The organism is [Erwinia] mediterraneensis (assembly GCF_900604315.1).
GTDB lineage: Bacteria > Pseudomonadota > Gammaproteobacteria > Enterobacterales > Enterobacteriaceae > Pantoea > Pantoea mediterraneensis_A.
This window is the reverse complement of record NZ_LR026978.1, coordinates 2,238,642-2,296,312: the sequence shown is the minus strand read 5'-3', so window position 1 is coordinate 2,296,312 and position 57,671 is coordinate 2,238,642. Positions and strand designations below refer to the sequence as shown.

The 57,671-nt window shown below is 56.2% G+C and carries 49 protein-coding genes (2 of these 49 cut by a window edge); 14 read left to right on the top strand and 35 right to left on the bottom strand.

Annotated features, from left to right (window positions below; translation table 11 throughout):
* Both oxlT and E0E17_RS10585 read left to right on the top strand, forming a co-directional pair.
* A protein-coding gene (oxlT, locus tag E0E17_RS10590; protein WP_130834039.1) for an oxalate/formate MFS antiporter crosses the window boundary here: on the top strand, positions 1-1,007 show its 3' portion. It extends 250 nt beyond the left edge of the window; the window shows 1,007 of its 1,257 coding nt (coding positions 251-1,257); its start codon lies off the left edge, out of view; its stop codon occupies positions 1,005-1,007.
* A gap of 245 nt (positions 1,008-1,252) precedes the next feature.
* On the top strand, positions 1,253-2,536 hold the full coding sequence (locus E0E17_RS10585; protein ID WP_130834038.1) for a cystathionine gamma-synthase family protein: 1,284 nt from the start codon (positions 1,253-1,255) through the stop codon (positions 2,534-2,536).
* Positions 2,537-2,539: 3 nt separating this feature from the next.
* On the opposite strand, the gene cueO is transcribed toward E0E17_RS10585, so the two are convergent.
* Positions 2,540-4,081, bottom strand: a complete 1,542-nt coding sequence (cueO, locus tag E0E17_RS10580) for a multicopper oxidase CueO (RefSeq protein WP_130834037.1) — start codon at positions 4,079-4,081, stop codon at positions 2,540-2,542.
* 175 nt (positions 4,082-4,256) lie between these two features.
* Between cueO and E0E17_RS10575 the strand changes: the two genes are divergently transcribed.
* The 3 genes from E0E17_RS10575 to speD all read left to right on the top strand — a co-directional run bounded on the left by E0E17_RS10575 (position 4,257) and on the right by speD (position 6,414).
* The gene (locus E0E17_RS10575) at positions 4,257-4,604 is read left to right on the top strand and encodes a YacC family pilotin-like protein (protein ID WP_130834036.1); all 348 of its coding nucleotides are present in this window, start codon (positions 4,257-4,259) and stop codon (positions 4,602-4,604) included.
* Between the two features lie 108 nt (positions 4,605-4,712).
* Positions 4,713-5,576: a polyamine aminopropyltransferase gene (speE, locus tag E0E17_RS10570; protein ID WP_130834035.1), complete on the top strand. Its 864-nt coding sequence runs from the start codon at positions 4,713-4,715 to the stop codon at positions 5,574-5,576.
* Between the two features lie 28 nt (positions 5,577-5,604).
* Positions 5,605-6,414 (top strand): adenosylmethionine decarboxylase, encoded by an 810-nt coding sequence (gene speD / locus E0E17_RS10565; protein ID WP_130834034.1) that lies wholly within the window; start codon positions 5,605-5,607, stop codon positions 6,412-6,414.
* Between the two features lie 41 nt (positions 6,415-6,455).
* Here speD and E0E17_RS10560 read toward each other — a convergent pair whose 3' ends face one another.
* From E0E17_RS10560 to acnB, 6 genes are all read right to left on the bottom strand, one after another.
* Positions 6,456-7,223, bottom strand: coding sequence for a DeoR/GlpR family DNA-binding transcription regulator (locus E0E17_RS10560; RefSeq protein WP_130834033.1), 768 nt, complete (start codon positions 7,221-7,223; stop codon positions 6,456-6,458).
* Positions 7,224-7,229: 6 nt separating this feature from the next.
* A complete protein-coding gene (locus E0E17_RS10555; protein ID WP_130835516.1) occupies positions 7,230-8,243 on the bottom strand; it encodes a D-threonate 4-phosphate dehydrogenase in 1,014 nt (337 codons plus the stop codon).
* Positions 8,203-9,468 (bottom strand): D-threonate kinase, encoded by a 1,266-nt coding sequence (dtnK, locus tag E0E17_RS10550; protein WP_130834032.1) that lies wholly within the window; start codon positions 9,466-9,468, stop codon positions 8,203-8,205. Before dtnK ends, E0E17_RS10555 begins: the two co-directional genes overlap by 41 nt.
* Positions 9,465-10,418 (bottom strand): 2-keto-3-deoxygluconate permease 1, encoded by a 954-nt coding sequence (locus tag E0E17_RS10545; protein WP_130834031.1) that lies wholly within the window; start codon positions 10,416-10,418, stop codon positions 9,465-9,467. The genes dtnK and E0E17_RS10545 overlap by 4 nt, the downstream gene beginning before the upstream one ends.
* A gap of 263 nt (positions 10,419-10,681) precedes the next feature.
* On the bottom strand, positions 10,682-11,044 hold the full coding sequence (gene yacL, locus E0E17_RS10540; RefSeq protein ID WP_130834030.1) for a protein YacL: 363 nt from the start codon (positions 11,042-11,044) through the stop codon (positions 10,682-10,684).
* Positions 11,045-11,224: 180 nt separating this feature from the next.
* On the bottom strand, positions 11,225-13,822 hold the full coding sequence (gene acnB / locus E0E17_RS10535) for a bifunctional aconitate hydratase 2/2-methylisocitrate dehydratase (RefSeq protein WP_130834029.1): 2,598 nt from the start codon (positions 13,820-13,822) through the stop codon (positions 11,225-11,227).
* A 486-nt stretch (positions 13,823-14,308) separates the two neighbouring features.
* Here acnB and E0E17_RS10530 point away from each other — a divergent pair, with 486 nt between their 5' ends.
* Complete coding sequence (locus E0E17_RS10530; protein ID WP_130834028.1) at positions 14,309-15,892, top strand: alginate lyase family protein; 1,584 nt, start codon at positions 14,309-14,311, stop codon at positions 15,890-15,892.
* 239 nt (positions 15,893-16,131) lie between these two features.
* Here E0E17_RS10530 and E0E17_RS10525 read toward each other — a convergent pair whose 3' ends face one another.
* The 5 genes from E0E17_RS10525 to pdhR all read right to left on the bottom strand — a co-directional run bounded on the left by E0E17_RS10525 (position 16,132) and on the right by pdhR (position 24,175).
* Positions 16,132-16,521, bottom strand: coding sequence for a hypothetical protein (locus E0E17_RS10525; RefSeq protein WP_130834027.1), 390 nt, complete (start codon positions 16,519-16,521; stop codon positions 16,132-16,134).
* Positions 16,522-16,946: 425 nt separating this feature from the next.
* Positions 16,947-18,371: a dihydrolipoyl dehydrogenase gene (gene lpdA, locus E0E17_RS10520; protein WP_130835515.1), complete on the bottom strand. Its 1,425-nt coding sequence runs from the start codon at positions 18,369-18,371 to the stop codon at positions 16,947-16,949.
* A 259-nt stretch (positions 18,372-18,630) separates the two neighbouring features.
* Positions 18,631-20,520: a pyruvate dehydrogenase complex dihydrolipoyllysine-residue acetyltransferase gene (gene aceF, locus E0E17_RS10515; protein ID WP_130834026.1), complete on the bottom strand. Its 1,890-nt coding sequence runs from the start codon at positions 20,518-20,520 to the stop codon at positions 18,631-18,633.
* Positions 20,521-20,534: 14 nt separating this feature from the next.
* A complete protein-coding gene (gene aceE, locus E0E17_RS10510; protein WP_130834025.1) occupies positions 20,535-23,198 on the bottom strand; it encodes a pyruvate dehydrogenase (acetyl-transferring), homodimeric type in 2,664 nt (887 codons plus the stop codon).
* A gap of 212 nt (positions 23,199-23,410) precedes the next feature.
* Entirely contained in the window at positions 23,411-24,175 is a 765-nt protein-coding gene (gene pdhR, locus E0E17_RS10505) for a pyruvate dehydrogenase complex transcriptional repressor PdhR (protein WP_130834024.1), read from the bottom strand.
* Positions 24,176-24,689: 514 nt separating this feature from the next.
* Here pdhR and aroP point away from each other — a divergent pair.
* On the top strand, positions 24,690-26,045 hold the full coding sequence (gene aroP / locus E0E17_RS10500; protein ID WP_130834023.1) for an aromatic amino acid transporter AroP: 1,356 nt from the start codon (positions 24,690-24,692) through the stop codon (positions 26,043-26,045).
* 146 nt (positions 26,046-26,191) lie between these two features.
* Here aroP and ampE read toward each other — a convergent pair whose 3' ends face one another.
* Both ampE and ampD read right to left on the bottom strand, forming a co-directional pair.
* Positions 26,192-27,046, bottom strand: a complete 855-nt coding sequence (ampE, locus tag E0E17_RS10495; RefSeq protein WP_130834022.1) for a beta-lactamase regulator AmpE — start codon at positions 27,044-27,046, stop codon at positions 26,192-26,194.
* Positions 27,043-27,597 carry a 1,6-anhydro-N-acetylmuramyl-L-alanine amidase AmpD gene (ampD, locus tag E0E17_RS10490; protein WP_130834021.1) on the bottom strand — a complete coding sequence of 185 codons (555 nt, stop codon included), beginning with the start codon at positions 27,595-27,597 and terminating at the stop codon, positions 27,043-27,045. The genes ampE and ampD overlap by 4 nt, the downstream gene beginning before the upstream one ends.
* Before the next feature lie 214 nt (positions 27,598-27,811).
* Here ampD and nadC point away from each other — a divergent pair, with 214 nt between their 5' ends.
* The 4 genes from nadC to hofC all read left to right on the top strand — a co-directional run bounded on the left by nadC (position 27,812) and on the right by hofC (position 31,914).
* The gene (gene nadC, locus E0E17_RS10485; RefSeq protein WP_130834020.1) at positions 27,812-28,702 is read left to right on the top strand and encodes a carboxylating nicotinate-nucleotide diphosphorylase; all 891 of its coding nucleotides are present in this window, start codon (positions 27,812-27,814) and stop codon (positions 28,700-28,702) included.
* A 188-nt stretch (positions 28,703-28,890) separates the two neighbouring features.
* Complete coding sequence (ppdD, locus tag E0E17_RS10480) at positions 28,891-29,334, top strand: prepilin peptidase-dependent pilin (RefSeq protein ID WP_130834019.1); 444 nt, start codon at positions 28,891-28,893, stop codon at positions 29,332-29,334.
* Positions 29,334-30,722, top strand: coding sequence for a type II secretion system protein GspE (gspE, locus tag E0E17_RS10475; protein ID WP_130834018.1), 1,389 nt, complete (start codon positions 29,334-29,336; stop codon positions 30,720-30,722). Before ppdD ends, gspE begins: the two co-directional genes overlap by 1 nt.
* On the top strand, positions 30,715-31,914 hold the full coding sequence (hofC, locus tag E0E17_RS10470) for a protein transport protein HofC (protein ID WP_130834017.1): 1,200 nt from the start codon (positions 30,715-30,717) through the stop codon (positions 31,912-31,914). Before gspE ends, hofC begins: the two co-directional genes overlap by 8 nt.
* Before the next feature lie 33 nt (positions 31,915-31,947).
* Here hofC and E0E17_RS10465 read toward each other — a convergent pair whose 3' ends face one another.
* The gene (locus E0E17_RS10465) at positions 31,948-32,988 is read right to left on the bottom strand and encodes a GMP reductase (protein ID WP_130834016.1); all 1,041 of its coding nucleotides are present in this window, start codon (positions 32,986-32,988) and stop codon (positions 31,948-31,950) included.
* A 230-nt stretch (positions 32,989-33,218) separates the two neighbouring features.
* Here E0E17_RS10465 and coaE point away from each other — a divergent pair, with 230 nt between their 5' ends.
* From coaE to yacG, 3 genes are read left to right on the top strand one after another with little or no spacing between them, the layout of a single operon-like run.
* Positions 33,219-33,827 (top strand): dephospho-CoA kinase, encoded by a 609-nt coding sequence (gene coaE / locus E0E17_RS10460; protein WP_130834015.1) that lies wholly within the window; start codon positions 33,219-33,221, stop codon positions 33,825-33,827.
* 4 nt (positions 33,828-33,831) lie between these two features.
* Entirely contained in the window at positions 33,832-34,575 is a 744-nt protein-coding gene (gene zapD, locus E0E17_RS10455) for a cell division protein ZapD (RefSeq protein WP_130834014.1), read from the top strand.
* 10 nt (positions 34,576-34,585) lie between these two features.
* Complete coding sequence (gene yacG, locus E0E17_RS10450; protein WP_130834013.1) at positions 34,586-34,783, top strand: DNA gyrase inhibitor YacG; 198 nt, start codon at positions 34,586-34,588, stop codon at positions 34,781-34,783.
* Between the two features lie 31 nt (positions 34,784-34,814).
* On the opposite strand, the gene mutT is transcribed toward yacG, so the two are convergent.
* From mutT to cra, 20 genes are all read right to left on the bottom strand, one after another.
* Entirely contained in the window at positions 34,815-35,210 is a 396-nt protein-coding gene (gene mutT, locus E0E17_RS10445) for an 8-oxo-dGTP diphosphatase MutT (RefSeq protein WP_130834012.1), read from the bottom strand.
* 187 nt (positions 35,211-35,397) lie between these two features.
* Entirely contained in the window at positions 35,398-38,103 is a 2,706-nt protein-coding gene (secA, locus tag E0E17_RS10440; RefSeq protein WP_130834011.1) for a preprotein translocase subunit SecA, read from the bottom strand.
* Positions 38,104-38,174: 71 nt separating this feature from the next.
* On the bottom strand, positions 38,175-38,684 hold the full coding sequence (gene secM / locus E0E17_RS10435) for a secA translation cis-regulator SecM (RefSeq protein WP_237680773.1): 510 nt from the start codon (positions 38,682-38,684) through the stop codon (positions 38,175-38,177).
* A 282-nt stretch (positions 38,685-38,966) separates the two neighbouring features.
* The gene (gene lpxC, locus E0E17_RS10430; RefSeq protein ID WP_130834009.1) at positions 38,967-39,884 is read right to left on the bottom strand and encodes a UDP-3-O-acyl-N-acetylglucosamine deacetylase; all 918 of its coding nucleotides are present in this window, start codon (positions 39,882-39,884) and stop codon (positions 38,967-38,969) included.
* Between the two features lie 101 nt (positions 39,885-39,985).
* Positions 39,986-41,140: a cell division protein FtsZ gene (gene ftsZ / locus E0E17_RS10425; RefSeq protein ID WP_130834008.1), complete on the bottom strand. Its 1,155-nt coding sequence runs from the start codon at positions 41,138-41,140 to the stop codon at positions 39,986-39,988.
* 71 nt (positions 41,141-41,211) lie between these two features.
* Complete coding sequence (gene ftsA / locus E0E17_RS10420; protein ID WP_130834007.1) at positions 41,212-42,468, bottom strand: cell division protein FtsA; 1,257 nt, start codon at positions 42,466-42,468, stop codon at positions 41,212-41,214.
* Positions 42,465-43,304: a cell division protein FtsQ gene (ftsQ, locus tag E0E17_RS10415; protein WP_130834006.1), complete on the bottom strand. Its 840-nt coding sequence runs from the start codon at positions 43,302-43,304 to the stop codon at positions 42,465-42,467. The genes ftsA and ftsQ overlap by 4 nt, the downstream gene beginning before the upstream one ends.
* Before the next feature lies 1 nt (position 43,305).
* Positions 43,306-44,226 (bottom strand): D-alanine--D-alanine ligase, encoded by a 921-nt coding sequence (locus E0E17_RS10410; RefSeq protein WP_130834005.1) that lies wholly within the window; start codon positions 44,224-44,226, stop codon positions 43,306-43,308.
* A complete protein-coding gene (murC, locus tag E0E17_RS10405; protein ID WP_130834004.1) occupies positions 44,219-45,694 on the bottom strand; it encodes a UDP-N-acetylmuramate--L-alanine ligase in 1,476 nt (491 codons plus the stop codon). The genes E0E17_RS10410 and murC overlap by 8 nt, the downstream gene beginning before the upstream one ends.
* A 48-nt stretch (positions 45,695-45,742) precedes the next feature.
* The gene (gene murG, locus E0E17_RS10400) at positions 45,743-46,822 is read right to left on the bottom strand and encodes an undecaprenyldiphospho-muramoylpentapeptide beta-N-acetylglucosaminyltransferase (protein ID WP_130834003.1); all 1,080 of its coding nucleotides are present in this window, start codon (positions 46,820-46,822) and stop codon (positions 45,743-45,745) included.
* Entirely contained in the window at positions 46,819-48,039 is a 1,221-nt protein-coding gene (gene ftsW, locus E0E17_RS10395) for a cell division protein FtsW (RefSeq protein ID WP_130834002.1), read from the bottom strand. Before ftsW ends, murG begins: the two co-directional genes overlap by 4 nt.
* Positions 48,039-49,355 carry a UDP-N-acetylmuramoyl-L-alanine--D-glutamate ligase gene (gene murD, locus E0E17_RS10390; RefSeq protein ID WP_130834001.1) on the bottom strand — a complete coding sequence of 439 codons (1,317 nt, stop codon included), beginning with the start codon at positions 49,353-49,355 and terminating at the stop codon, positions 48,039-48,041. Before murD ends, ftsW begins: the two co-directional genes overlap by 1 nt.
* Before the next feature lie 2 nt (positions 49,356-49,357).
* Positions 49,358-50,440: a phospho-N-acetylmuramoyl-pentapeptide-transferase gene (gene mraY, locus E0E17_RS10385; protein ID WP_130834000.1), complete on the bottom strand. Its 1,083-nt coding sequence runs from the start codon at positions 50,438-50,440 to the stop codon at positions 49,358-49,360.
* Entirely contained in the window at positions 50,434-51,795 is a 1,362-nt protein-coding gene (gene murF / locus E0E17_RS10380) for a UDP-N-acetylmuramoyl-tripeptide--D-alanyl-D-alanine ligase (RefSeq protein ID WP_130833999.1), read from the bottom strand. Before murF ends, mraY begins: the two co-directional genes overlap by 7 nt.
* Positions 51,792-53,279 carry a UDP-N-acetylmuramoyl-L-alanyl-D-glutamate--2,6-diaminopimelate ligase gene (murE, locus tag E0E17_RS10375; protein ID WP_130833998.1) on the bottom strand — a complete coding sequence of 496 codons (1,488 nt, stop codon included), beginning with the start codon at positions 53,277-53,279 and terminating at the stop codon, positions 51,792-51,794. Before murE ends, murF begins: the two co-directional genes overlap by 4 nt.
* The gene (locus E0E17_RS10370; protein ID WP_130833997.1) at positions 53,266-55,032 is read right to left on the bottom strand and encodes a peptidoglycan glycosyltransferase FtsI; all 1,767 of its coding nucleotides are present in this window, start codon (positions 55,030-55,032) and stop codon (positions 53,266-53,268) included. The genes murE and E0E17_RS10370 overlap by 14 nt, the downstream gene beginning before the upstream one ends.
* A gap of 16 nt (positions 55,033-55,048) precedes the next feature.
* Positions 55,049-55,369: a cell division protein FtsL gene (gene ftsL / locus E0E17_RS10365; RefSeq protein WP_130833996.1), complete on the bottom strand. Its 321-nt coding sequence runs from the start codon at positions 55,367-55,369 to the stop codon at positions 55,049-55,051.
* Entirely contained in the window at positions 55,366-56,307 is a 942-nt protein-coding gene (rsmH, locus tag E0E17_RS10360; RefSeq protein WP_130833995.1) for a 16S rRNA (cytosine(1402)-N(4))-methyltransferase RsmH, read from the bottom strand. Before rsmH ends, ftsL begins: the two co-directional genes overlap by 4 nt.
* Before the next feature lie 2 nt (positions 56,308-56,309).
* Positions 56,310-56,768: a division/cell wall cluster transcriptional repressor MraZ gene (gene mraZ / locus E0E17_RS10355; RefSeq protein ID WP_130833994.1), complete on the bottom strand. Its 459-nt coding sequence runs from the start codon at positions 56,766-56,768 to the stop codon at positions 56,310-56,312.
* Between the two features lie 500 nt (positions 56,769-57,268).
* Positions 57,269-57,671, bottom strand: partial view of a catabolite repressor/activator gene (cra, locus tag E0E17_RS10350; protein ID WP_130833993.1) — the end only. The gene runs 608 nt beyond the window's last position; 403 of the gene's 1,011 nt are visible here — the last part of the coding sequence; its start codon lies beyond the right edge, outside the window — the gene reads right to left on this strand; its stop codon occupies positions 57,269-57,271.

Sequence of the window (57,671 nt, the reverse complement as noted above, 5' to 3'; positions counted from 1 at the left end):
TGATCTCAATCGGCACGTTGCTGGCGGGCTTCAGCTGGGTATTGGCCGCGTCCGCCAGTACGCTGACCTCGCTCTGGATCTGCTATGGCGTGCTGGGCGGCCTGGGAACCGGCATTGTTTATGTCGGCGTCGTGGGTCTGATGGTGCGCTGGTTTCCCCATAAACGCGGTTTTGCTGCGGGCATGGTGGCGGCGGGTTATGGCATGGGCGCGGTGCTGACTACCTTCCCGATCAGTCATTCTCTGCAAACTCAGGGGCTGGAAACTACCCTCTGGCAGTTCGGCTTATTGCTGGCCGCCATCGGCTTCCTCGCCAGTCAGGGGTTGCGTACACCGCCTTCTGCACAGACCACACCGGCTCCGGCAGCGCAGCAGATCAGCGGACGCCAGTTCAGGCCCGGCGAGATGCTGCGCCAGCCGCTGTTCTGGCTGATGTTTCTGATGATGACGATGATGTCGACCTCAGGCCTGATGGTTACTTCGCAAATGGCGATTTTTGCAGAGGATTTTGGCATCACCTCCGTGACCCTGTTCGGCATGGCTGCCCTGCCGCTGGCCCTGAGCATTGACAGGATCATGAATGGCGTGACGCGTCCGGTGTGCGGTTTGATTTCGGATAAAATCGGCCGCGAAAACATGATGTTTATCGCCTTCGGGCTGGAAGGCTGCGCCATGGCGTTGTGGCTGATGTGTCGCGACGATCCGTTACTCTTCGTCCTGCTGTCCGGCGTGGTGTTTTTTGGCTGGGGCGAGATTTTTTCTCTGTTTCCGGCCACGCTGACCGATACCTTTGGCGCACAGTACGCCACCAGCAACTATGGCTGGCTGTATATCTCTCAGGGCATTGGCTCAGTGCTGGGTGGCCCCTTCGCCGCCCTGCTCTATCAGCATACCCACAACTGGGGCCCGGTATTCGGCACGGCGATTACGCTGGATATCCTCAGTGCCATTCTGGCGCTGTGGGTGCTGAAGCCCTGGCGTCGCCGTTTTATCCGGCAACACAGCTAATCAGGCGCCGGGGGCTAACCCGCCCCCGGCAACTGACATGTCAGTACTTTCCCTTTTTGCAGACAAATCATCGAAATTATAAAATCAATGCAGTTAAATCATCTACAATGAATATTTTTCCCGACCGATCATTTTAATTTTTGTTTTAAGCATAGAACTTTTGCGTCCTTCTCCGCGCGATCTGCCTCGTGTTAATTTACGCTTAACTTATTGTTATTCATTTTGCTCTGCAGACAGGAGATTTCATGCCCGCTTCCTCCCATAAGAAAACGCATATCGGCGGCCGTGCATTGCATCCGGAAACCCAGATGCTGAACTACGGTTATGATCCAAAACTGTCGGAAGGCGCGGTCAAGCCACCGGTCTTTCTCACCTCCACCTTCGTGTTTAACAGCGCGGAAGAGGGACGCGACTTTTTCGATTATGTCGCCGGTCGCCGCGAGCCGCCGGAAGGCAAAGGCGGCGGGCTGGTCTACTCGCGTTTTAATCACCCCAACAGTGAAATTGTTGAGGATCGCCTGGCGATTTATGAAGGGGCGGAAAGCTGTGCGCTTTTCTCTTCCGGCATGTCGGCCATTTCCACGACCCTGCTGACCTTTGTCCGCCCCGGCGAGGTGATCCTGCACTCACAGCCGCTGTATGGCGGCACGGAAACCCTGCTGAGTAAAACATTCCATAATCTGTCGATTCAGGCGGTGGGCTTCAGCGACGGCAATGACGAAGAGAAAGTGCGCGATGCCGCGCAGCGCGCCATGGCGCTGGGCCGGGTGGCGTTACTGCTGGTGGAAACGCCAGCCAACCCGACCAACAGCCTGGTGAATATCGCCCTGATGGCGCGAGTGGCGGATGAGATCGGCCAGCTGCAGGGATCGCGCCCGCTGGTTGCCTGCGACAATACCCTGCTCGGTCCGCTGTTTCAGCGTCCGCTGGCGCAGGGCGCCGATATCTCGCTCTACTCGCTGACCAAATATGTCAGCGGGCATTCCGATCTTATTGCCGGCGCCGCCATGGGCAGCAAAGCGGTGATGACGCAGATCCGTGCGCTGCGCAGCGCTATTGGCACCCAACTCGACCCGCATTCAAGCTGGATGATTGGCCGTTCTCTGGAAACCCTGTCGCTGCGCATGGAGAAGGCCTGGCACAATGCCGAAGAGGTCGCGGCCTTTTTGCGTAACCATGAAAAAGTGGCAAAGCTACACTGGCTTTCCTTCCTGGATAAAGAGAGTCCGGCAGGCCAGACCTTTGCCAGCCAGTGTCAGGGGGCAGGCTCCACCTTCTCCTTCGATATTCAGGGCGGTCAGGACGCCGCGTTTCGCTTTTTGAATGCGCTGTCGCTGTTTAAGCTGGCGGTGAGCCTGGGCGGGACGGAATCGCTGGCCAGCCACCCGGCCAGCACCACCCATTCAGGCGTGCCGCTCGAGGTGCGCCAGCGTATCGGCATCAGTGATGCTACTATTCGTCTGTCGATCGGCATCGAGAACGCTGGCGACCTGATTGAAGATATTCGCCTGGCGCTTGAACAGGCGTGAGGATTACCCGACGCTGAAACCCAGCATCATGCCGGTATCTTCGTGTTCCAGCAGATGACAATGGGCCATATAGGCATGTTCGGCGCTGGCCGGGTGCGCAAAGCGTACCAGCACTTCACTGCGCCAGCCGTCGACATTCACTATATCTTTCCAGCCCTGGCGGTGCGGTGCCGGAGGCTTGCCGTTTTCTGACAGAATCCGGAACTGTGTGCCGTGGATATGGAAAGGATGCAACATCTCATCACCCTCGCCGGAGATGGTCCATTTCTCAAGGGTATTGGGCGCAACATTGAACATCGGTTTTGTCATATTGAACGGCTGACCGTTGATCTTATTACCATGATGAAAATCGTAAGCCCGCTCACCGTGCCCCTGATGCGCCATGTCCATGCCATGGTGCATTTTCATCTTGCCCATTGCCTGATGCCCATAGCGCTGCATCAGAGCCTGCATCCCCTGCTGATCCAGCTGTGGATCCATCATCAGCTGCAGCCAGCGGCTGTTCAGCCCTGTGGTCGCGGGCAGCGCGGGCAAGCTGGCCAGAGTGTCAGGTAAGGTGGCGCTGGCCTGCACGCTCAGCGGCAGAATCTGCAGCAGCGGTAAGGGCCGGTCAAAAGGCGCCAGCGTCATGCCCGCCTGCTCAACCGGTAGCGTCACCAGATCGAAAGGCTTGCCGTTTTTGGTATCAACCATAATTTCAAAACGTTCGCCCGGCAGCAGCGGCAGCGACGCGACCTGCACCGGCTCTGCCAGCAAGCCGCCATCGCTGGCAATCACATACAGCGGGCGCTGATCGCTGGCGGCGATATGTAACGAACGGGCGTTGCAGCCATTCAGCAGGCGCAGGCGTAGCCAGCCGCGCGGCACGGCATGTTGCGGATACTGCACGCCGTTGGTCAGCATCATGTCGCCAAACCAGCCCACCGCCGCGCGCATGACGTCGAGCTGATAGTCAATACGGCTGCCATCCGCACTGAGCTGCTTATCCTGAAAGATCAGCGGTACGTCATCCTCACCCCACTGGGTAGGCAGTAACAGCTTCCCGGAAGCCTCATCCTTTAATACGATCAATCCCGCCAGCCCCTGCGCCACCTGATAGCCGGTATGGCCATGCAGATGTGGATGATACCAGCAGGTGGCGGCGGGCTGGTCGGGGGTAAAAGTCACCTGGCGCGAGGCCCCGGCCTCAATGCGCGCCTGGGGCCCGCCATCCACCTCACCCGGCACCTCCAGCCCGTGCCAGTGTACGGTGGTGGCCTCCGGCAGGCGGTTATGAATATTGACCGTGACCGCCTTGCCGCGTTCCAGCATCAGGGTCGGACCATACAGCGCGCCGTTATAGCCCCAGGTGACGACGCTTTTTCCCTGCCATTGCGTGCTGCCGCTCATTGCCGTCAGGTTATAGTGGCCGCGCGCATCGGGCTCCAGCCGCGAGGGTACCGGCAGCAATGGGCGGGAGGCGGCCAGTAAGGAGCGGCTCCAGAGTGGCAAAGCACCTGCTGCGCTCAGGGCAGCGGTCAGTTTCAGAAATTGGCGGCGTTGCATAGTCTGATCCTTGGTCGCGATAAAGGCTCCAGCCTAAACCTTTCCCCTGCGGGAGGGTCAAGGGGCGTAAGGCGAGTGGAACGAAAAATAATGGTCAGCACACCAGGTCAAAATTATCGGAATCCTGCCGTTAACTGTGCTAACGTCAGATCATTATCCCTTATTGAGAACCATTATGAAGAAAAGCATCAAGATCCTGCTGCTGTCGGGACTCCTTGGCTTCTCCTCCACCAGCTTTGCCCTGAGTGAATCCGAAGCGGAAGATCTCGCCGATCTCACAGCGGTATTTGTTTACCTGAAAAATGATTGCGGCTATCAGGATCTGCCGGACGCGCAGATACGCAAAGCGCTGGTCTTTTTCGCCCAGCAAAATCGCTGGGATTTAAGCAATTACAGCAGCTATAACATGAAAGCGCTGGGTGAAGAGAGCTATCGTGATCTGAGCGGTATTGCGATTACTAACGACAAGAAGTGCAAGTCGCTGGCACGCGACTCCCTCAGCCTGCTTGCCTACGTAAAATAACCCCCGCCGCGCTTTCCTGCTGATAATTTGACCGTGCAACCGGGGTCAGAGTTAGCTATGATGTGCCGCCCATTTTTATGGCGATGTCATTAGAGGAGAGCCCCCACCATGGCCCAAAATGAGATGTGGTATGAAACCCTGCATACCGGTTTTGGACAATATTTCACGGTCGACAAGGAACTGTACCGGGAAAAAACGGCGCATCAGGATCTGATCATCTTTGAAAATGCGGCATTCGGTCGCGTTATGGCGCTGGATGGTGTGGTACAAACCACCGAACGTGATGAGTTTATCTATCACGAAATGATGACCCACGTGCCGCTACTGGCACATGGTGCAGCAAAAAGCGTGCTGATTATCGGCGGCGGAGACGGCGCGATGTTGCGTGAAGTTTCCCGTCATCGCCAGATCGAAAAAATCACCATGGTGGAGATTGATGCCGGTGTGGTGAACTTCTGTCGGCAGTATCTGCCCAACCACAGCGCCGGTGCCTATGACGATCCGCGTTTTACCCTGGTGATTGACGATGGCGTCAACTTCGTTAATCAGACACAGGAAAAATTTGACGTCATTATTTCCGACTGTACTGATCCCATCGGGCCAGGGGAGAGTCTGTTTACGTCAGAATTCTATGCCGGCTGCAAACAGGCACTGAACGAGAACGGCATTTTTGTTGCACAGAATGGCGTGTGCTTTCTGCAACAAGAGGAAGCGATCAACAGCCATCGCAAGCTGGGAAACTATTTTAACGATGTCAGTTTCTACCAGGCAGCGATCCCGACCTATTACGGCGGCATCATGACCTTTGCCTGGGCGAGCGACAATCCGGCGCTGCGTCAGCCTGACGTCGCCATCCTGCAGGCGCGTTTCGCGGCCGCAGGCCTGAACTGCCGTTATTACAATCCGGCAATCCATGTGGGCAGCTTTGCCCTGCCACAATATCTGTTGAATGCACTGTCAGACGTACGCTGACCGGGTATTTATAAGGGGGTGAACTAAATTGCAAAAGCTTAAACTACATGGCTTCAACAATCTGACCAAGAGCCTGAGTTTTTGTATTTACGATATTTGCTATGCGAATAGTGAAGCCGAACGCGACGGTTACATTGCCTATATTGATGAGCAATATAATGCTACCCGTCTCACTGAAATCCTGACGGAGACCTGTTCGATCATTGGTGCCAACGTGTTAAATATTGCGCGCCAGGATTATGAACCCCAGGGTGCCAGCGTCACCATTCTGGTGAGTGAGGAGCCGATCGATCCCAAAGATATCGACACTTCAGAGCATCCCGGCCCGCTGCCCAATTCGGTGGTTGCCCACCTCGATAAAAGCCATATTTGCGTGCATACCTATCCGGAAAGCCATCCGGAAGGGGGACTCTGCACCTTTCGCGCCGACATTGAAGTTTCCACCTGTGGCGTGATTTCACCGCTGAAAGCGCTGAACTACCTGATCCACCAGCTGGAATCTGACATTGTCACTATCGATTATCGCGTCCGTGGCTTTACCCGCGATATTAACGGCGTTAAGCACTTTATCGACCATGAGATCAACTCGATTCAGAACTTCATGTCCGAGGATATGAAAGCGATGTATGACATGATGGATGTGAACGTTTATCAGGAAAACATGTTCCATACCAAAATGTTACTGAAAGAGTTCGATCTGAAACACTATCTTTTTCATACCAAACCGGAAGATCTCAGTGCGCAGGAGCACAAGCGCATCACCGACCTGCTGTGGAAAGAGATGCGTGAGATTTACTATGGCCGTAATATTCCGACCGTGGGTCTGAAAACCCTGTAACAGGGTACAGGCAAAAAAAGGGCATCCTGCGATGCCCTTTTTTATTTATGGCTGGTCAACTGCAGGCGGATGCCACTTTCCTGCAGGCTCTGCCCCACCTCGGCAGCCAGCTGGTCATCGCTGACGATATCGGTCAACGCGTGCAGCGGCGCAGCGCAAAACAGCGACCAGGAACCATATTTACTGCTGTCCGCCAGCAGCACGCGGCGACGGGCATTGGCCAGCAGATCCTGCTTCAGCCCCGCCTTCTCTTCCGTGGGCGTAGTGATACCGCGCTCCAGGCTCCAGGAGTTGCAGCTGACAAAAGCGATATCGGGATTGATGCCGCGTAGCAAGCGCCGCCCATGCTCGCCAATGCAGGACTGGCTGGAGTCATCAATACGGCCGCCAATAATGGTCACTTCAATCTGTTTGAATTCTGACAGAAAAAGCGCGATATGCAGATCGGCCGTGATCACCCGTAGCGGCAGATGAGTCAACTGACGCGCCAGTTCCAGCATGGTGGTCCCGGCATCCAGCACCACCGCATCCCCCGCCTGCACAAAGCTGGCCGCACAGCGGGCAATCGCCGCTTTTTCCGTCAGGTTACGCTGCATCTTTTCCAGCGTGGTTGGCTGCGCGGGAATAAACCGGTTCAGGGTGACGCCGCCATGGGTGCGGCTGATCACCCCCTCTTTATCCAGTTTAATCAGATCGCGCCGAATAGTGGCGGGTGACGCATTGATGGCGCTGACCAGCTGATCAACGGTCACCAGATTATGGCTCTTCAGGTAGTCCATAATCTGATCGAGGCGACTGTGTCCCTTCATAGTTCCTTAAGCAAGCTGCATCGCAAGTTCAATCGAGATCGCCATGCTCTCAGACTTCGCTTTGCCTGTCCATGCGATATCAAACGCGGTGCCATGATCGGCAGAGGTGCGGATAAAAGGCAGCCCCGCAGTGATATTCACACCATCATAGAAGCCCAGCAGTTTCAGTGGAATATGACCCTGATCGTGGTACATCGCCACCACCATATCGTACTGTCCTTCGTAGCACTGCAGGTAAATGGTATCGGGCGGACAGGGGCCCGTCGCCTGAATGCCCTGCGCTTTCATCGCCTCCACGGCGGGACCGACAATGGTGATCTCCTCATCGCCAAACAGGCCATTCTCACCGGCATGGGGATTGACACCGGCAACAGCGATACGCGGCTGGCTATAGCCAACGCGACGCAGAAAGGTATCGGCCATGGCGATCACCGTTTCCACGCGCTCGCGGTTCAGGGTATCCAGGAACTTGCGCAGCGCGATATGGGTGGTGACATGGATAACCTTGAGACGATCGGTATACAGCACCATCGCGTAATCTTTGCTGTTGGTCAGTTTCGCCAGCAGCTCGGTATGGCCCGGATAAATATGCCCGGCCGCATGTAGCGCCTCTTTATTCAGCGGTGCCGTGGCGATGCCGTGCACCTCGCCCGCCAGCGCCAGCTCGGTGGCGCGCTTCACACAGCGGTATGCCAGATCGCCGGCAGCATTCTGTACCACACCTGGCTGCAGCGCATCGGGATCCGCCAGCGGCTCATCGATAATATTGATGACGCCCGGCGTAAAACTGGCGTCGCTGACCTGATTAATGACGCGCAACTCCGCCTGCGGCAGGCCCGCGATGGTCATCACCCGGCGCAGCGTACTGGCGCACCCCACCACGACCGCCGGCGCACCGGCCAGTTTCCCTTCCGCCAGCGATTTAATGATAATTTCCGGGCCAATACCCGCCGGATCGCCCATGGTTACTGCAATTACGTTATTGGTCACCGTACATCTCCTCAATAAATGAGAGCGCATCACAAAGCGTACTCTCCGCGCCAAAGCCACCCGCTTTGGTTATCACCGGTAAATCATCCAGCTCGCTGTTAATAAAAGAACCACAGGGAATACAGGGCGCCACTTCCTGTTGAATGCGATAGCCCTCTGCGCCCAGCGCATTAGCGACGGCGGTGGCGATATCCCCGCCGGTAAGAAACAGGCCGCCGATACGCGCCTGACCGATAATCGCCAGCGCCAGTTGTCCCAGCCGCTGGCTGAGCTGTTCGCCCAGCGCGGCGCGACTTAACTGAAACCGTTCACACAGCGCCCCGATAGCGTGGCGATCGGCTTCACTGCGGCTGGTGCGCAGAATACAGTGCCGTCCCGCGCCAAGCTGCTGGCTGGCCTGCCGGGTCAGATGCGCCAGATAGGCTTCTGTTTCGCTGTCCATCAGCCGCGTCACATCGATATCGACTACCTGCGCTCGCTGCTGGCTGACAGCCTGCGCCACCTGACGGCGCGTGGCTTCGCTCATGGATCCCGCCAGCACCAGCACCGGTAGCGAGCGGCGCTGCAGCAGGCAGGCGGAGGCGGGCAGTGCACCGGCCAGTCCCGCCGCGCCCACCAGCACTGGCGTCTCTTCCTGCGCCAGGGCATCCTGCGCGATCAGCGTCAGATCCTGTTCAGTTTCGGCATCAACTACCACCATCGCCGGTGTAGGGCCCTGATACGCTTTCAGCCGGGCAGACAGCTGGCCTGCACGCACTTCCTCCAGCGTTACCTCCAGTACCGGCAGCGTGCTTTGCTGCGCCAGCAGCGTTTTGATATGGGAGGAGACGATCGGCGTACGCGGATCGCTGGCAAATTCCGTTTCGGCCAGCGGGATATGATGCACCAGGCACTGGCCGTGCAGGGTAATGCGCCCGGCCCCGGGAATAGCGGCAGCAATCAGCGCGAATCTTTTGCCGCTGATACGCAACACCGCGTCGATCTCCGCACCCACATTGCCGCGAAAGGTGGAATCGATTTTTTTATAAATCAGCGGTTGCGACGGCAGCCAGGGGATCAGCGCCTCAGTCACTTTTTGTACGGCCACTTCGCGCGCGCTGGCACGGCTTTCGGTATTGATCACCAGCACATCAGCGCGCCGGGATGGCTTTTGTTGCAGGGAGAGCATCACCTCAGTGCGTGCGCCCCTTTTTGCCAGCTGTACACCGGTATCATTCGCCCCGGTGAAATCATCGGCAATGACAATCATCTTCACAGGCTTTCCTTTGTCACAGTCAGTCTGGCGTTACGTCTTGCCACCCAGGAGGTGAGCAGCGGGGTTAAAATCGCGGTAGTAATTACCGATGCCGCAATCAGGGGAGCCGCCGCCGAGGCGGCTGCGGCCAGAGAGGGATCGGCCTGCGCAATGGCGAGCGGCGTCGCAACGGCGTTACCGGCGGTGCTGGAGGCTGCTGCCCCGGCAATGCCGCTGCCGCCTACCAGACGATCCGCCTGGATGTTAAAGAAACCGCCCACCAGCGTGGTCAGCACACCCAGCACAATGCCCGCCAGCCCCCCCTGCAGCAGCATATCGAAGTTGATGCCGGATCCCAGCGCAAACGCAAAGAACGGAATCAGGATCGGGCCGCCTTTGGTCAGGAAGGCGCGCATCTCTGGGTCAAGGTTACCTAAAATCATGCCGACCACCAGTGGCACCAGAATCGCCACCAGCGCCATCAGGGGAATATTGGCCATACCGGCGGCACCGAGGGCAATCATGGTAAAGAAGGGACCATCGTTCAGCGACAGGATAGAGATAGCGCCAACATCACGCTCGTTACCAAACTCGCCGACCAGCGCTGCATATAGCCCGCCGTTAGAGTTACTCATCGCAGCAATAATGGCGAGGCCGCTCAGGCCCCAGATGCCCTGCGCGCCGAACAGATATTCGATGCACAGTCCGAGCACCACAGCGACCAGCAATTTGGTCAGCGTAATGGTGCCGCCCTGCAACAGCGCACGCGGCGCTGCACGGAAACTAATCCCGGCACCCATGCACAGCAGGAAAGCGCCAATCAGTGCCGGGGCGCCGTTTTTAAACAGCGCAGTCGTAAAGCCCCCCACCTCCAGCGCCTGAGGGATAAAGGTATTCAGGCCGGCGCCAATTACCAGCGGCACCACCATCATGCCACCAGGTATTTTCTCGATACTTTTTTTGATATTCATAATCCCTCTGGACTCCGGGTAAAGGTAATCAGATCAGGTGGTATTGATTATATACAATCACAAATGATTAAATGTGAGCAACATCAAAGAAAATAACCCTTAAAAAAACCTTAACAGCATTAATAATGATCAAAGAGAATAAAAATGATTAAAATTAATCAAAATCAGAGGACGGGCAACATCTGTGCCCGCTGCGGCAGAAAAGTGAGTATCAGAAGAAGAAAACGTAGGGACCCGCTGGCGGGCCATTATGGATCAGGAGATCAGTGTCCCTGCAGAAAAGCGCGCCAGGCGGCAATCACCACCAGAAAGTCCTCTACGCCACAAAACGCCAGACTTTCTTCGTCGTAATAGTTCATGCCCTCTTCCAGCTCCTCGTTATCAAAAGCGAGCTGATTGGCGCGAATCATCACCTCTTCCGCGTCCATCCACAGAGTGTATTCATGTCCGACGCGTTGCCACTGGCGCTCACTGCCCTTCAGATGTTGTGCCGCCGCTTCCACTTCCGCCAGCAGCGCCAGATCCCCCTGCACTTCCTCATTAAACCAGTGGCCAACGGCTTCATGTCCCATCGACATGCGTACTTTCACCTGCCCGGTGAGGTCGCGTAAAAACTCATACTCCATACTACTTACCCTCGATCATGCCTGTTTTAGCCGCCAGGCACACGGCAGATGTTTATTCACTTATTATCGCAAGCCACATCGGGAAAGCCAGCGGCTTTCGCGCCCGACATTCCCCACAGCGGAAACAGAGGCAATAAAAAAGGGCGACCCGGGTCGCCCTTTTCGCTGTTGCTGAAGCGGTTATACCGCAGTCTGGAAAATCACGCCGTCCGCTTTTGCCGTGTACTGATTCAACTGGTCAAAGTTGAGGTAACGGTAAGTGTCAGTCGCGGTTTTATCCACCTGCGCCATAAACTGCTGATACTCTTCTGCAGTTGGCAGCTTGCCAAGCAGTGAAGCAACGGCCGCCAGTTCCGCCGAGGCGAGATAGACGTTCGCGCCGGTGCCCAGACGGTTCGGGAAGTTACGCGTGGAGGTGGATACCACGGTAGCGCCATCCGCAACACGCGCCTGGTTACCCATACAGAGTGAGCAGCCCGGGATCTCAATACGCGCTCCGCTCTTACCGAAGACGCTATAGTAACCCTCTTCCGTCAGCTGAGCCGCATCCATACGGGTCGGCGGTGCCACCCACAGACGGGTCGGCAGCTGACCTTTATGGCTGTCGAGCAGCTTACCGGCAGCGCGGAAGTGACCGATGTTGGTCATACAGGAGCCGATAAAGACTTCATCAATCTTCTCACCCTGCACGTCAGAGAGCAGACGCGCGTCGTCCGGATCGTTCGGCGCACACAGAATCGGCTCTTTGATCTCGGCCAGATCGATCTCGATCACCGCCGCGTACTCGGCATCAGCATCCGCTTCCAGCAGCTGCGGATCCGCCAGCCATTTTTCCATGCCCTGAATACGACGCTCCAGGGTACGGCGATCGCCATAGCCTTCGGCAATCATCCACTTCAGCAGCACGATGTTGGAATTCAGGTACTCGATGATCGGCGCCTTATCCAGCTTGATGGTACAACCGGCAGCGGAACGCTCGGCTGAAGCATCGGTCAACTCAAACGCCTGCTCAACTTTCAAATCCGGCAGACCTTCAATTTCCAGAATGCGACCAGAGAAGATGTTTTTCTTACCTTTCTTCTCAACGGTCAGCAGACCTTCTTTGATGGCGTACAGCGGGATGGCGTGCACCAGGTCACGCAGCGTGATGCCCGGCTGCATTTGCCCTTTAAAGCGCACCAGCACCGATTCCGGCATATCCAGCGGCATAACGCCGGTCGCTGCGGCAAAGGCCACCAGACCTGAACCCGCCGGGAAAGAGATACCGATCGGAAAACGGGTGTGGGAGTCACCACCGGTGCCTACGGTATCCGGCAGCAGCATACGGTTCAGCCAGGAGTGAATCACGCCATCGCCCGGACGCAGTGAGACACCGCCACGGTTCATAATAAAGTCTGGCAGCGTGTGGTGCGTGTTCACGTCAACCGGCTTCGGATAGGCGGCGGTATGACAGAACGACTGCATCACCAGGTCGGCGGAGAAGCCAAGGCAGGCCAGATCTTTCAGTTCATCACGGGTCATTGGACCGGTGGTGTCCTGCGAGCCTACTGAGGTCATTTTCGGTTCGCAATACTGACCCGGACGGATACCGTCGACGCCACAGGCGCGACCGACCATTTTCTGCGCCAGCGAGAAGCCGCGCGTACTGGCAGCCACATCTTTCGCCTGACGGAACACATCGCTCTGCGGCAGACCCAGCGACTCGCGGGCTTTGGTGGTCAGGCCACGGCCGATGATCAGCGGAATACGGCCGCCAGCGCGTACTTCGTCCATCAGTACGTCGGTCTTCAGGGCAAACGTGGCCAGCACTTCGCCCGTTTCGTGGTTGCGTACTTCACCCTGATACGGGTAGATGTCGATAACATCGCCCATGTTCAGGTTGTTCACATCCACTTCAATCGGCAGCGCGCCCGCATCTTCCATGGTGTTGAAGAAGATTGGCGCAATTTTGCCGCCCAGCACCACGCCGCCGCCTTTTTTATTCGGCACGTACGGGATATCGTCGCCCATGAACCACAGCACGGAGTTGGTAGCAGATTTACGCGAAGAACCGGTACCCACTACGTCGCCCACATAGGCCAGCGGGAAACCTTTCGCCTGCAGCGCTTCGATCTGTTTGATCGGACCGATATTGCCCGGCTCATCCGGCTCAATACCTTCACGCGCGTTTTTCAGCATCGCCAGCGCATGCAGCGGGATATCGGGACGTGACCAGGCATCCGGCGCCGGAGAAAGATCGTCGGTGTTGGTTTCGCCCGTCACTTTAAATACGGTGACAGTGATCTTCTCGGCCAGGGCAGGACGAGAGAGATACCACTCGGCATCGGCCCAGGATTGCATGACCTGCTGAGCGTGCGGATTACCCGCTTTCGCTTTTTCTTCCACGTCGTAGAAGCTGTCAAACATCAGCAGGGTGTGCGACAGCGCCTTCGCTGCCCCCGGAGCCAGGCTGGCATCGTCGAGCGCATCAATCAGCGGATGAATATTGTAACCGCCTTGCATAGTGCCCAGCAGTTCAATCGCTTTTTCAGGGGATACCAGAGGAGAGGTCGTTTCGCCTTTAGCGATAGCCGCCAGGAAACCCGCTTTTACATAAGCGGCTTCGTCGACACCCGGCGGAACACGGTTAACCAACAAATCGGTCAGGAATTCTTCTTCGCCCGCAGGCGGGTTTTTCAGCAGTTCAACCAGCGCGGCCATCTGGGATGCATCTAAAGGTTTAGGAACAATCCCCTGGGCGGCACGCTCGGCAACGTGCTTACGGTATTCTTCTAGCACGACGTTCTCCTCGCTCTCATTGTATAGGGCCTCCCGGTCACCTCTCTCACTTCCTGGTAAGCGACAATCCTTATGTAGGGTAAGATGCCCGGTTGCGCGGAGGGCAGCATAGCAGGAAACGGCTCACATGTTAATCCGTTTACAAAAATTCAACATTGTGAGGTGAGAAGGCGAAACGGCATGATAAAATCGCGTCACAAGGCAGAAATGCCTGACAGCGCACTGCCTGTGGGCCATCTGCCGCTCTCCCTGCCTGCGACGGCCCGTTTTTCATCATAACTTTTCCTGTCATTGCACGCCGTTGTCCTACCGGTAAGTAATAGGTCGGTCTCCTGCGGTTGGCTTCCGCGCCGCGCTGGCACCGGCAATTCTGATGCGTATCCCCGTGCCTTCATCATGAAGGAATAATAATTTCTTTTATAATTATTTACTCCCTATTTTAATGCGCACCCCTCGTGTCAGCGTTATTTCCGTCAGGCGGTGAAGATGAAAATTATGTTTACATTATTCAGGTGCTATAAATGGCTCGGCTGTTTTTCCCTTCTGCTGTTCAGTTTACCGCTGGCCTGTGCCGGGGAGCTTAAAACGCTGCCCGGCATCTTTACCACCGCAACCGCTGGCGAGGCGCGCTTCCTGCTTTTTTTACCCGAAGGTAGCGCATTTTCACCTGCGGATATCAGGGTTGCGGGCCTGCCTGCCAGTTTTGCCATCCGGGTACTCTGCACCGGGGCAAAAGGCGAAAACTGCAATGCTCCGCCAGCAAGCGATGACCTTCCGCTCCTGATGGTGAAAATTACGGTTCCCGCTGCCGCTGAAGCGAAAATATATCCGCTGGAGATAGCTTACCAACATGCTGGTATGCGCTATATAAGTCACGCGCAACTGGATGTCCGGGATAAGATAACGTTTGTTCATCCCGGCGTGATGCTTAATGACGCGATGTCAGAGCACCTGCAATCTCAGGTGCAGACTGGCGACCCGATGATCAACAAGGCTCTGAAGCTGGCCGCACAAAGTCAGTACGGCAGCAAATATTATCAGCCTTCGCCCCATCGCAGCGTTTCCGCAGATGGCCATGAGGCGACCGATTTACGCAACGACGCCATTGCCGCCTGGACCCAGGCTCTGCTCTGGCGCATCACGCAAGAGAAGGTGTATGCGGAAAACGCTATCCGCATTATGGATGCCTGGTCTGCAACGCTCGCCAGCGAATTTACCGGCAGCAACAGATTTAATCTGGCCGCCTGGACAGGGGACCTCTGGCCACGCGCCGCTGAAATTATCCGCTACACCTGTCACAATCATCAGGCTACGCCCTGCTGGCCAGAGCAAGATGTTGAACGCTTCCGCAACATGCTGAATAACTATTATGCCCGCTTTCTGCAAAACGGATTTTTCACCAGCGGGCAATACGGCGGCAATTTAATTGCCTCTCAGGCCGCCGCCCTGATCAATATTGGCGTATTTAACGAGGACCCGGAGATTTTTCTGGCAGGCATTGAGAAATGGCGACGCATGTTACCCGCCTATATTTATATGAGACAGGATGGCGCTATTCCTGCCCCGCCTGCCTTCTGGCGCAACAGCTATATTAACCGCACCCATCTCCTCGGCCCCAACGGCTATTGGTATGGACAGGATCTGGCCGTGAATGAGGTGGGTCATGGCGGCCTCAGTCAGGAAACCTGCCGGGATCTGGGCCATGTGCTCTGGGGATTCTCCGCTCTGGCGAATGGCAGTGAAACGGCGCGCATTCAGGGCATCGATCTGCATGGTGAATCGACGCTGGGTACTCCCAACAGCAAGCGTCTGGCCGCTGCGATGGAATTTAATCTGGCGCTGCTTAACAGCGAGGGGAACAGCCAGAACATTCAGGTGCCTGAAGCCCTGTGTGAGGGAACGATCAAAAGAGGGCAGTCGACAGGTAAAGGCGAAGTTCTGTTTAACGATCTGACCCAACGCCGGGAGATAGTGCTGCCGGAGTCATCCCGTTATCTGGCGGCTAACCGGCCCACGTTGGCCAGTTATTTTATGGTCTGGGAGACACTGACACACTTTAACAACCCGTAATGTAAAACGGCCTCTGTTGAACTGCCCCTTTAACGTTGGACAGTGAGATCACAGGGTTGGTTACAACCTGGGCCCGGTACGCTACCGGGTTCAAGCCTTTGATTTTAAATTTAATTAAATCATGATTGACATAGTGGATAACGTCGAAGGGATAATGTCTTTCATCAAATTGCACCTTACTCAGTCAGATGTCCAACTTATGGGGTGCAGTTCAGGAAGGGCGTAATCATAACCAGCCATTATGCTGTCTTTATGTCATTAAATTGCCTGATGATCAGGCTCATAAAATTCAGCTTCTCAAACATGAGCTCTTTTTCACTGGATATCTCTCCCGTGAACGCATAGCTAAAAACGACTGATCCGCTCTCCTTTGGGGCAATGATGGTGAGGTATTCGCCGTGTCCGGGTGCCTGCAGATAGCCCACATAGAAATTCTTCTCAGCATAATAACTGTATTTTCTTAACCCGCGGACTTTGGTCGTGCCGTACCTGATAAAACACCAGTCGATAATAGAGGGATCGCTGACAGACGAAACAGTTCCTGTGGTCAGAGCCTCGCTTGATGCTGCTGTTCTGGCAAGCTGACGAGCACCGATCGCATAGCCTGGTGTGCGTAAGACTGAAATCATTGCTCTCTCCTGACCTTTATGAAAAACCGCATTAATTTATTTATGGTTATTAAATTATTGTTTGCGAAACTTTACAGCCAGTCAGGCATGCAATCCATCTACCTGATAAAAATAGGAATTATGCCTGCCCGCTAAATGACAGGAGGCGAATGGAGGAGAGAATAAGAAAACGATTAATAACCGGGGCGTTATGAGCGGGAGCTGATCAATGGCAAAAGAACAATTGCCATAGTGATACCGGAGTAACTTAATGAGGTGGGCCAGGACGGCTGCGGTGAGGGAATCTGTCGTGATGTGGGCCATGTGCTCCGGGATTTCTCGCCCTGACGCAAGACAGTGCAACCTGGAGACGCTGCCCATTTTAACAACCCGTAACGTAAAACGGCCCCTTCAGGGGCCGTTATTCTCTGTGTAAACGCGGTGGCTTATTTTTTCTTTGCTTTCGCGTTTGGCAGATCGGTGATGCTACCTTCAAAGATCTCAGCAGCCAGACCAACAGATTCATGCAGCGTCGGGTGTGCATGAATGGTCAGGGCGATATCTTCCGCATCACAACCCATTTCGATAGCCAGACCGATTTCGCCCAGCAGCTCGCCGCCATTGGTACCGACAATCGCGCCACCGATAATACGATGGGTTTCTTTGTCAAAGATCAGTTTGGTCATACCGTCTGCACAGTCAGACGCGATAGCACGACCGGAGGCCGCCCACGGGAAGGTCGCTGTTTCGTAGCTGATACCCTGCTCTTTGGCTTCTTTCTCCGTCAGACCGACCCATGCCACTTCCGGCTCGGTATAGGCGATGGACGGGATCACTTTCGGGTCGAAATAGTGTTTCTTACCGGCGATCACTTCTGCTGCCACGTGGCCTTCATGCACGCCTTTGTGTGCCAGCATCGGCTGACCCACGATGTCACCAATTGCGTAGATGTGTGGCACGTTGGTGCGCATCTGCTTGTCGACGCGGATAAAGCCACGGTCGTCCACTTCCACGCCCGCTTTACCGGCATCGAGGTTTTTACCGTTCGGTACACGACCGATCGCCACCAGCACTGCGTCATAACGCTGCGCTTCTGCCGGGGCTTTTTTGCCTTCCATTGAAACGTAAATGCCGTCTTCTTTGGCTTCAACCGCAGTGACTTTGGTTTCCAGCATCAGGTTAAATTTCTTGCTGATGCGTTTGGTGAACACTTTCACCACGTCTTTATCTGCGGCCGGGATGACTTGATCGAACATTTCGACCACATCGATCTCTGAACCCAGCGCATGGTAAACGGTACCCATCTCCAGACCGATAATACCGCCGCCCATTACCAGCATACGCTTCGGCACTTCTTTCAGTTCCAGCGCATCGGTGGAGTCCCATACGCGCGGATCGTCATGCGGGATAAACGGCAGCTGGATCGGACGTGAACCGGCCGCAATAATTGCGTTATCGAAATTGATGGTGGTTGCGCCACCTTCACCTTCAACTACCAGGGTGTTCGCGCCGGTGAATTTACCCAGACCGTTAACGACTTTGACCTTGCGTCCTTTCGCCATGCCGGCCAGGCCGCCGGTCAGCTGACCGATAACTTTTTCCTTCCAGGTACGCACTTTATCGATGTCAGTAGAGGGCTGACCAAAGACGATACCGTGCTCTTCAAGGGCTTTGGCCTCTTCGATGACTTTCGCCACGTGCAGCAGGGCTTTGGAAGGGATACAACCCACGTTCAGACATACACCGCCGAGGGTGCTGTAACGCTCTACCAGGACGGTCTCCAGACCTAAATCAGCGCAACGGAAAGCTGCAGAGTAACCTGCAGGGCCTGCCCCAAGTACCACGACCTGAGTTTTAATTTCTGTACTCATCATGACCTCTTAATTGATTTCCGGCGGGTCAGACGTCTTTTTTACCTGCCGTCACAGACGATAAGTAAATACATTGTTCGCAACGCCCTTCATCCACCGGGACGCGTTTACCGCAAGAGTTTACAGAAATGTTAAAAAACTGCAAACAGCTTCCGGCTCCGTGGAGTCAAACCTTTCGCATCAGGCTGGCTTTTCTGTGATACAAATCAAACAGATAATCCAGACCTGTAAGAAGGCCGGCTTGCGCCGGCCCTGTTATTTACATGACCAGACGACGAATGTCTGACATCACCTGATTAATAAAGGTGATGAAACGTGCGCCGTCAGCCCCATCAATCACGCGATGGTCAAAGGAGAGCGACAGCGGCAGCATCAGACGCGGCGTAAACTCTTTACCGTTCCAGACCGGCTTCATCGACGATTTGGAGACGCCGAGGATTGCCACTTCCGGCGCGTTAACGATCGGCGTAAAGGAAGTGCCGCCGATACCGCCCAGGCTGGAGATGGTGAAGCAGCCGCCCTGCATATCAGAAGCAGTCAGTTTACCGGCGCGCGCTTTTTTGGAGATCTCCGTCAGCTCGCGTGACAGCTCGATAATGCCTTTCTTGTTCACATCACGGAACACCGGCACTACGAGGCCGTTCGGCGTATCGACCGCCACCCCGATGTTGATATATTTTTTCAACGTCAGACGCTGCGCATCGGCAGAGATAGAGCTGTTGAAGCGCGGGAACTCTTCCAGCGCTTTCGCTACCGCTTTCATGATGAAGACCAGTGGCGTGATTTTCACGTCCAGCTTGCGCTTCTCAGCTTCCACATTCTGCTGCTTACGGAAAGCTTCCACTTCGGTGATATCCGCTTCGTCATGCTGCGTAACGTGCGGGATCATCACCCAGTTACGGCTCAGGTTAGCGCCAGAGATTTTCTGGATACGACCCAGTTCCACCTCTTCCACTTCACCGAACTTGCTGAAGTCTGGCGTCGGCCATGGCAGCATGCCCGGCAGACCGCCCGCGCTGGCTGCAGCAGCAGGTGCCGATTCCGCGCGTTTCACTGCTTCTTTCACGTAAGCCTGAACGTCTTCTTTCAGGATACGGCCTTTGCGTCCGGTGCCTTTGACTTTCGCCAGGTTAACGCCAAACTCACGCGCCAGACGACGGATAACCGGCGTCGCATGCACGTAAGCGTCGTTTTCCGCAAAGCCTTCAGATTTCGCTGCCGAAGCGGCAGCCGGAGCCGCTTTCTGCTCAGCTGGCGCCGGTGCCGCGGCCTCTTCTTTCTTCGCTGCCGGCGCTGCAGCCGGCGCCGCGCCTTCTACTTCGAAAATCATGATCAGCGTGCCGGTTTTCACCTTATCGCCAGTGGCGATTTTGAGCTCTTTGACCGTACCGGCAAAAGGCGCCGGCACTTCCATCGAGGCTTTATCACCTTCCACGGTAATCAGTGACTGCTCAGCAGCGACTTTATCGCCCACCTTCACCATCACTTCGGTGACTTCCACTTCGTCGCCGCCGATATCCGGCACCGCGACCTCTTTCACGCCGGCAGCCGCAGCCGGAGCAGTGGCCGCCTCTTCTTTCACTTCCGGTTTCGCTGCCGCTGCGGGCGCTGCACCTTCCGCGTCAAAGATCATGATCAGCGAGCCGGTGCTCACTTTATCGCCGGTAGCGATTTTGATCTCTTTGACCGTACCGGCAAACGGCGCCGGCACTTCCATGGAGGCTTTATCGCCTTCCACGGTAATCAGAGATTGTTCGGCAGCGACCTTATCGCCCACCTTCACCAGGATCTCGGTGACTTCCACTTCATCACCACCGATATCCGGCACATTCACTTCTTTGCTCTGCGTTGCCGCAGGCGCAGCCGGTGCGGTCTCTTTTTTCTCTTCTGCCGCAGCTGGCGCAGCCTGAGCTGCCTCTTCCGCGTCAAAGATCATGATCAGCGAACCGGTTTCCACTTTGTCGCCGGTGGCGATTTTGATCTCTTTGACCACACCCGCCTGGGGTGACGGCACTTCCATCGAGGCTTTATCGCCTTCCACGGTGATCAGCGACTGCTCGGCTTCCACCTTGTCGCCCACCTTGACCAGGATCTCGGTGACTTCAACTTCATCTGACCCGATATCCGGTACCTTAATTTCGATAGCCATTAATCTTTTACCTCTTATGCCAGACGCGGGTTAACTTTATCGGCATCGATGTTGAATTTGGTAATCGCTTCCGCCACCACTTTCTTATCAACTTCGCCACGTTTAGCCAGCTCGCCCAGAGCCGCAACGACCACATAAGAAGCATCCACTTCAAAATGGTGACGCAGATTTTCACGGCTGTCAGAGCGGCCGAAACCGTCGGTGCCCAGTACGCGGTAGTCGCTGGCCGGAATATAGCTACGAACCTGTTCTGCAAACAGTTTCATATAGTCCGTTGAGGCAACCGCTGGCGCATCGTTCATCACCTGAGCGATGTAAGGCACGCGCGCTTCTTCGGTCGGGTGCAGCATGTTCCAGCGTTCGCAATCCTGGCCGTCACGCGCCAGTTCAGTGAACGAGGTCACGCTGTAGACGTCAGAACCAATACCGTACTCTTTCGCCAGAATCTGGGCGGCTTCACGCACGTGACGCAGGATGGAGCCAGAGCCCAGCAGCTGTACTTTGCCTTTGCTGCCTTCCAGGGTTTCCAGCTTGTAGATCCCCTTACGAATACCCTCTTCCGCACCTTCCGGCATAGCAGGCATATGGTAGTTTTCGTTCAGCGTGGTGATGTAGTAGTACACATTCTCCTGCGCTTCGCCATACATACGCACCAGACCGTCATGCATGATGACAGCCACTTCATAGGCGTAAGCCGGATCGTAAGAGATACAGTTCGGGATGGTCAGCGACTGAATATGGCTGTGACCATCTTCATGCTGCAGGCCTTCGCCGTTCAGCGTGGTACGACCGGAAGTCCCGCCTACGAGGAAGCCGCGCGCCTGCTGGTCGCCTGCTGCCCACAGCAGATCGCCGATGCGCTGGAAGCCGAACATAGAATAGTAGATGTAGAACGGGATCATCGGCAGGTTATTGGTGCTGTAAGAGGTCGCCGCCGCCAGCCAGGATGCGCCTGCGCCCAGCTCGTTGATCCCTTCCTGCAGAATCTGGCCTTTCTCGTCTTCTTTGTAGTACGCCACCTGCTCACGGTCCTGCGGGGTGTACTGCTGGCCGTTCGGGCTATAGATACCAATCTGACGGAACAGACCTTCCATCCCGAAGGTACGCGCTTCATCCGCAATGATCGGCACCAGACGATCTTTGATCGACTTGTTTTTCAGCATCACGTTCAGGGCGCGCACAAAGGCGATGGTGGTAGAGATCTCTTTGTTCTGCTCTTCCAGCAGACCACGGAAATCTTCCAGGCTCGGCAGCTCCAGCTTCTCGCTGAACTGCGGCTGACGGCTTGGCAGATAACCGCCCAGTTTTTCACGCTGGCCGTGCAGATAGTTGTACTCTTCAGACCCTTTTTCAAAGGTCACGAACGGCAGATCTTCCAGTTTGTCATCAGCTACCGGTACATTGAAACGATCGCGGATATAGCGAATGCCATCCGTGTTCATTTTCTTCACCTGGTGCGCGATGTTCTTACCTTCTGCAGTGTCGCCCATACCATAACCTTTGATGGTATGTGCCAGAATCACGCTCGGTTTACCTTTGGTATCCTGCGCTTTTTTCAGTGCCGCGTAGATTTTCTTCGGATCATGACCGCCACGGTTCAGTGCCCAGATTTCGTCGTCGGTCATATCTTTCACCAGCTCAGCGGTTTCCGGATATTTACCGAAGAAGTGCTCACGCACGTAAGCACCGTCACGGGATTTAAAGGTCTGATAGTCGCCGTCAACGGTTTCGTTCATCAGCTGGATCAGCTTACCGCTGGTATCTTTACGCAGCAGTTCATCCCAGCGGCTGCCCCAGATCACTTTGATCACTTCCCAGCCAGCACCACCGAAGATGCCTTCCAGCTCATTAATGATCTTGCCGTTACCGGTGACCGGGCCATCGAGACGCTGCAGGTTACAGTTGATCACGAACACCAGGTTATCCAGCTTCTCGCGCGTGGCGATGGTAATAGCGCCTTTGGATTCCGGCTCATCCATCTCACCGTCGCCGAGGAAAGCGTACACGGTCTGAGCGGAAGTATCTTTCAGGCCACGGTGCTCAAGGTATTTCAGGAACTTAGCCTGATAGATGGCTGACAGCGGGCCAAGACCCATAGAAACGGTCGGGAACTGCCAGAATTCCGGCATCAGTTTGGGATGCGGATAGGAAGAAAGGCCTTTGCCGTCCACTTCCTGACGGAAGTTGTTCATCTGCTCTTCTGTCAGACGCCCTTCAAGGAAGGCGCGGGCATAAATGCCCGGCGAGATATGTCCCTGGAAGTACACCAGATCGCCACCATCTTTTTCGCTGCGGGCGCGGAAGAAGTGGTTAAAGCAGACTTCGTAAATGGTTGCGGAAGACTGGAATGAGGACATATGTCCACCCAACTCCAGATCTTTTTTCGAACCACGCAGAACGGTCATGATTGCATTCCAGCGAATGGCCGAACGAATGCGGCGCTCCAGCGAGGTATTGCCCGGATACTCCGGTTCATCTTCAACAGCAATAGAGTTGATATAGTTGCTGAGGGAGGAACCTGCAGCGACTTTTACGCCGCCTTTGCGGGCTGCACCCAGAACCTGATCGATCAGGAACTGCGCGCGCTCCACACCTTCTTCACGGATGACCGATTCGATCGCCTGTAGCCAGTCACGAGTTTCGATCGGATCCACGTCATTCTGTAAACGTTCTGACATGGGGTGTATTCCTTATCTGTGTCTAATACGTTGAATGTTCAGGAGCCTGTCTCCCTGTACTCTTTCCTTACCTCTTTCAGCCCAGTCGCAGCCAAATTTTCAGGAATCGCAAAAACAGCATCAGGCCGCTATAGCCAGCCTGAACTGTTGGAGACCTGTAAAGCACAAGGAGACAGGCCCGTCGTTTATATCCGCACGTTCATCGCCGCGCGTTATTCCTTCCGTTGCTGTAAACGACGCAGGGAGCGTTCACGTCGACTCTGCTCCCGACTTCTGTCCAGCAAGATTTCCTCAATGAACGCCAGATGGCGGTGTGATGCTTCGCGCGCTTTTTCTGGCTCACGAGCAACAATCGCCTCGAAAATTCTGGCGCGGTGACCGCTCACTTTCGCCAGCATTTCCCGGCGGGAGTAGAGCAATTCAAAATTCTGACGGACGTTTTGTTCCAGCATCGGGCCCATAGAGCGTAGCAAATGCAGCAGTACGACATTATGGGCAGCTTCGGTGACCGCTATCTGATACTGCATGACAGCGTCCGCTTCCGCATCCAGATCGCCGCTGTCCTGCGCCTGCTGAATCTGCAGATGACAGTCGCGTATGCGTTGCAGATCTTCATCTGTGCCACGCAGCGCTGCATAATAGGCGGCAATACCTTCCAGCGCGTGGCGGGTTTCCAGCAGATCGAACTGAGATTCCGGATGTTCGGCAAGCAATCCAACCAGCGGGTCGCTCAGGCTTTGCCAGAGATTGGTTTGGACAAAGGTGCCGCCACCCTGACGGCGCAGCAATAGCCCTTTGGCTTCCAGACGTTGGATCGCTTCACGTAGTGAAGGACGTGAGACATCGAATTGTTTGGCGAGTTCACGCTCCGGAAGCAGCTTTTCCCCGGGGCGTAGCGTCCCTTCCATGATCAGCGATTCAAGTTGCTGCTCAATTGCGTCGGAGAGCTTGGGTTGGCGAATCTTACTGTAAGCCATTTTCCCTTCTTAATGATGCCAATCGTCTGCAGTAAATTGGTAATACCAATTGCCAAAAGGAGCCGGTAAAGTAACAAAGTATTCACCTGATGTCTATATGACCGCCGTCACAATAAAAGAAGAGAAACACGCCGATTGCCCTAAGTCAGCGGGAAAAAAACAGAAACCTGACCTGCTGGTTTAAGAACTCAGGGCTTTTTTTGCCAAAAATCTTTTGCCGCAACGCTGTTTTTCGACGCTTTTTTGCGCAATTTTATTCCGCTTTATTCGCTCCCTGGCAACAGAAAAAACAGGGCGCTCATCAGGCCGTTTTGATTTTTTTCAGAGGTGGTGCAGCACAAAATATAAAAGCAGGTGCAAAGCGTCGCGCTTATCACTATTCTTGTCGCCAGGGTAGCATCCGGCTGCAAACAGCACGACTGATACCGTAAAATAATCAATACATTAATGTAATAGCTTCCTGACAGCGTCCCTGCGCTGCAAATGAAGAATAAAAAAACATCACGAGGTTTGTATGGAACAACAGCACGGCGATACGCTGAAACGTGGCCTGAAAAATCGCCATATTCAGCTGATCGCGCTGGGTGGTGCAGTGGGTACCGGCCTGTTTCTGGGGATCGCTCAGACGATCAAAATGGCTGGCCCGTCAGTTCTGCTGGGTTATGCCATTGGCGGCTTTATCGCTTTTCTGATTATGCGTCAGCTGGGTGAAATGGTGGTAGAGGAGCCGGTTGCCGGTTCTTTCAGCCACTTCGCCTATAAATACTGGGGTGATTTTGCCGGTTTCGCCTCAGGCTGGAACTACTGGGTACTTTATGTGCTGGTCGCCATGGCGGAACTCACCGCGGTCGGCATCTACATCCAGTACTGGTGGCCGGAAATCCCGACCTGGGTTTCTGCCGCCGTATTCTTTCTGTTGATTAACGCCATCAACCTGACCAACGTTAAGGTTTATGGCGAGCTGGAGTTCTGGTTCGCGATAATTAAAGTGGCGGCGGTTGTCGGTATGATCGTTTTCGGCTGCTGGCTGCTGCTGAGCGGTACGGCGGGCCCGGAAGCCACCGTCACCAATATCTGGGCGCAGGGCGGCTTTTTCCCGAACGGCGTTACCGGTCTGGTAATGGCGCTGGCGGTGATTATGTTCTCCTTTGGCGGACTGGAACTGGTTGGTATCACAGCTGCTGAAGCGGATGAACCAGAAAAAAGCATTCCGAAAGCCACCAATCAGGTGATCTATCGTATCCTGATTTTCTATATCGGTTCGCTGGCTGTGCTGCTGTCGCTCTATCCATGGACCAAAGTAGTAGAAGGTGGCAGCCCGTTTGTACTGATTTTCCACGAACTGGGCGACCAACTGGTGGCGAATGCGCTGAACATCGTTATCCTGACCGCGGCATTATCGGTCTATAACAGCTGCGTCTACAGCAACAGCCGTATGCTTTACGGTCTGGCGAAACAGGGCAACGGGCCTAAATCGCTGCTGAAAGTGGATCGTCGCGGTGTGCCTTATGTGGCGCTGGGTCTCTCTGCGCTGGCCACCGCCATCTGCGTCCTGATCAACTATCTGATGCCGGGTGAAGCTTTTGGTTTGCTGATGGCGCTGGTGGTTTCCTCGCTGGTAATTAACTGGGCAATGATCAGCCTGGCGCACCTGAAATTCCGCAGAGCGAAAGATCGTCAGGGAGTGAATACCCGCTTTAAAGCGCTGCTCTACCCGCTGGGGAACTGGATCTGCCTGGTCTTTCTCGTCGGCATTCTGGTGATCATGGCAATGACCCCGGGTATGGCGATCTCCGTCTGGCTGATCCCGGTGTGGGTGGTCGTGTTAGGCATCGGTTACGCGATTAAAAACAAAGCGCAGAAGCGCTAAGTAACGGCAGGGGCGTTACGCGTCCCTGCCCTCTTCTGCCAGCGGCGACCTCGCCCTGGCAGAAGGTTTTCCTCCCTCACACGCTTCTGTTACCCGCCTCTTTATTCTGCAGCCCTTTGCGGTCATATCTGTTTTCTGCCACACGTTTATACCAGCGCACCGTAAATGGTCAGAATAGCAACCACGACCACCAGCACCAGAGAGACGCGTTTTGCCAGCGCCACCGCAATACGCGGCGTTTCGACTTTATCCAGATGCGGATCGCGCGCCAGCGAGTACTGCGCGAGGCTGGTCAGCACCTGATACTGACCACGTTTCCATTCGCCTAAGGAGACAAACCAGGCGGGCAGTGCCCGTTCGCCATGACCCAGTAACGCATAGGCAACGCCTGCCAGACGCACCGGCAGCCAGTCAAGCACGTGCAGAATCTTATCCACGCCCGACTGGGTGCGCTCCAGCGGCGACAGATGGCGCGCCAGCCAGCTCTGCCAGGCACGCAGAAACGCATAGCCGACCAGCAATACCGGCCCCCACGCGCCGCCCACGACAAACCAGAAGAGCGGCGCCAGATAAAAGCGAAAGTTGATCCACACCAGCGCATTCTGCAGCTCGCGTAAAAACTCCTCTTCGCTGCATTCAACCGGCACGCCGTGGATCAGAGTCAGCTCAGCGGCCATCGCCTGATGCGCCGCCTGCTCATCCCGGCTGGCCGCCTTCAGATAAGCATGATAGTGCAACCGTACCGACCCGGCACCAATACAGAGCAGGCCGATAACAATCCAGAACAACAGTTGCGGAATACCAAACAGCACCCCTTTCAGGCTCCAGACCGCCAGCCAGACGATCAGCATCGCCAGCAGCGTCATCGCGAGGGTGCGCAACAGGGAAAAATGACGGCGCTGGCGGAAAAGCGGCTCAAGCCGGTGATCCAGCTGCCAGTGTTCGCCCAGCTTAAACAGGCGCTCCCAGCCCAGCACCAGTAACAGAGTAAACAATGTCATAGCTGCGGCTCCTGCTTTATCTGTGTCCGGTAGCGCTGCCAGTCAAAGGCAGGACCAGGATCGGTTTTACGTTGCGGCGCAATATCGCAGTGCCCGGTAATACGGGCAGGCGTGAGCGGGTAATGTGCCATCAGTAACCGGGTCACCACACTCAGCTGCTGATACTGCGCATCGGTATAGGGCAGCGTATCTGTCCCTTCCAGCTCGATGCCGATAGAAAAATCGTTGCAGTTTTCGCGATCGCCAAAGCAGGAAGCCCCGGCGTGCCAGGCACGTTTGTCAAAAGGTACATATTGCACGATTTCACCATCGCGGCGAATCAGACAATGTGCCGCGACACGCAACTGATAAATCTCCGCAAAATAGGGATGAGCATCGGGCGGCAGTGTCCCGGTAAACAGGCGATCAATCCAGGGGCCGCCAAACTCGCCGGGCGGCAGGCTGATGTTATGTATCACTAACAGTGACGGCGTTTCATTATCCGGCCGCTCGTTAAAATGTGGCGATGGCACTTTGCGCGCCTCAGCGATCCACCCCTGCTCCAGTCTCATGCCTTCTCCACTTTTTCTGAATGTTACCTGAGAATAACATGATTTTTCTGGCCTTCCTGCAGCTTAATACGTTATGTAGAGCGCACCGCCTCAGGTCGCTAACCAGAGTAAGCCTTTCTTGATGTTAAGGATACTAAACAAAAGAGCTGCATCTCCCGGCTATTAACGCTAGAGTGAGGTTTCGGTTATTTTTACTCAGCGGAGCGCTTAACCTATGCCAAACCGTGGTTATGACCCTGTTCGTCGTCATAAAGAACTGCTTGAACGTATTGACTCAGATATTCCCGCTACGGTTACCCGGGCGTTCCAGGAGGATTTGGGCGGCAGCGTCGATGCCGGACGGGATATTACCGCCCTGCTGCTGCCAGCAGAAAAAATGGCCCAGGCGCAGGTAATCACCCGGGAAGCGGGCGTTTTTTGTGGTAAACGCTGGGTGGAAGAGGTGTTCCGCCAGGCAGGCAATCAGGCGACACTGCGCTGGCACGTGGCGGACGGGCAGGCGATTCAGGCGAATCAGCCTCTTTTTGATATCGCTGGTCCCGCCCGTCTGCTGCTGACGGCAGAGCGCACCGCATTAAACTTTGTCCAGACCCTCTCAGGCGTAGCCAGCAAAGTGCGTCGCTATGTGGCGCTGCTGGAAGGCACGCAAACGCAGCTGCTCGATACGCGCAAAACCGTGCCAGGCTTACGCACCGCCCTGAAATATGCAGTACTGTGCGGCGGCGGTCATAATCATCGTCTCGGCCTTGCCGACGCCTTTCTGATCAAGGAAAACCATATTATCGCCAGCGGCTCAATCGCTCAGGCAGTGCAACGCGCACGCGCCCTCTGTCCCGATGTGCCGGTTGAGGTCGAGGTCGAGAGTCTTGCTGAACTTGTCGCCGCGCTGGAGGCGGGCGCCGATATCGTGATGCTGGATAACTTTAGCCCTGAAGCGATGCGGGAAGCGGTAGCGCTGACTGAGAAACGCGCCCTGCTGGAGGTCTCAGGCAATATTACCGAGGAGACGCTGCAGCTGTATGCACAGACCGGTGTGGATTACATCTCCGTCGGCGCTCTGACCAAACATCTGCACGCGCTCGATCTCTCCATGCGCTTTCAGTAAAACTGCCCCGCCCCTGCCGCCCGGTACGACTGGCTGAGCGGCATAATGTGATATTGCTTCCGCCGCCTCTGCTTTCTGCTGCAATCCACACGCTTTTTTACGCCAGTGATTCCGGGCGTGAATTTTACGCCTGTATTCGTCAGGCCATTCTTTTTATGGTGGCGCTTTCTTAACAAGGAGCGTGAAAAATGACGAAAGAGAGCGGATTTACCCTGATTGAGCTGATGATCGTAATTGGTATTGTCGCCATCCTGAGCGCCATTGGCCTGCCGGCTTACCAGAACTATCTGCAACGTGCCGCCTTAACCGACATGTTGCAGACCATGGTGCCTTATAAAACTGCTGTTGAGCTGTGCGCTATCGAACATGGCGGCCCGGCGCAGTGCAGCGCAGGCAAAAATGGCATTCCGGCCGCGAAGGGATCGCGTTATGTCGCATCGCTGAGCGTGGAGAACGGCACGATCACCCTGACCGGTCAGGAGAGCCTGAATGGCCTGAGCGTAGAGATGCTGCCGGTGTGGGATGGAAATGAAGGCCACCTCATCTGGCAGCGTAGCTGTAACAGCGCTAACAGCAGCCTGCGCGATAACTGCCTGGGACAGTTCCGCTTTGCCGATAAGGAGGGAGCGTAATGAGCGCGCAGCCGGGTGAATTACAGGCTCTGTGTCAGCGTTACCGGGCCGTAATGCTGCATCACGACGCCAGAACCCTGCGGGTGGCAATGAGCGAAGCTCCTTCCGGCGAGTTTCTTGAAGCCTTACGCTTTGCCAGCCAGCGTCAGGTGGAGGTGGAGTGCTGGCCACAGGCGCGGCTGGAACAGTATCAGCAGCAAAATGAGCCAGCCCTGCAGGCGCAGGAGCCGGCGCGCGCGGAATCGGCGATCGACGCCGTGAATCAGATCCTGCAACAGGCGCTTTCGCGCCGTGCTTCTGATATTCATATTGAGCCGCAGCATAACCAGCTGCGCGTGCGCCTGCGTATCGACGGGGTTTTACATCCCCTGACCACGCTGCCTGACGCGCGGCCTAACGCCATTCTGGCGCGATTAAAAATCCTTGGGGGAATGGATATCGCCGAACGACGTCTGCCCCAGGATGGTCAGTTTAGCCTTGAGCTGCACGGCAAACAGGAAGCGTTTCGCCTCTCGACGCTCCCTACCCGCTGGGGTGAAAAAGCGGTTATTCGTCTGTTGCAAAGCGAGGCGTCGGCCATTTCGCTGGATAAGCTCGGCATGCCTGCCACCCATCTGCGCCAGTTTAAGGAGGCGCTGGCGCGCCCGCAGGGGCTGATTCTGGTCACCGGCCCCACCGGGAGCGGGAAAACCTTTACGCTCTACAGCGGCCTCAGCGCGCTTAACGTGGTGGAAAAAAACCTCTGCAGCGTGGAAGATCCGGTGGAGATCCCGCTGGCAGGCGTCAACCAGACGCAAATTCATCCCAAATCGGGACTCGATTTCCAGCGTGTGCTGCGCGCGCTGCTGCGTCAGGATCCTGATGTCATCATGATCGGCGAAATACGTGACGCGGAGACGGCAGAGATCGCCGTCAAGGCAGCGCAAACCGGCCATCTGGTGCTCTCGACTCTGCACACCAACTCTACAGCCGAAACCCTGACGCGACTGCGGCAGATGGGGCTACCTGGCTATATGCTGGGATCAGCGCTGCGACTTATTATTGCGCAACGTCTGGTGCGTCGGCTTTGCCCCCACTGCCGTCAGCCCGCACAGGCGGTCGCTCATTTCCCGGCGGCGATCTGGCCCGGCACGCTGCAAACCTGGCGGGCAACGGGGTGCGACCACTGTTTTTCCGGCTACTTTGGCCGTCTGGCCCTGTTTGAACTGCTGCCGGTTACCGCCAGAATACAGAACGCCATTGCGGCAGACAGGCCGCTCGATCACATCCTGGCACTGGCGCAACAGCAGGGAATGCGCAACCTGTTTACTGCCGGTCTGGAAGCCGTCAGCCGGGGTGAAACCTCGCTGGAGGAGATGCAACGGGTAGTAGGGAGCGGCGATGACTGAGATCGCGCTGTTCTCCTGGCAGGCGGTAGACAGCACAGGCAATCTGCTGCAGGGGGAGTCGCTGGCAACAAGCAAAGAAGCAGTTTTGCAGCAGCTGTTTGAGCAGGAGCTGCTGCCGGTGAGCTGGCGCAAAAGAAAAACCTGGCGCGCGCATCACTGGAAATGGCAGCACAAAATCGCTTTTTTCCGTCAGCTGGCAACATTGCTGAAAGCGGGCTTACCCTTATCAGAAGGGCTGCGCTTACTCGCAGAGGGACATCCCCATCCCGGATGGCGCGCATTGTTACGGGCGCTACAGTCCAGCGTCCTGAAAGGGGAAGCTTTTTCCGTTGCGTTACGGCGCTGGCCGCAGGTCTTCCCGCCTCTCTACCCCGCGCTGATGCAGGTGGGTGAACTGACTGGCCAGCTGGATGAGTGCTGTGACCAGCTGGCGCAGCAGCAAGCCCGCCAGCAACATCTCTGGCAGATGGTGCGTAAAGCGTTGCGCTACCCGCTGTTTATCCTGCTGGTGGCTGTGGGGGTCACCCTGGGTATGCTACTGCTGGTTCTGCCGGAATTCGTTGCCGTGTACAGCGCCTTCAACGCCCCGCTGCCCGCCTTTACCGCAGCGGTCATGACGTTGTCGCAGGGCTTGCAGCGTCACGGCGGTGTGCTGGCGCTGATGGTCCTTCTCCCTGTGGTGGGCTGGCTGAAGCTGCGTAAGCAGGCCATGGCCTGGCAACGCAGGGAACAGCGCTGTCTGCTGCGCCTGCCGCTGCTCGCTCCGCTCTGGCGGGGAAGCCAGCTGAGCCAGATTTTTGCCGTGCTGCAACTGACGCAAAAAGCGGGTCTGACGCTGCTGCAGAGCCTGCAGGCTGCAGAAGAAACGCTCGCGCCGCTGATCTGGCGCGAAGCGATGCGGGATCTGCAACACCATATCGCGCAGGGGTTCCCCTTACATCAGGCGATTGAACATCACACCCTGTTTACCCCGCTCTGTTATCAGTTAATCAGAACGGGGGAAGAAGCGGGCGCGCTGGATGTGATGCTGGCAAGGCTGGCGGAGTGGCATGAAGGGCAAACGCTCTCCCGTGCCGGAAGTCTGGCCGCCGCGCTGGAACCTGTGATGATGGTAGTGATCGGCATTATTGTCGGCTCGCTGGTGATTGCCATGTATCTGCCGGTTTTTGGCCTGGGGGAAGCAATAGGATAAAGGGTGCGTCAGACAACGCACCCTCGACGTGAATTAGCGTGTAAAGACGCGGTTTTCCTGCTCCGCCACCCGGATAAAGGTGGTGCGTTTGGTCAGCTCTTTCAGGCGCTCAGCGCCAACATAGGTACAGGCGGAACGCAGCCCGCCCAGAATGTCACGCGCCGTCTCCACAACCGGACCACGCAACGGCAGCTTCACCGTTTTGCCTTCCGCCGCACGATACTGCGCTACGCCGCCCACATGGCGCTTCATGGCAGATTCCGAACTCATGCCGTAGAACAGCATAAACTTCTCGCCGTTCTCCTCAATAACGCTGCCCTCACACTCATCATGGGCCGCCAGCATGCCGCCAAGCATGACGAAATCGGCACCGCCGCCAAAGGCTTTGGCAATGTCTCCCGGCACGGAACAGCCGCCATCGCTGACAATCTGCCCACTCAGCCCATGAGCGGCATCTGCGCACTCAATTACTGCAGAGAGTTGAGGATAACCCACGCCGGTTTTGACCCGCGTGGTGCACACCGAGCCCGGGCCAATGCCTACTTTGACGATATCCGCGCCAGAGAGAATCAGTTCTTCCACCATCTCGCCGGTCACCACATTACCGGCGCAAATGGTCAGATGGGGGAAGCTTTCACGCGCACGCTGTAAAAACGCCACGAAATGCTCGGAATAGCCATTGGCGACATCAATACAGATAAATTTCAATGCCGGAGAAAGCGCCAGCACAGCGCCCAGCTTAGTGAAGTCCGCCTCGGAAGTGCCGGTCGATACCATCACATAGTTCAGCACCGAAGCGGGCACACGCTCAATAAATGCTTTCCACTCTGCAACCTGATAGTGTTTATGAACGGCAGTAAGAATGTTAAACGAGGCCAGCGCCTCAGCCATGCTGAAGGTGCCTACGGTATCCATATTCGCAGCGATAACAGGGACGCCAGTCCAGCTCAGGCCGGAGTGTTTGAAGGTAAAGGTACGTTCCAGTTCAACCTGAGCGCGGCTTTTCAGGGTAGAGCGTTTGGGCCGGATAAGCACATCTTTAAAGCCCAGTTTCAAGTCTTCTTCAATACGCATAAGGAATATCCTGGTTAGTGGCGACGAACGCAGCTTGGGCGCAGCTCACTGCTCCAGTGACGTTATCATACGCGGCATTTGCCTGCCGACAAGACTGCGAATTTCGCTTTATATAAGCTACAATCCGGTAAATTTACCGGTTAAGTGTGATTGTGATCATCTTCTCATTTTGTCCTGTACCCCGGATACCGGGCAGTTATTGTCACAATCGCCGTCAGTGAGAGAGTAAAATGCCCTATACCGTTGCACTGACTGGCGGAATCGGCAGTGGAAAAAGCACTATCGCTAACGCCTTTGCAGCTTTTGGCGTTGAGATTATTGATGCCGATATCATTGCCAGAGAAGTGGTTGAACCCGGAACGCCGGCTTTACAGGCCATTGTCCAGCGCTATGGCGACGGGATACTGAATCCTGACGGAACGCTGTTTCGCGCCGCTTTGCGCGATCTTATTTTCCGTTCGCCCGATGAAAAAGCCTGGTTAAATCAGCTGTTGCATCCCCTGATCAATGCCCGCACCCGCCAGCTGAAAGCGCAGGCCGCCTCACCTTATGTCCTTTGGGTGGTGCCGCTGCTGGTAGAAAACGGGCTGCAACAGCAGGCCGACCGCGTGCTGGTGATCGATGTGGATGAAGAGACGCAGATTGCCCGTACCCTGAAGCGCGATCGCATTTCGCCGGAGCAGGCGAAAAATATTCTTGCTGCGCAGGCGACGCGACAACAGCGCCTGGCCGTAGCCGACGATGTCATAAATAACAGCGGTGCACCTGAAGATGCGCTGCCGTATGTTGCCGAACTGCATCAGCGCTATCTGGCGCTGGCGGCAACGAAACAGGATTAATATCATGAGTACAGTCGTTCTGTTTGAACATCCCCTGAATGAAAAAATGCGCACCTGGCTGCGCGTCGAATTTCTCATTAATCAGCTTTACGAAACTATTCCGCTCACGCGCACCGTTACTGCGCTGACTTTTTTCCGTATTATCAGCGAGCTGCTGGACATTTTTGAACGCGGTGATATGCGTACCGAGCTGCTTAAAGAGCTTGAGCGTCAGCAGCAGAAATTGCTGGCATGGGCGGATGTGCCTGGCGTCGACAGCGAACGAGTTAATGCGCTGCGTGATCAGCTGAAGACACACGCTGCTGACCTGATGGCGGCGCCACGTATGGGTCAGCCGCTGCGAGAAGATCGTCTTATCGGACTGGTGCGCCAGCGCCTGAGTATTCCTGGCGGCTGCTGCAGCTTTGATTTGCCGGGCTTGCATATCTGGCTGCATCTGCCGCAAGAAACGCGGGATACTCAGGTCAACGCATGGCTGGATACACTGATCCCGCTGCAGAGCAGTCTCGCCATCATTCTGAATCTGATCCGTCAGTCAGGCGTATTCCGCCATCAAACCAGCCTGAACGGGTTTTATCAGGATACTGCCGAAGGGGCCGATCTGCTGCGTCTGCAGCTGATGCTGGAGGATGCGCTTTATCCTCAGGTTTCCGGTCACAAAAGTCGCTATGCGATACGCTTTTTGCCACTCGACAGTGAACACGGCGAAGTGCCGGCACGCCTGGATTTCGAGCTGGCCTGTTGTTAAGAGGTAAAAGATGCAAAATGAAATGATAACCGTAACCTGCCCGACCTGCGGTAAAGAGGTCATCTGGGACGATCTGAGCCCATGGCGGCCTTTTTGCAGCAAGCGCTGTCAGCTGATCGATTTAGGCGAATGGGCGGCAGAAGAGAAACGCATCCCGGCCAGCGGCGATACCAGCGAGAGCGATGACTGGAGCGAAGAGGAACACTAAGTGGTGATGGGGCGGTAAGGCCCCATCAGGGTTACAGCTCACCGGCGAGCAGACGGGCAATCAGGCCGTGGTTGGCAGGCGGAAACTCCTCCGCAACCAGCGCCTGCTGCGCTACCCAGCGCTGCGGCTGGCCTTCCCTTCCCCAGGGCTCGCCCTGCCAGTTTTCTACGAGGAAAAAGTTGAGTGTTATACACACATCTTCATAGCGGTGCTCAGCACTGCCAATAGCCTGTGCGCTGACGACCTCGATTCCGGTCTCTTCATGCAGTTCACGTTTCAACGCTTCTTCTGCGCTTTCACCCGCTTCAATTTTTCCGCCAGGGAATTCCCATTTGTTTGCCATATGGGAGGTGGCTGAGCGCTGCGTAAGGAAAATCTGTTTACTGGCATCACGTATGATGCCCACTGCTACCTGCAGGTGTTTCATCTCGGTTTCCTGATAATTAACGACCAAAGGGCGCATCAGTCAGCAACAGGGCTCTCTGATATTCTGCGCTCGCGCGCGGCAGAAAGCATCAGGTTCTTGCTGCGCTTAAGGTGTGCGCAGAGACCCCATTTAATAACTGCTGCCATAAAAAAGGAGCCTGCGGCTCCTTTTTTTACTTTGCTGGCTGTCAGGCCAGGCGGCCATGGCACTGTTTATATTTCTTGCCCGATCCGCACGGACAAGGATCGTTACGACCGACTTTACGTTCGCCGCTCTGAGCTGCCAACGCGACTGCCGCTTCCGTTTCGGTATCAACATGACTTAAGCGCTGCTGCTGCGCCAGACGTTCAGCATCTTCACGGCGCTGCTGCTCCATCGCCTCCACTTCTTCCGGCATGCGCACCTGCACTTTGCTCAGGGTGCTGATCACTTCATATTTCAGCGATTCCAGCATTGCACCGAACATAGCGAAAGATTCGCGTTTGTACTCCTGCTTGGGATCTTTCTGGGCGTAACCGCGCAGATGGATGCCCTGGCGCAGATAGTCCATCGCTGCCAGATGCTCTTTCCACAAGGAGTCCAGCGTCTGCAACATGACGCCTTTTTCAAAGTTGCGCATCATCTCTGCGCCGACGATCTCTTCTTTCGCTGCATAGCTTGCTACCGCGCGCGCCATGATACGTTCACGCAGCGTCTCTTCATGCAGCTCCGGCTCTTTATCTAGCCACTCGGCAATCGGCAGGTCGAGATCGAAATCGTTGCGCAGGCGCTCTTCCAGCCCCGGCACATCCCACATCTCTTCCAGCGACTGCGGCGGAATGTAGCTGTCGATAGTGGTCTTAAACACGTCTTCGCGAATGCTGTTAATGGTTTCGCTGACGTCAGAGACATCCAGCAGCTCGTTACGCTGGCTGTAGATGGCACGACGCTGGTCGTTGGCCACATCATCATATTCCAGCAGTTGCTTACGAATATCGAAGTTACGGCTTTCCACCTTGCGCTGCGCATTGGCAATCGCTTTGGTGACCCAGGGGTGCTCAATGGCTTCGCCTGGCTTCATCCCCAGCTTGCGCATCATACTGGAGACGCGATCGGAGGCGAAAATACGCATCAGCGCATCTTCCATCGAGAGATAGAAGCGGGATGAACCAGCATCCCCCTGACGACCGGCACGACCACGCAGCTGGTTATCGATACGGCGCGATTCATGGCGCTCGGTACCGATAATGTGCAGACCACCCGCCGCCAGCACCGCTTCATGGCGCTGCTGCCAGGCGCTCTTGATCGCCTCGATCTGCTCTGGCGTCGGGTCCTGCAGTTCCGCGATTTCCACCTGCCAGCTTCCCCCCAGGACAATATCGGTACCACGACCGGCCATGTTAGTGGCGATAGTCACCGCGCCGGGCTGGCCAGCCTGGGCCACAATCTCTGCTTCGCGCGCATGGAACTTGGCGTTCAGGACGTTATGTTTAATCCCGGCACGCGTCAGTTCGTTTGAGACGACCTCTGATTTTTCGATAGAGATGGTCCCCACCAGCACCGGCTGTCCATTCTGCGTACGCTCGCGGATATCTTCAATGATGGCGTCGATTTTCTCTTTTTCGGTCATATAGACCAGATCGGGCAGATCTTTACGCACCATCGGACGGTTAGTGGGAACCACAATGGTTTCCAGCTTGTAGATGGAGCTGAATTCAAAAGCTTCGGTATCCGCCGTCCCTGTCATCCCTGCCAGTTTTTCATACAGACGGAAATAGTTCTGGAAGGTAATGGAAGCCAGTGTCTGGTTCTCATTCTGGATCTCCACACCCTCTTTCGCTTCCACCGCCTGATGCAGGCCATCAGACCAGCGCCGTCCCTGCATGGTACGTCCGGTATGCTCATCGACGATGATCACTTCGCCATCTTTCACGATGTAATCCACGTCGCGGGTAAAGAGCGCATGGGCGCGCAATGCCGCAGTGACATGATGCATCAGCATGATGTTGGTGGGCGAATAGAGCGATTCGCCTTCTTCCATAATGCCCTGGCTGACCAGCAGCTCTTCGATCTTAACCAGGCCACGCTCGGTCAGATGCACCTGGCGCGCTTTCTCATCTACCGAGAAGTGCCCTTCACCCTGAAAGGTGTCTGAATCCTCTTTTTCCTGACGAATCAGGTGGGGAATAATTTTATTCACCCGGGTATAGAGTTCGGAGCTGTCTTCTGCCGGACCGGAGATAATCAGCGGCGTACGCGCCTCATCGATCAGGATGGAGTCCACCTCATCCACCAGCGCATAGTGCAGCTTGCGCTGAACGCGATCTTCCGGGCTGAACGCCATATTGTCGCGCAGATAGTCAAAGCCATATTCGTTGTTGGTGCCGTAAGTGATATCTGCCGCGTAGGCCGCACGTTTGGCAGGCGCAGGCATACCGGGCAGGTTGATGCCGACGCTCAGGCCGAGGAATTCAAACAGTGGACGGTTATTTTCGGCGTCACGCTGCGCCAGATAGTCGTTCACGGTGACCACGTGCACGCCTTTGCCCGTCAGTGCGTTCAGGTAAGCCGGCAGCGTCGCGGTCAGGGTTTTACCTTCACCGGTGCGCATCTCCGCGATGCAGCGATCGTTCAGCACCATGCCGCCAAGCAGCTGGACATCAAAATGACGCATATTGAAAACGCGCTTGCTCGCCTCACGTACCGTGGCGAACGCTTCCGGAATCAGGCTTTCCAGCGTCTCGCCTTTTTCCAGACGCGCACGGAATTCCTGCGTTTTCGCCTTCAGCTCATCGTCGGAAAGTTTTTCAAAATCGGGCTCCATCTTGTTGATGACGTCCACGACTTTACGCATACGGCGCAAGGTACGATCATTGCTGCTACCAAATACTTTCGTTAATAGTTTGATTAACATGATAAATATGTTCTCAATTCAGCTATGAAACACAGCTGCGAAATTTTAACCGGATAAAAAGACCTGTAAATTTAGCAGAGATCGGAGGCGGGCCCGGCACGAATGCCCAGCACCTGCGCCAGCCAGCGGCCGCCATGAAACGACCCGGCGCGAGGCGGCAGCGGTTTTTCAGTCAGGGTGAGTAAGGAAACGGGCTGTGGCTGATGCGTCAGTAGCGCATGCAGGGAATCGATTAAGGCCAGTTGCTGTACGGCCAGCGGCAGCTCACTCTTCTGCTCCGCCAGATGCTGGGGCGCAAGGGTAAAGGAGAGATGGCGGATAACGGTACGAATGGCATGCTGATGCCAGTAATCTACCGTAAAGCTGGGACGTCGCGCCGCCTCCTGCAGACGAATCAGGTGATCAAAACGGACCGCATTGCCAATAACCTGGCTGCTGGAGGGCTTCTCAGCGGCTGTATCCGGACCCGCACCCTGCGCGCCGACAGGCAAACCAAGACTGGCCGCCACCATCCCAAACAGAAGATGTGGCCAGAAAAAGCGTCTGCCAAATTGTCGCCAGCGAAAAAGAATTCCGATCACAACCTGTCCATAGAACACAGCGTAAAGAGTACACGCGTTAAGGGGGTCTGCCAGCCGCGTCGCGCGCTGACACCATGCCTGTTTAAGCGCCAGATAGTATCACTATTGCGCTGTTTCCACATCAAAGATTGGTGTAACTCGAGGTGCTGCCGCGCTTTTTGTTCACCATTTCAGCAACAAAGGCGAAAGTATGCAAGTGGGATCGCAAGAAAGGAAACCAGATAAAAGCGGCAGGCTCAGCTGACCGGAGAGAGTGTCAGTGTAACCCACCGCTTTAACAGCTTATGCCAGAACCAGATTCGGGGCTTTGAATGCCAGCGGCAGTTCAGCTTCGTCTTCAAAGGTCGCCCATTCCCAGGCTTCCTGTTGTGCCAGCACCGCCTGCAGCAATTTGTTGTTTAACGCGTGACCCGATTTAAAGGCGGTAAATGCGCCAATAATATTGTGACCACACATAAACAGATCGCCGATAGCGTCCAGCATTTTGTGACGAACGAACTCATCTTCGAAACGCAGACCTTCTTCATTCAGCACGCGGAAATCATCTACCACGATGGCGCAATCCAGACTACCGCCCAGGCACAGGCCACGAGACTGCAGGTATTCGATTTCGCGCATAAAGCCAAAGGTGCGCGCCCGGCTGATTTGTCGCATAAAGGCTTCAGCCGAGAAATTCATTTTATAACGCTGCGAACTGGCATCGATTGCCGGATGTTTGAAATCGATAGTAAAATCGAGCGAGAAACCGTTGTACGGCTTAATCTCAGCCCATTTATCACCATCTTCGACCCGCACCGCTTGCTTCACGCGCACGAATTTCTTCGCGCTGTTCAGTTCTTCAATACCGGCATCCAGCAGCAGATAGATGAACGGTGCGGCGCTGCCATCCATAATCGGAATTTCTGGCGCATCGACTTCAACGATAATGTTGTCGATACCCAGGCCCGCCAGCGCAGCATTGAGATGCTCGACCGTAGAAATACGCACGCCTTCATCATTCACCAGGCAGGTACTCAGCATGGTGTCGCGCACGTATTTTGCATCAGCCGGGAAATCAACCGGTGGATTCAAGTCAGTGCGACGATAGATGACCCCGGTATTAGCCGACGCAGGGCGTAACGTCAGAGTGACTTTTTTGCCGGTATGCAAACCGACACCAGTCGCCTGAACGATACGTTTTAAAGTCCTTTGTTTGATCATCGTATTATCTCGCAATATTACCCATCCGACCGCCAGTATACTTTACCAGCGGGCGAATACTTTAGCACAAAGAGCGGAGAATCCTAACTCTCAGGTTATTCTTAATCGGCCTGCTTACGCAAAAACGCCGGAATATCCAGATAATCAGGCTCTTTGTTCGATGGGGTGTTCTGGTCGTTAACCACTTTGGCAGCAGGCTTCTGTTCCTGCGGCAGCGGCGACATCCCATGCTGCTGATAACGATGATCCATGACCGGCTGACTGGCAGGTTTGTTAGTGACCAGCGTAATTTCCGGACGTTTATCCATACCGATACCGGTGGCGACCACGGTCACGCGCAGCTCATCATTCATTTCCGGATCCAGGGAGGTACCGATCACCACGGTGGCGTTGTCAGAGGCGAAGGCGCGGATAGTGTTACCCACGGTTTCGAACTCATCCAGACGCAGGTCAAAGCCTGCCGTGATGTTAACCAGTACGCCGCGCGCGCCAGACAGGTCGATATCTTCCAGCAGCGGGCTGGAAATCGCCATTTCTGCCGCTTCCTCTGCGCGGTCTTCACCACAGGCGACGCCGGATCCCATCATGGCGTAACCCATTTCAGACATCACGGTACGTACGTCCGCAAAGTCAACGTTCATCAGGCCCGGACGGGTAATCAGTTCCGCGATCCCCTGTACCGCGCCTTTCAGCACGTCGTTAGCCGCGCCAAAGGCGTCGAGCAGGGAGATACCGCGACCCAGTACTTTCAGCAGTTTGTCGTTCGGGATAGTGATCAGGGAGTCAACGTGCTTTGACAGCTCAGCGATACCCTGCTCAGCAAAAGCCATACGCTTTTTGCCTTCGAAGTTAAACGGCTTGGTCACCACCGCCACGGTGAGAATGCCCAAATCTTTCGCCACTTCTGCAACCACCGGCGCAGCACCCGTACCGGTACCGCCGCCCATGCCTGCCGCAATGAACACCATGTCTGCCCCGTCCAGCGCAGAGCGCAGCGCTTCACGATCTTCTTCCGCTGAGGTACGACCCACTTCCGGGTTCGCCCCTGCGCCCAGACCTTTGGTAATGTTATTACCAATCTGGATAGTCTGGCCGACTGCCGTTTTACGCAACGCCTGGGCGTCGGTGTTCACAGCAAAGAATTCCACACCTTCGATACGCTCGCGTACCATATGCTCTACGGCGTTACCGCCGCCACCGCCGACGCCGATGACTTTAATCACCGCGTCATTGGTTAATTCCATAGGTTCAAACATGATTTCTCTCCGTTATGTGCCTGTCGCCTGGAGATCACTAATAGTGTCAGCATGATCCCCTTTCACTAAAATTAAAACTCTTTTTTCAGCCAACTGTTGATTCGTTTGAACCAGTTGCCGACTGATGCTCGTTTTTCCGTCTCCGCATCCCCATTCAGATGCGATTCTTTTCCGTAGTGCAGCAGCCCGACTGCCGTTGAGTAGTACGGCTCCTGCGCATAATCCGTGAGGCCAGTGATGTTCAGCGGCTGACCAATGCGCACCTGCGTATGGAATACGCGCTGGGCGCAGGCCGCCAGGCCCTCGATCTGGGCGGCGCCGCCGGTTAACACGATCCCTGCCGCCAGATGGTGTTTGACGCCCTGCTGACGCAGTTGCTCCTGCAGCTGCAGAATCTCATCGTTCACCAGATTCAGCAGCTCGGTATAGCGTGGCTCGATCACCTCCGCCAGCGTCTGACGCTGCAGGCTGCGCGGTGGCCGACCGCCGACGCTCGGCACCTCAACATTCTCATCTTTGCCAACGATGGATCCCAGGGCGCAACCGTGACGCACTTTGATCGCCTCCGCATCGGTAGGCGGCGTGCCAAAGGCATAAGCGATGTCGCTGGTCACCACATTCCCGGCATAGGGGATCACTTTGGTATGGCGCAGCGCACCGCCGGTATAGACAGCGATGTCCATTGTACCGCCACCGATGTCGACAACACAGACGCCCAGTTCACGTTCATCTTCCGTCAGGACAGCAAAACTGGAAGCGAGGCCGGCAAAAATCAGTTGGTCAACTTTCAGGCCACAACGTTCAACCGCTTTGACAATATTTTTTGCCATGTCGTTGTGACAGGTGATCAGGTGAACCTTCGCCTGCATACGCACGCCGGAAAGTCCCACTGGATTTTTGATGCCTTCCTGATAGTCGATGGCGTATTCCTGAGGAATCACATGCAGGATGCGGTGCTCATCACGCACACGCACGGATTTAGCCGTGTGTACTACGTTCTCCACATCATCCTGGGTGACTTCCTCTTCGGAAATCGGAACCATCCCGATTTCGTTCTGGCAGCTGATATGTTTGCCCGATAAAGCAAGGTAGACCGAGGAGATCTGGCAATCTGCCATCAGCTCAGCCTGATCGATGGCGCGCTGTACGCATTTCACCACCGACTCAAGGTCGTTTACGCCGCCTTTATCCATGCCGCGCGAGGGGCAGCTGCCTACCCCAATAATATTGACCATACCATCGGGCAGAATTTCCCCAACAAGGGCGGCAACCTTGGCGGTGCCGATTTCGAGTCCCACTACCAGTTTTCTGTCCGTTGCCTTGATCATTGTTGTTTAGCCTGTGCCTGGTTCTGTTGCTGATTACTGTCCTGTGGCTCCATCAAGGCCGGTGACCATCCCACCGCAGCGCCCGAGTCATAACGCAAGTCAACATAGTCGACGCGTTTACTCTCTGCCTGCGCCTGCTGCTGTAGCACCGGCCAGAGCTCAATAAATCGTTTCAGACGCTTCATGGTGTCGCTGCGTCCCAGTTCAATGCGCACATCATCACGGGTGACCAGTTGCCAGGAACGCCGCGCCGTCATGGAGGCGGCTTTCAGGACAAATTTGTCGGCTTTCAACGCGTCACTCATGTTGTGATAGCCCGCCAGCACCTCTTTTTCGCTGCCTTCCGGCCCGTACAGCATCGGCAAGGTTTCTTTGCCCATATGATTAGCCGGAACGCTGAACGACACGCCTTCGGCATCAACCATATGCAAATCGTTCCAGCGCGCAACGGCAACATATTCTGTCAGATGAATTTTCAGCTCATCTGGCCACTGTTTGCGTACGCTCACCTGCTTGATCCACGGCAAACGCTCAATCTGCTGCTGGATGATATTCACATCCTGCGACATAAAAGTGCCCGGTGCGCCGGGTGCCAGAATCGCCTGGCGAATGTCATCGTTGGTGGTATAGTGCGTCTGCCCGGTGACCACCAGTTTCGATAACGGCAGACGGGAAGCGTCGTTCATCCACTTCAGCACCACCAGCCCACCAAAAGCCATGACGCCCAGGACCATCAGCAAAAACATAATGCCGAAAAGTCGGGCACCGTTACTGCGCCCGGAGCGCGTGCGCTCCTGGGGTTCACGGTTACGTACGTTCAGCGCCGCCTGTGACATATCAGTCGGCCAGCTCCAGAATACGCGCGACCAGTTGCGAAAAAGACATTCCCGCCTGTTTCGCCGCCATCGGCACCAGACTGTGGCTGGTCATGCCGGGCGAGGTATTCACTTCCAGCAACTGGAAGGCGCCGGTTTCATCACACATCACATCTACACGTCCCCAGCCGCTGCATCCCAGCGTCTGCCAGGCCGATTTTACCAGTCTCTGCAGTTCCGCTTCACGTTCCGCACTCAACCCGCTCGGGCAGAAATATTGTGTCTCATCTGAGATATATTTCGCCTGATAGTCATAAAATTCGCTCACCGTCTGGATGCGAATCGAAGGCAGAATGGTATCGCCCAGGATGCCAACGGTGTATTCCGCGCCGCTGAGAAAGGCTTCGATTAACACCTCGTTGTCGTGACGAAACGCCTCTTCCAGCGCCGCTGGCAACGCCTCCTGATGGTTTACGCGACTGATGCCCACGCTGGAGCCTTCACAGACAGGCTTCACAAACAGCGGAAAGCCGAGTGTGGCAATCGCCGCCTGGCTTTCGGCACTCAGTCCGTCTGCCATTTGCTGACGTGTCAGCCAGACAAACCTTCCGGTGGGCAGTCCGCGCCCCTGCCACAGCAGCTTGGTGCGCAATTTATCCATGGTAACGGCCGATGCCATCACGCCGCTGCCGGTATAAGGGATCTGCAGGAATTCCAGCACCGCCTGTACGGTACCATCCTCGCCACCACGCCCGTGTAGCGCAATAAACGCTTTATCAAAGCCCGCCGCTTTCAGCTGCAATACGGACACCTCCCGGGTATCGACCGCATGAGCATCAATACCGGCTTCGCGCAGCCCGGCCAGCACCGCATTACCGGACATCAGCGAGACTTCACGCTCCGCAGAGTGACCGCCCATCAGGACGGCGACTTTCTCAGCCATGCTGTTCCTCCTGTAGCGCTGCAGGTTGCAGCCGGATATCCGCCAGCTTGCGGGCAAGCTTGCCCACGTTACCTGCGCCCTGCATCAGAATAAGATCGTTACCGGAGAGCACCGGGGCCAGCATGCCAGGCAGCGCCTCATGATCAGGGACCAGAATCGGGTCCACTTTGCCGCGGCCGCGAATCGAGCGGCAGAGCGAACGGCTGTCAGCGCCGGGAATCGGGGTTTCGCCCGCAGCATAGACATCCAGCATCAACAGCACATCCACCTGCGACAGCACATTGGCGAAATCATCAAACAGATCGCGGGTACGGGTATAGCGGTGTGGCTGGAATACCATCACCAGTTTTTTATCGGGCCAGCCGGCACGAGCCGCCTTGATGGTGGCATCCACTTCTGTCGGATGATGACCATAGTCATCCACCAGCATGGCGCTGCCGCTGATGCCATTTACCGCCTGTGTGGGGAACTCGCCCAGCAGATCAAAGCGGCGTCCGGTGCCCTGGAAGCTCTCCAGCGCTGCCAGAATGGCAGTGTCTTCAATGCCCTCTTCGCTGGCGACGGCAACCGCGGCGGCGGCGTTCAACGCATTGTGTCGTCCCGGCGCATTCAGCGTTACCGTCAGCAGCGGCTTATCCTGACGCACCAGCGTAAAGTGCCCCTGCGCGCCACGCTGTTCATAATTTTCGATACGCACATCGGCATCTTCGCTGAAGCCGTAGGTCGTAACCTGACGACCTACGCGCGGAATCAGATCGCGAATCACGGTGTCATCCACACACATCACCGCCCGGCCATAAAAGGGCAGATTGTGCAGGAAGTTGATAAACGTCTGCTTCAGGTTCTCAAAGTCGCCCTGATAGGTATCCATATGGTCAGCTTCGATATTGGTGACAATCGCCACCATCGGCTGTAAATGGAGAAAAGAGGCGTCGCTTTCGTCCGCTTCCGCAATCAGGTAGCGGCTGCTGCCCAGGCGCGCATGGGTACCGGCCGCTTTGACCAGCCCCCCGTTGACGAAAGTGGGATCAAGCCCCCCTTCAGCATAAATACTGGTGACCATCGCCGTGGTGGTAGTTTTACCGTGCGTGCCTGCCACCGCGATGCCATGGCGAAAGCGCATCAGCTCCGCCAGCATCTCGGCACGCCGGATCACCGGAATACGCGCTTCACGCGCAGCCACCAGCTCCGGATTATCCTGCGCAACCGCGCTGGAGACCACCACGACGCTGGCGTCAGTGACGTTCTCCGGGCGGTGATGAAAATAGATGGTCGCACCCAGCGTGGTCAGATGCTGCGTCACCGCGTTGGGTACCAGATCGGAGCCGCTGATATGGTAACCTTCATTCGCCAACACTTCGGCAATACCGCCCATGCCGGCACCGCCGATGCCGACAAAGTGGATGTGCCGGACGCGACGCATCTCGGGCACAATGGAACGCAGTTTTGCCAGTTGTTGTGTATTCATGGTTCTCAATTACCTGTTATTCCGCTTTGTGTCGTATGACGACACGGGTCAGCGCGGCTGACCAGAAAATGAATTTGCCGCTTTCGCCACTTCAGCGGCAACGCGCTCGGTGGCATCCGGAATCGCAATCTGACGTGCGTTCACCGCCATCGTTAATAAAGTCGCGCGATCCCATGCGCTCAGCGTTTGCACTACAGCCTCCGCCGTAAATTGCGGCTGCTCGAAAATTTTGGCCGCGCCCGCTTTTTCCAGCGGCAACGCGTTCCAGTACTGCTGGCGATCCTTGTGCTGGAAAGGCACAAAAATCGCCGGTAAACCCGCTGCGGCCACTTCGCTCACCGTCAACGCGCCGGAGCGGCAGATCACCACATCGGCCCAGGCGTAAGCGGCTGCCATATCATCGATGAACTCGGTCACCTTATGCTGGCTCTGGCCTACCTGCTGATAAGCCTGCTGCACCTCCGCCAGAGCACCTTTTCCTGTCTGATGCCAGAGCGTAATGTGATCGCCCAGCTGCCCCGCGATCTGCGGTAGCGTCTGATTCAGAATGCGCGCGCCCTGACTGCCGCCAATCACCAGCACACGCAGCGGACCGCTGCGCTGCGCCAGACGTTCGGCCGGTAAGGGCAGCGCCAGCACATCGGTACGCACCGGATTTCCTACCACTTGCGCATCCGGAAAGGCCCCCGGGAACGCCTGCATCACTTTTCGGGCGATCTTTGCCAGCCACTTGTTGGTCAGGCCCGCAATGCCGTTCTGTTCGTGCAGCACCACCGGGATACCACAACTCCAGGCCGCCAGACCGCCGGGGCCGGAGACGTAGCCTCCCATACCCAGCACCACATCCGGCTGCCACTTTTTCATAATGGCGCGCGCCTGACGCCAGGCGTTGAAAATACGCAGCGGGGCCAGCAGCAGTGCTTTGACGCCTTTACCGCGCAGGCCGCTGATGCGGATAAACTCAATGTCGATGCCGTGCTTCGGCACCAGCTCCGCTTCCATCCGGTCAGCGGTGCCCAGCCAGCGTATCTGCCAGCCCTGATCCATCAGATGATGCGCAACGGCCAGACCAGGAAAAACATGTCCACCGGTTCCTCCTGCCATTACCATCAGTCGCTTGCCACTCATCGACCACCTCGGGTAAACGCCTGCGCTTTTGCCAGGCGCGTTTCATAATCTATGCGCAACAGAAAAACGATCGCCGTCGACATAATGATCAGGCTCGATCCGCCGTAACTGATCAACGGCAACGTCAGTCCCTTGGTGGGCAACATGCCCGCCGCCGCGCCGACGTTCACCAGCGCCTGGAAGCTAAACCAGATGCCAATAGAGCAGGCGAGAAAACCGGCAAAACGCTGGTCAAGCTCTAACGCCCGCCGTCCAATCGACATCGCACGAAAAGCCACGAAGAATACCATTAACAGCGCCAAAACCACACCGACATAACCGAGTTCTTCCCCGATAATGGAGAAAATGAAGTCGGTATGCGCTTCCGGCAGATACTCCAGCTTTTGCACTGAGTTACCCAGGCCCTGCCCCCAGAATTCGCCGCGACCAAACGCCATCAGCGACTGCGTTAACTGATAGCCGCTGCCGAAGGGATCCTCCCACGGGTTCCAGAAGGAGGTGACGCGGCGCATACGGTACGGCTCGGCGATAATCAGCAACACCACGGCAAAAATGCCGGAGCCGATAATGGCCAGAAACTGCCAGAGTTTGGCCCCTGCCAGAAACAGCATGGCCAGCGTGGTAACAAACAGCACCACCACGGTACCGAGGTCAGGCTGCGCCAGTAGCAGCACCGCCAGCACCACCATCACGCCCATCGGCTTACAGAAGCCCCAGAAGTTGTTACGCACCTCTTCCACTTTGCGCACCAGATAGCTGGCGAGATAGCAAAACAGCGACAGCTTCGATAATTCCGCAGGCTGAATACGCAAGGGCCCCAGTGCAATCCAGCGCGATGCGCCGTTTACCGAACTGCCCACCACCAGCACGATCAGCAGCATCACCACCGAGGCAAGCAGCATCATATTGCTGTAGCGCTGCCAGAACGCCATCGGCACGCGCAATGTGACCAGTGAGAGGCCAAGCGCCAACACCAGATAGAGCGCATCACGTTTGGCAAAATAAAAGGGATCTTCCGAGAGACGCTGCCCCACCGGCATCGAGGCCGAGGTCACCATCACGAAGCCCACAATCGCCAGACCAAACGTCAGCCAGAGCAGCGTCCGGTCATAGAGCACCATGGCGGCGCCATCGCTCTCGCGGCCGCCCGCGCCCATGACCCACTCTTTCAGGCGCTCGGTGATACCGCCTGCCAGCTGCAGCCCCGGAATACGCATCAGCCTAACTCCTGCGCCAGTTGGGCGAAGCGGTCGCCGCGCTGTTCAAAACTGCGGAACTGATCGAGGCTGGCACAGGCGGGAGAAAGCAGCACCATATCGCCCGGCTGTACCTGACGGGCGATCTGCGTCATCGCCTCCTCCAGCGTCCCGGTACGGGTGGCAATCTCCGGACGCAAAGCCGCCAGCGCATCGCCGTCGCGGCCAAAACAATAAGTTCGTACATTACTGCCCTGCAGATAACGCGCCAGCGGTGTGAAGTCCGCCGCCTTGCCGTCACCGCCCAGCAGCAGCCAGAGCGTGCCTTTGACCTGCAGGCCATTCAGCGCCGCTTCCGTACTGCCCACGTTGGTGGCTTTGGAATCATTAATCCAGCGTACGCCGTTGTGCTCCCGCACCAGCTGGAAACGGTGCGGCAGACCGGTAAAATGGGTCAGCGCCTTCAGACTGGAAGCGCGCGGCATCCCTACCGCATCCGCCAGCGCCAGTGCCGCCAGCGCGTTGGTGTAGTTGTGCTGGCCGACCAGCTTCATCTCCTCGGTATTCAGGACTTTTTCGCCCTTTACCCGCAGCCAGACGCTGCCCTGCTGCTGATGCAGGTGGTAATCCCCCACGTCAACGCCAAAGCTGATACAGCGCTCATCGGCACCGCGCACCGGCATGGTCAGGCCATCATCCGCATTCACCACGCAAACGCGGGCATTTTCATAGATACGCAGTTTCGCGGCGCGATATTGCTGCATGCCCAGCGGATAGCGATCCATATGGTCTTCAGTAACGTTCAGGATGGTGGCCGCTGCCGCTTTCAGGCTATGGGTGGTCTCCAGCTGGAAACTGGAGAGCTCAAGCACATAGAGTTGCGCAGGCTCTTTCAACAGAGTTAAGGCTGGCAAGCCAATATTGCCGCCCACCCCTGCCTGCCAGCCAGCCGCTTTCGCCATTTCCCCGACCAGCGTGGTCACGGTGCTTTTCCCGTTTGAGCCGGTAATCGCTACAATGGGGGCCTGCGCTTCGCGGCAAAACAGCTCAACATCGCCCACAATTTCAATACCGGCCTCAGCCGCTTCGCTTAATGCCGGATGTGCCAGCGCAATACCCGGGCTGGCAACGATCAAATCCGCATCCAGCAGCCAGTCGCTATTGATACCCCCCGTGTAGCGCTCCACGCTTTCCGGCAGCCGATCCAGGCCCGGCGGTGACACACGGGTATCCATCACGCGGGGTGTTACGCCCTGCGCTAAAAAGAAATCAACACAGGAGAGCCCGGTCAGGCCCAGCCCGATAATGACGACTTTTCTGCCCCGATAGTCAGCCATAATTAACGTACCTTCAGCGTTGCCAGGCCAATCAGCACCAGCATCAGGGAAATAATCCAGAAGCGCACGATGACGCGCGGTTCCGGCCAGCCTTTCAGTTCATAGTGGTGGTGAATCGGCGCCATGCGAAAAATACGCTGGCCGCGCAGTTTGAACGATCCCACCTGCAGGATCACCGACAGCGTTTCAACTACAAAGACGCCGCCCATGATCACCAGCAAAAACTCCTGACGCAGCAGCACCGCGATGGTGCCGAGCGCGCCGCCCAGCGCCAGCGATCCCACGTCGCCCATAAACACCTGCGCCGGATAGGTATTGAACCAGAGAAAGCCGAGTCCGGCACCGACAATGGCGGTACAGACAATCACCAGTTCGCCCGCATGGCGCAAATAAGGAATGTGCAGATACTCTGCGAAGTTCACGTTACCTGTGGCCCAGGCCACCAGCGCGAAACCGGCGGCAACAAACACCGTGGGCATAATCGCCAGGCCATCCAGGCCGTCGGTAAGGTTAACCGCGTTACCGGTGCCGACAATCACAAAGTACGCCAGCAGCACATAAAACAAGCCGAGCTGCGGCATGATGTCTTTAAAGAACGGCACCACCAGCTGAGTAGCCGGGGTATCTTTACCGGCGATAAACAGCGCAAAGGCGACGCCCAGCGAGATCACCGACATCCAGAAATATTTCCAGCGCGCAATCAGGCCTTTAGTGTCTTTGCGCACCACTTTGCGGTAATCATCCACAAAGCCGATGACACCAAAGCCCACCAGCACAAACAGCACACACCAGACGTAAGGGTTGGAAGGATACGCCCACATCAGTACCGAGATCGTGATGGAAGTAAGAATCATAATGCCGCCCATCGTCGGCGTACCACGCTTGCTGAAATGGGATTCCGGGCCATCATTACGCACCACCTGGCCAATCTGCAGTTTTTGCAGCCAGGCGATCAGACGTGGTCCCAGCCACAGAGAGATAAACAGCGCGGTCAGCAGGCTGACAATGGCGCGAAACGTCAGATAGGAAAAGACGTTAAAGCCAGAATAAAGTGAGACCAGGTGCTCGGCCAGCCAGACTAACATGTTCCTTTCTCCTGTAAGCTCTGTACTACCTGCTCCATGGCGGCACTACGCGAACCTTTTATCAAAACGGTAATTTCCGGTTGTTCGGACAACAGCGTCCGTAATCGTTCAATCAGTGCAGCTTTAGTGCTGAAATGTTCGCCAACGCCGCTGGCTTCGCTGATGTAATGACTGAGTGAGCCCGTACTCAGCACGCGATCGATACCTGCCAGCTTCGCCGCCAGCCCGACTTCACGGTGACACTGCTCCGCCTCATCGCCCAGTTCCGCCATATCGCCTACGACCATAACGCGATAGCCCGGCATGTCGGCCAGCGTCTGCGCCGCTGCGGTCATCGAGCCGACATTGGCGTTGTAGCTGTCGTCCAGCAATAGCTGCGTATCAGAGAGATGGATGGGAAAGAGTCGGCCCGGCACCGCCTGCAGCGTTTTCAGGCCCGTCTGTACTGCGCTGAGCGGCGCATCAACAGAGAGCGCCAGCGCCGCGGCTGCCAGGGCATTGGCGATGTTGTGTTTCCCCGGCAGGGGCAGCGTAATGGCGATATTGCCGCGCGGCGTATGCATCACGAAATGGGTGCCGTCGGCACTCACCTGCACGTCGCTGGCCCAGAAATCGCTGTCGGCCTGGGCATTGGGCGCAAAACGCCAGACAGTTTTGCCATGCAGCTGCGTCTGCCAGTGCGGCCAGTCGTTGCTTTCCAGATTCAGGATGGCGGTGCCGTGCGCCGGTAAGCCGGCAAAAATCTCCCCTTTGGCTTTGGCTACCCCCTCCAGCGAGCCGAAGCCCTCCAGATGAGCCGCCGCCAGGTTGTTAACCAGCGCGCTTTCTGGCCGTACCAGCTCGGTGGTATAAGCGATTTCGCCCTGATGGTTGGCACCCATCTCAATCACCGCATACTGGTGCTCTGGCGTCAGGCGCAACAGGGTCATCGGCACGCCGATATCGTTGTTCAGGTTACCGGCGGTATAGAGGGTTTCGCCGCACTGACGCAAAATCGCCGCCGTCATCTCCTTCACGGAGGTTTTTCCGGATGAGCCGGTCAGGGCAACGACGCGTGCGCTGGCCTGCTGACGCACCCAGGCGCCCAGCTTGCCAAACGCCAGACGCGTATCGCTTACCACCACCTGCGAGACGGCGACAGGTAAATGCTTACTTACCAGTAATGCCAGCGCCCCACTGGCAATGGCATCACCTGCAAAATCGTGTGCATCGAAACGTTCGCCCACCAGCGCGACAAACAGGCTACCTGCACTCACTTTGCGCGTGTCAGTGGTCACATCGCTCAGGGTCAAATCACTGCCGATCAGTTTGCCGCCGGTGATCTCGGCCAGGGTTTGTAAAGTAAACGGGATCATGCAATCACCCCCAGTAAACGGGCGACCGTCAGGCGGTCGGAGTAGTCGAGTCGGTGATTGCCGACAATCTGATAATCTTCATGGCCTTTGCCTGCCACCAGCACGATATCGTCGGGCTGCGCCTGCATCACCGCATTGGTGACCGCCTGCGCCCGGCCTGCGACCACGCGCGCGCGGCCCGGATCCAGCAGACCGCTCAGGATATCCCTGATGATTGCGGCGGGCTCTTCGCTGCGCGGGTTGTCATCAGTAACCACCACCACATCGGCGAACTGCTCGGCTATCGCCCCCATCAGCGGGCGCTTACCTTTATCGCGATCGCCACCACAGCCAAACAGGCACCAGAGCTGGCCTTTGCAATGCAGGCGCGCCGCTTCCAGCGCTTTTTCCAGCGCATCGGGGGTGTGAGCATAATCGACCACTACGGTGGGCTTGCCCGGCGCGCTGAACACTTCCATACGCCCGCATACCGGTTGGAGCTGTGCGCCGCTGGCAACCAGCTGCGCCAGCGGATAGTCAAGCGCTAGCAGCGTGGCCAGCGCCAGCAGCAGGTTACTGACGTTAAACGCGCCCATCAGGCGACTCTCAATCTCCCCCTCGCCCCAGCTGGAGCTGAAGCGGATGCGCGCACCGTTGTCCTGATAATGAACTTCTGTGGCTTTTAACCAGCGGCCATGCCAGTCCGCCGGTACATTCTCTTTCTGAACCACCGCCACCGCATCGGGCAGTTTTTGAAGCCAGCGGCGACCCACCTCATCATCCGCATTGATGATGGCCTGGCCTACCTGATGCTCCGTAAAGAGCAGCCACTTAGCTGACTCATACTTGTGCATATCACCGTGATAATCGAGATGATCGCGGCTCAGGTTAGTAAACACGGCGGCGGCAAACGGCAGCGCCGCGACGCGATGCTGGGCCAGGCCATGTGAAGAGACTTCAATGGCTGCCAGCGAAGCGCCCTGCCCTGCCAGGTCGTGCAGTATCTGCTGCACTTCGACGGCCGAGCCGGTGGTATTTTCGGCAGGCGTTAACCGGCCATACAGCCCGTTGCCCACGGTACCCATCACCGCCCCGCGTTCACCCAGCAGGTTAGCCCACTGCGCCAGCAGCTGGGTGGTGGTGGTTTTGCCGTTGGTGCCGGTCACGCCGATCAGCTTCAGTCGCTCCCCCGGCTGCTGATAAAAGCGCCCGGCCAGCGCGGAAAGGCGCTGCTGCAGCTGAGCCAGATAGATTACCGGCACACCATGCAGTTCACGGATTTCGCCATCGGCGGCTTCCCCTTCCGCTTCGGCAATCACGGCGCTCACGCCCTGAGCAATAGCTTGTGGAATAAAGCGTCGGCCATCAACCTGATGGCCTGTCACGGCGACAAACAGATCGCCGGATGCCGCACTGCGGCTATCCAGTGTCATGTCACGTAGCGGACGCGCCGGCGCGCCCGGCACCCAGGGTGCCAGTAAGTCGCGCAGGTTACGATCTGTCACTTGGATCCCCATTTCTGTTAATTACCAACTCATTTTTGTCATTGACCGGCAGCGCATCCGGTTCGATATTCATGGTCCGCAGCACGCCGCCCATTATCGCGCCAAACACTGGCGCCGATACCGCGCCGCCATAATACTTCCCGGCCTGGGGATCGTTGATCACGACCACCAGGGCAAAACGAGGATGACTGGCAGGTGCGACACCTGCGGTGTAGGCGATATATTTATTGACGTAGCGTCCGTCCGGCCCCACTTTTTTCGCGGTACCGGTTTTGATGGCGATGCGATAGCCTTTGATGGCCGCCTTCACGCCGCCGCCGCCGGGCAGCGCCACGCTCTCCATCATATGCACCACGGTTTTCACCAGCGATTCAGGGAACACCCGTTCACCGGGCACCGGCGGGTCAACTTTGGTAATGGAGAGCGGACGGGCAATGCCGTAGCTGCCGATCGTTGCATAGACTCGCGCTAACTGTAACGGCGTTACCATTAGCCCGTAGCCGAAAGAGAAGGTGGCCCTCTCTATGTCAGACCACCGTTGTTTTTGAGGATATAAGCCACTACTTTCCCCGACCAACCCCAAATTGGTCGGTTTACCCAGTCCAAAACGTGAGTAAGTATCTACCAACGCTGAGGACGGCATCGCTAACGCCAGACGTGAAACCCCGACGTTACTCGACTTCTGCAGCACCCCGGTAAGGGTCAATTCGTTATAGCGCGCCACATCTTTGATTTCATGACCGTTGACCCGGTAGGGAACGGTATTCAGCACGCTGTTTTCCCGCACCACGCCCCGCTGCAGCGCAGTCATCACCACCATCGGCTTGACGGTCGAACCCGGTTCGAAAATGTCGGTGATGGCACGGTTGCGCATCACATCTTTGGGCGTGTTGCTCAGGTTATTGGGGTTATAAGCCGGACTGTTGGCCATTGCCAGCACCTCGCCGGTGTGCACATCCACCAGCACGGCGGTGCCTGACTCCGCCTTGTTAAAGGCCACGGCATTGTTCAGCTCACGGTAAACCAGCGCCTGCAGGCGCTCATCAATACTGAGCGTCAGGTTGTGTGCGGCGCGGCTGTCCACGGAGGAGATGTCTTCAATGACGCGCCCGTAACGATCTTTACGCACCGTACGTTCGCCCGGCTGGCCGGTGAGCCATTTATCGAAGCTTTTTTCGATGCCTTCGATACCCTGCCCGTCAATATTAGTAAAGCCGATCAGATGGGATGTCACCTGACCGGCCGGATAGTAACGCCGTGACTCTTCACGCAGATGGATACCGGGCAGCTTCAGCTTTTTAATGTAGTCGCCAATGGCGGGGTTGACCTGACGCGCCAGGTAGACGAAACGCCCTTTGGGATTGGCGTTAACGCGCGTAGCCAGTTGGTCGAGCGGCACGGAAAGCGCATCCGCCAGCGCTTTCCAGCGACTGTCGAGGGTAATGCCGCCATGTTCATGCAGTTCTTTTGGATCGGCCCAGATGGCATTGACCGGCACGCTCACCGCCAGCGGACGCCCGGCGCGATCGCTGATCATGCCGCGCGCGGTGGGAATCGCCTGGACCCGCAGTGAACGCAGGTCGCCCTCTTTCACCAGCTTATCCGGATTGATCACCTGCAGCCAGGCGACACGGGAGAGTAAACCGAACAGCGCCAGTAAAATGCAGCCGCACAGCAACGCAAAACGCCAGCTCACAAAGCTGGCTTTATCTTCCTGTTTTTTTGCCTTCAGCGTTCTGCTTGCGCCGCTCATTGATTTTAACGATTCCTTATTGCTGTACCACAATATGTTCCTGCGAAGCATCTACATGCTGCATATGCAGCTTTTCCGTCGCCGTGCGCTCAACGCGGCTATGATCGCCCAGCGCATTCTCTTCCAGGATCAAGTTACGCCATTCGATATCCAGCGCGTCGCGCTCCAGCACCAACTGTTCGCGCTGCGCGGTCAGCAAACGCGTTTTGTGGGTGGTGGTCACCACCAGCACGGCGGAGACCAGTACAGCAACCAGCAGCAACAGCGGGATTTTGCCAAATCGCAGCAAATCCGACCCGATCACGCCGGGCAGGCTGTGGCGCTCGTTGCTAATCATGCTTCGGTCCTTTCAGCAATACGTAATACTGAACTGCGCGCACGCGGGTTTTCCGCGACTTCAGCCTCCCCCGGCACCATTTTGCCCAGTAACCGGAGCTCGCGTCCGCCGAGGGCGCTCAGCTGCGCTTCCGTCATCGGCAGTCCCGCCGGAACCTGCGGACCGCGACTCTGATCGCGCATAAAGCGCTTCACCAGACGATCTTCCAGCGAATGGAAGCTGATCACCGATAAGCGCCCTTGCGGCGCCAGCACCGTAACCGCGCCTTTCAGTGCCGTTTCAATCTCTTCCAGCTCGCTGTTAATCCAGATACGAATGGCCTGAAAACTGCGCGTCGCCGGATGCTTAAACTTATCCTTAACGGGCGTAGCAGCAGCAATCACCTCTGCCAGCTCCCGGGTGCGCGTCATGGGCGCCAGACGATTGCGTTCCACGATGGCGCGCGCGATGCGTTTGGCAAAGCGCTCTTCCCCATAAGTTTTCAGGACAAAAGCGATATCGCCCTCTTCCGCCTGCTGTAGCCACTCGGCGGCCGACTGACCGCGCGTGGGATCCATTCGCATGTCCAGCGGTCCGTCACGCATAAAAGAAAAGCCGCGCTCGGCGTCATCCAGCTGCGGCGATGAAACCCCCAGATCCAGTAAAATGCCATCAATTTTGCCATTCAGTTCCCGCGCCGTCATGTACTCCGCCAGCGCCGAAAAAGGGCCATGAATAATTGAGAATCGGGGATCCTTTATCTCAGCGGCAGCAGCGATAGCTTGCGGGTCGCGATCGATAGCGATGAGCTGCCCTTTCTCGCCCAGCCGGGAGAGAATCAGGCGTGAATGTCCGCCGCGACCAAAGGTGCCATCGATGTAAATGCCGTCATCCCTGATGTTCAGGCCATTAACGGCCTCATCTAACAGCACCGTGGTATGTTTATAATTTTCCTGCATAGCTATAGCGACAAGTCCTGCAACCGCTCAGATAAAGGTTCCTGAGCCGACTGTTCTGCGTCAATGTCATCCTTAACTTGTTGATACCAGGTCTGTTCATCCCACAGTTCAAACTTGTTAAACTGTCCAACCAGCATCACTTCTTTTGTCAGGCTCGCATGCTGGCGCAGTGTATTGGCCAGCAGCAGACGACCTGCGTTGTCCATCTGACACTCACTGGCATGACCCAATAACAAGCGCTGCACACGGCGCTCAAGTGGGTTCATGCTGGATAAGCGAGACAGCTTTTTTTCGATAATTTCCCACTGGGGTAAGGTATAAAGCAGCAGGCAGGGTTGATGAAGGTCAATGGTACAGACCATTTGACCCTGAGATTCCTCAATCAGCATTTCACGATAGCGCGTTGGTACGGCCAGACGTCCCTTGCTGTCAAGGTTGACTAACGTTGCTCCACGGAACATGCCAGCCTTTCCCCTCAGTCACCCGTTTTCACCACTTTATCCCACTTTTTACCACGAAACGAGTTTACGGAGCCGACGAAATCCTTGTCAAGCCGGAGCGGGCGCTGAATAACACTATTTCCTGCTAATAGAATTAAATTTAAGAGGCGATAAATTGGGAAGGAATGAAAAAGTGAAAATTAACCTGATGAATAATGGAATAAAAATTTTCCCGGGCAGAAAAATGGCTAAAAATAACACAATTTCATATCGAATTTTATTTACGCCTGATTCTGCGACAAAGGCGGCATTTTAAGGGATTTCCGAAAGAAGCGCGATCCCAGTCCCGTCAGGCGCGGGTTTATGCGTTGCTGAAAATCCAGCCGAATCAGAAAGATTAACAATTCTAAAATGTTAGCAGGCGTGGCGATTATTTACGCTTTTTTACGCTGAGAATCTTATCAAAAATAGAATTCCCGCGATAAAAAAGGCAGCGGGCAGCAATTTTGCTGCCCTTTTCTTCATTCTGTTTTGCGGCTTAATTGCCCCCGGCGAAATAAATTACGCCGTATGCGGGTTAAACCAGGTTTGGGTTTACGCGGTTCATCAAGACTGGCGAGTACCAGCTCCAGCACGCGCTCAGCCACATCACGATGACGCTGCCCTACCGCGAGTACCGGACACTCCAGAAAGTCCAGTAATTCGTGGTCGCCAAACGTGGCGATCGCCAGGTCTTTGGGCAGACGGCCATGTTGCTTCAGCGTGACATCCATCACTCCTTGTAACAGACCAAAGGAGGTCGTAAAAAGCGCCTCCGGCATGGGGTGATCCTCAAGGTATTTTTCAAACAGCGCCGCGGCGGCGCTACGCTCAAAACTGTTGCAGTAGAGATACTCAACCGGACGCGGATCTTCTTTCCAGGCG

What these genes read in the sequence shown, in the direction of transcription:
- E0E17_RS10585 (WP_130834038.1), top strand. Translation starts at nt 1,253, where the DNA reads ATGCCCGCTTCCTCCCATAAGAAAACGCATATCGGCGGCCGTGCATTG.
- cueO (WP_130834037.1), bottom strand. Translation starts at nt 4,081, where the DNA reads ATGCAACGCCGCCAATTTCTGAAACTGACCGCTGCCCTGAGCGCAGCA.
- E0E17_RS10575 (WP_130834036.1), top strand. Translation starts at nt 4,257, where the DNA reads ATGAAGAAAAGCATCAAGATCCTGCTGCTGTCGGGACTCCTTGGCTTC.
- speE (WP_130834035.1), top strand. Translation starts at nt 4,713, where the DNA reads ATGGCCCAAAATGAGATGTGGTATGAAACCCTGCATACCGGTTTTGGA.
- E0E17_RS10560 (WP_130834033.1), bottom strand. Translation starts at nt 7,223, where the DNA reads ATGAAGGGACACAGTCGCCTCGATCAGATTATGGACTACCTGAAGAGC.
- E0E17_RS10555 (WP_130835516.1), bottom strand. Translation starts at nt 8,243, where the DNA reads ATGCGCTCTCATTTATTGAGGAGATGTACGGTGACCAATAACGTAATT.
- E0E17_RS10545 (WP_130834031.1), bottom strand. Translation starts at nt 10,418, where the DNA reads ATGAATATCAAAAAAAGTATCGAGAAAATACCTGGTGGCATGATGGTG.
- yacL (WP_130834030.1), bottom strand. Translation starts at nt 11,044, where the DNA reads ATGGAGTATGAGTTTTTACGCGACCTCACCGGGCAGGTGAAAGTACGC.
- E0E17_RS10530 (WP_130834028.1), top strand. Translation starts at nt 14,309, where the DNA reads ATGAAAATTATGTTTACATTATTCAGGTGCTATAAATGGCTCGGCTGT.
- E0E17_RS10525 (WP_130834027.1), bottom strand. Translation starts at nt 16,521, where the DNA reads ATGATTTCAGTCTTACGCACACCAGGCTATGCGATCGGTGCTCGTCAG.
- lpdA (WP_130835515.1), bottom strand. Translation starts at nt 18,371, where the DNA reads ATGAGTACAGAAATTAAAACTCAGGTCGTGGTACTTGGGGCAGGCCCT.
- aceF (WP_130834026.1), bottom strand. Translation starts at nt 20,520, where the DNA reads ATGGCTATCGAAATTAAGGTACCGGATATCGGGTCAGATGAAGTTGAA.
- aceE (WP_130834025.1), bottom strand. Translation starts at nt 23,198, where the DNA reads ATGTCAGAACGTTTACAGAATGACGTGGATCCGATCGAAACTCGTGAC.
- pdhR (WP_130834024.1), bottom strand. Translation starts at nt 24,175, where the DNA reads ATGGCTTACAGTAAGATTCGCCAACCCAAGCTCTCCGACGCAATTGAG.
- aroP (WP_130834023.1), top strand. Translation starts at nt 24,690, where the DNA reads ATGGAACAACAGCACGGCGATACGCTGAAACGTGGCCTGAAAAATCGC.
- ampE (WP_130834022.1), bottom strand. Translation starts at nt 27,046, where the DNA reads ATGACATTGTTTACTCTGTTACTGGTGCTGGGCTGGGAGCGCCTGTTT.
- ampD (WP_130834021.1), bottom strand. Translation starts at nt 27,597, where the DNA reads ATGAGACTGGAGCAGGGGTGGATCGCTGAGGCGCGCAAAGTGCCATCG.
- nadC (WP_130834020.1), top strand. Translation starts at nt 27,812, where the DNA reads ATGCCAAACCGTGGTTATGACCCTGTTCGTCGTCATAAAGAACTGCTT.
- ppdD (WP_130834019.1), top strand. Translation starts at nt 28,891, where the DNA reads ATGACGAAAGAGAGCGGATTTACCCTGATTGAGCTGATGATCGTAATT.
- gspE (WP_130834018.1), top strand. Translation starts at nt 29,334, where the DNA reads ATGAGCGCGCAGCCGGGTGAATTACAGGCTCTGTGTCAGCGTTACCGG.
- hofC (WP_130834017.1), top strand. Translation starts at nt 30,715, where the DNA reads ATGACTGAGATCGCGCTGTTCTCCTGGCAGGCGGTAGACAGCACAGGC.
- E0E17_RS10465 (WP_130834016.1), bottom strand. Translation starts at nt 32,988, where the DNA reads ATGCGTATTGAAGAAGACTTGAAACTGGGCTTTAAAGATGTGCTTATC.
- coaE (WP_130834015.1), top strand. Translation starts at nt 33,219, where the DNA reads ATGCCCTATACCGTTGCACTGACTGGCGGAATCGGCAGTGGAAAAAGC.
- zapD (WP_130834014.1), top strand. Translation starts at nt 33,832, where the DNA reads ATGAGTACAGTCGTTCTGTTTGAACATCCCCTGAATGAAAAAATGCGC.
- yacG (WP_130834013.1), top strand. Translation starts at nt 34,586, where the DNA reads ATGCAAAATGAAATGATAACCGTAACCTGCCCGACCTGCGGTAAAGAG.
- mutT (WP_130834012.1), bottom strand. Translation starts at nt 35,210, where the DNA reads ATGAAACACCTGCAGGTAGCAGTGGGCATCATACGTGATGCCAGTAAA.
- secA (WP_130834011.1), bottom strand. Translation starts at nt 38,103, where the DNA reads ATGTTAATCAAACTATTAACGAAAGTATTTGGTAGCAGCAATGATCGT.
- lpxC (WP_130834009.1), bottom strand. Translation starts at nt 39,884, where the DNA reads ATGATCAAACAAAGGACTTTAAAACGTATCGTTCAGGCGACTGGTGTC.
- ftsZ (WP_130834008.1), bottom strand. Translation starts at nt 41,140, where the DNA reads ATGTTTGAACCTATGGAATTAACCAATGACGCGGTGATTAAAGTCATC.
- ftsA (WP_130834007.1), bottom strand. Translation starts at nt 42,468, where the DNA reads ATGATCAAGGCAACGGACAGAAAACTGGTAGTGGGACTCGAAATCGGC.
- ftsQ (WP_130834006.1), bottom strand. Translation starts at nt 43,304, where the DNA reads ATGTCACAGGCGGCGCTGAACGTACGTAACCGTGAACCCCAGGAGCGC.
- E0E17_RS10410 (WP_130834005.1), bottom strand. Translation starts at nt 44,226, where the DNA reads ATGGCTGAGAAAGTCGCCGTCCTGATGGGCGGTCACTCTGCGGAGCGT.
- murC (WP_130834004.1), bottom strand. Translation starts at nt 45,694, where the DNA reads ATGAATACACAACAACTGGCAAAACTGCGTTCCATTGTGCCCGAGATG.
- murG (WP_130834003.1), bottom strand. Translation starts at nt 46,822, where the DNA reads ATGAGTGGCAAGCGACTGATGGTAATGGCAGGAGGAACCGGTGGACAT.
- ftsW (WP_130834002.1), bottom strand. Translation starts at nt 48,039, where the DNA reads ATGCGTATTCCGGGGCTGCAGCTGGCAGGCGGTATCACCGAGCGCCTG.
- murD (WP_130834001.1), bottom strand. Translation starts at nt 49,355, where the DNA reads ATGGCTGACTATCGGGGCAGAAAAGTCGTCATTATCGGGCTGGGCCTG.
- mraY (WP_130834000.1), bottom strand. Translation starts at nt 50,440, where the DNA reads ATGTTAGTCTGGCTGGCCGAGCACCTGGTCTCACTTTATTCTGGCTTT.
- murF (WP_130833999.1), bottom strand. Translation starts at nt 51,795, where the DNA reads ATGATCCCGTTTACTTTACAAACCCTGGCCGAGATCACCGGCGGCAAA.
- E0E17_RS10370 (WP_130833997.1), bottom strand. Translation starts at nt 55,032, where the DNA reads ATGAGCGGCGCAAGCAGAACGCTGAAGGCAAAAAAACAGGAAGATAAA.
- ftsL (WP_130833996.1), bottom strand. Translation starts at nt 55,369, where the DNA reads ATGATTAGCAACGAGCGCCACAGCCTGCCCGGCGTGATCGGGTCGGAT.
- rsmH (WP_130833995.1), bottom strand. Translation starts at nt 56,307, where the DNA reads ATGCAGGAAAATTATAAACATACCACGGTGCTGTTAGATGAGGCCGTT.
- mraZ (WP_130833994.1), bottom strand. Translation starts at nt 56,768, where the DNA reads ATGTTCCGTGGAGCAACGTTAGTCAACCTTGACAGCAAGGGACGTCTG.